At 68.3% G+C, this 45,247-nt stretch carries 46 protein-coding genes and 6 pseudogenes; 17 read left to right on the top strand and 35 right to left on the bottom strand.

Features of this window, described 5'->3' with window-relative positions; genetic code table 11:
- The coding region (locus HII36_RS22090; RefSeq protein WP_173525139.1) for a helix-turn-helix transcriptional regulator at window positions 1-289 on the bottom strand (289 nt) is incomplete at its 3' end.
- A gap of 231 nt (window positions 290-520) precedes the next feature.
- On the opposite strand from HII36_RS22090, the gene HII36_RS22095 reads away from it, so the two are divergent.
- From HII36_RS22095 to HII36_RS22120, 6 genes are all read left to right on the top strand, one after another.
- Entirely contained in the window at window positions 521-781 is a 261-nt protein-coding gene (locus tag HII36_RS22095; protein ID WP_173525140.1) for a hypothetical protein, read from the top strand.
- Window positions 778-1,143, top strand: coding sequence for an STAS domain-containing protein (locus tag HII36_RS22100; RefSeq protein ID WP_173525141.1), 366 nt, complete (start codon window positions 778-780; stop codon window positions 1,141-1,143). The genes HII36_RS22095 and HII36_RS22100 overlap by 4 nt, the downstream gene beginning before the upstream one ends.
- A gap of 66 nt (window positions 1,144-1,209) precedes the next feature.
- Window positions 1,210-1,725, top strand: coding sequence for an STAS domain-containing protein (locus tag HII36_RS22105; RefSeq protein WP_173525142.1), 516 nt, complete (start codon window positions 1,210-1,212; stop codon window positions 1,723-1,725).
- Between the two features lie 286 nt (window positions 1,726-2,011).
- Window positions 2,012-2,533: an STAS domain-containing protein gene (locus tag HII36_RS22110; RefSeq protein ID WP_173525143.1), complete on the top strand. Its 522-nt coding sequence runs from the start codon at window positions 2,012-2,014 to the stop codon at window positions 2,531-2,533.
- Window positions 2,534-2,542: 9 nt separating this feature from the next.
- A complete protein-coding gene (locus HII36_RS22115) occupies window positions 2,543-3,439 on the top strand; it encodes an MEDS domain-containing protein (RefSeq protein ID WP_173525144.1) in 897 nt (298 codons plus the stop codon).
- A gap of 447 nt (window positions 3,440-3,886) precedes the next feature.
- Entirely contained in the window at window positions 3,887-4,009 is a 123-nt protein-coding gene (locus HII36_RS22120; protein ID WP_456238020.1) for a Tn3 family transposase, read from the top strand.
- Here the strand turns inward: HII36_RS22120 and HII36_RS22125 are convergent.
- Window positions 4,002-4,727 (bottom strand): site-specific integrase, encoded by a 726-nt coding sequence (locus HII36_RS22125; RefSeq protein ID WP_217369810.1) that lies wholly within the window; start codon window positions 4,725-4,727, stop codon window positions 4,002-4,004. The two genes, HII36_RS22120 and HII36_RS22125, sit on opposite strands and share 8 nt — an antisense overlap.
- A 282-nt stretch (window positions 4,728-5,009) precedes the next feature.
- Window positions 5,010-5,741 (bottom strand): type 2 periplasmic-binding domain-containing protein, encoded by a 732-nt coding sequence (locus tag HII36_RS22130; RefSeq protein ID WP_217369811.1) that lies wholly within the window; start codon window positions 5,739-5,741, stop codon window positions 5,010-5,012.
- Here HII36_RS22130 and HII36_RS22135 point away from each other — a divergent pair.
- The gene (locus HII36_RS22135) at window positions 5,740-6,252 is read left to right on the top strand and encodes an alpha/beta fold hydrolase (protein WP_217369812.1); all 513 of its coding nucleotides are present in this window, start codon (window positions 5,740-5,742) and stop codon (window positions 6,250-6,252) included. The two genes, HII36_RS22130 and HII36_RS22135, sit on opposite strands and share 2 nt — an antisense overlap.
- A complete protein-coding gene (locus tag HII36_RS22140) occupies window positions 6,249-7,028 on the top strand; it encodes a glucose 1-dehydrogenase (RefSeq protein WP_173525145.1) in 780 nt (259 codons plus the stop codon). Before HII36_RS22135 ends, HII36_RS22140 begins: the two co-directional genes overlap by 4 nt.
- Before the next feature lie 138 nt (window positions 7,029-7,166).
- Here HII36_RS22140 and HII36_RS22145 read toward each other — a convergent pair whose 3' ends face one another.
- Window positions 7,167-8,117 (bottom strand): helix-turn-helix transcriptional regulator, encoded by a 951-nt coding sequence (locus HII36_RS22145; protein WP_173525146.1) that lies wholly within the window; start codon window positions 8,115-8,117, stop codon window positions 7,167-7,169.
- Between the two features lie 172 nt (window positions 8,118-8,289).
- Between HII36_RS22145 and HII36_RS22150 the strand changes: the two genes are divergently transcribed.
- Together HII36_RS22150 and HII36_RS22155 are read left to right on the top strand one after the other, a co-directional pair.
- Window positions 8,290-8,739, top strand: a complete 450-nt coding sequence (locus tag HII36_RS22150; RefSeq protein WP_106247733.1) for a carboxymuconolactone decarboxylase family protein — start codon at window positions 8,290-8,292, stop codon at window positions 8,737-8,739.
- Between the two features lie 153 nt (window positions 8,740-8,892).
- Entirely contained in the window at window positions 8,893-9,516 is a 624-nt protein-coding gene (locus HII36_RS22155; RefSeq protein ID WP_217369813.1) for a YdeI/OmpD-associated family protein, read from the top strand.
- Between the two features lie 131 nt (window positions 9,517-9,647).
- On the opposite strand, the gene HII36_RS22160 is transcribed toward HII36_RS22155, so the two are convergent.
- The 5 genes and pseudogenes from HII36_RS22160 to HII36_RS59240 all read right to left on the bottom strand — a co-directional run.
- Window positions 9,648-10,391 carry a hypothetical protein gene (locus HII36_RS22160; protein WP_173525147.1) on the bottom strand — a complete coding sequence of 248 codons (744 nt, stop codon included), beginning with the start codon at window positions 10,389-10,391 and terminating at the stop codon, window positions 9,648-9,650.
- 438 nt (window positions 10,392-10,829) lie between these two features.
- Window positions 10,830-11,429 carry a hypothetical protein gene (locus tag HII36_RS22165; protein WP_173525148.1) on the bottom strand — a complete coding sequence of 200 codons (600 nt, stop codon included), beginning with the start codon at window positions 11,427-11,429 and terminating at the stop codon, window positions 10,830-10,832.
- 120 nt (window positions 11,430-11,549) lie between these two features.
- Window positions 11,550-11,801, bottom strand: a pseudogene (locus HII36_RS22170) (NucA/NucB deoxyribonuclease domain-containing protein); the annotation flags it as partial.
- A pseudogene (locus HII36_RS22175) lies at window positions 11,788-12,449 on the bottom strand (transposase); the annotation flags it as partial. The pseudogenes HII36_RS22175 and HII36_RS22170, both read right to left, overlap by 14 nt.
- A 125-nt stretch (window positions 12,450-12,574) precedes the next feature.
- Window positions 12,575-12,853: pseudogene (locus tag HII36_RS59240) on the bottom strand (WD40 repeat domain-containing protein); the annotation flags it as partial.
- Here HII36_RS59240 and HII36_RS55795 point away from each other — a divergent pair.
- A complete protein-coding gene (locus tag HII36_RS55795) occupies window positions 12,810-12,959 on the top strand; it encodes a hypothetical protein (protein WP_217369814.1) in 150 nt (49 codons plus the stop codon). The pseudogene HII36_RS59240 and the gene HII36_RS55795 sit on opposite strands and share 44 nt — an antisense overlap.
- Window positions 12,960-13,204: 245 nt before the next feature.
- On the opposite strand, the pseudogene HII36_RS59245 reads toward HII36_RS55795, so the two are convergent.
- From HII36_RS59245 to HII36_RS22190, 3 genes and pseudogenes are all read right to left on the bottom strand, one after another.
- A pseudogene (locus HII36_RS59245) lies at window positions 13,205-13,453 on the bottom strand (nSTAND1 domain-containing NTPase); the annotation flags it as partial.
- A 133-nt stretch (window positions 13,454-13,586) separates the two neighbouring features.
- Window positions 13,587-13,925 (bottom strand): annotated as a pseudogene (locus HII36_RS59250) (nSTAND1 domain-containing NTPase); the annotation flags it as partial.
- 66 nt (window positions 13,926-13,991) lie between these two features.
- On the bottom strand, window positions 13,992-14,936 hold the full coding sequence (locus HII36_RS22190) for an amidohydrolase family protein (protein ID WP_173525150.1): 945 nt from the start codon (window positions 14,934-14,936) through the stop codon (window positions 13,992-13,994).
- A gap of 78 nt (window positions 14,937-15,014) precedes the next feature.
- Between HII36_RS22190 and HII36_RS59255 the strand changes: the two are divergent.
- From HII36_RS59255 to HII36_RS56780, 3 genes and pseudogenes are all read left to right on the top strand, one after another.
- Window positions 15,015-15,401, top strand: a pseudogene (locus HII36_RS59255) (helix-turn-helix domain-containing protein); the annotation flags it as partial.
- A gap of 212 nt (window positions 15,402-15,613) precedes the next feature.
- Window positions 15,614-15,787 carry a hypothetical protein gene (locus HII36_RS56775; RefSeq protein ID WP_236003748.1) on the top strand — a complete coding sequence of 58 codons (174 nt, stop codon included), beginning with the start codon at window positions 15,614-15,616 and terminating at the stop codon, window positions 15,785-15,787.
- A 268-nt stretch (window positions 15,788-16,055) separates the two neighbouring features.
- Window positions 16,056-16,526 carry a cytochrome P450 gene (locus HII36_RS56780; RefSeq protein ID WP_328807821.1) on the top strand — a complete coding sequence of 157 codons (471 nt, stop codon included), beginning with the start codon at window positions 16,056-16,058 and terminating at the stop codon, window positions 16,524-16,526.
- Here the strand turns inward: HII36_RS56780 and HII36_RS22205 are convergent.
- Both HII36_RS22205 and HII36_RS22210 read right to left on the bottom strand, forming a co-directional pair.
- Window positions 16,425-16,640, bottom strand: coding sequence for a hypothetical protein (locus HII36_RS22205; protein ID WP_173525152.1), 216 nt, complete (start codon window positions 16,638-16,640; stop codon window positions 16,425-16,427). The two genes, HII36_RS56780 and HII36_RS22205, sit on opposite strands and share 102 nt — an antisense overlap.
- Window positions 16,641-17,285: 645 nt before the next feature.
- Window positions 17,286-17,774 (bottom strand): hypothetical protein, encoded by a 489-nt coding sequence (locus HII36_RS22210; protein WP_173525153.1) that lies wholly within the window; start codon window positions 17,772-17,774, stop codon window positions 17,286-17,288.
- A gap of 509 nt (window positions 17,775-18,283) precedes the next feature.
- Between HII36_RS22210 and HII36_RS22215 the strand changes: the two genes are divergently transcribed.
- Window positions 18,284-18,667: a hypothetical protein gene (locus HII36_RS22215; RefSeq protein ID WP_217369820.1), complete on the top strand. Its 384-nt coding sequence runs from the start codon at window positions 18,284-18,286 to the stop codon at window positions 18,665-18,667.
- A complete protein-coding gene (locus tag HII36_RS59260) occupies window positions 18,594-18,809 on the top strand; it encodes a hypothetical protein (RefSeq protein ID WP_217369815.1) in 216 nt (71 codons plus the stop codon). The genes HII36_RS22215 and HII36_RS59260 overlap by 74 nt, the downstream gene beginning before the upstream one ends.
- Window positions 18,810-19,414: 605 nt before the next feature.
- On the opposite strand, the gene HII36_RS22220 is transcribed toward HII36_RS59260, so the two are convergent.
- From HII36_RS22220 to HII36_RS22290, 15 genes are all read right to left on the bottom strand, one after another.
- Window positions 19,415-20,431 (bottom strand): hypothetical protein, encoded by a 1,017-nt coding sequence (locus tag HII36_RS22220; RefSeq protein ID WP_173525154.1) that lies wholly within the window; start codon window positions 20,429-20,431, stop codon window positions 19,415-19,417.
- A gap of 4 nt (window positions 20,432-20,435) precedes the next feature.
- On the bottom strand, window positions 20,436-21,014 hold the full coding sequence (locus HII36_RS22225) for a hypothetical protein (protein WP_173525155.1): 579 nt from the start codon (window positions 21,012-21,014) through the stop codon (window positions 20,436-20,438).
- The gene (locus HII36_RS22230; RefSeq protein ID WP_328807823.1) at window positions 21,011-22,195 is read right to left on the bottom strand and encodes a CHAT domain-containing protein; all 1,185 of its coding nucleotides are present in this window, start codon (window positions 22,193-22,195) and stop codon (window positions 21,011-21,013) included. The genes HII36_RS22225 and HII36_RS22230 overlap by 4 nt, the downstream gene beginning before the upstream one ends.
- Window positions 22,196-22,200: 5 nt before the next feature.
- On the bottom strand, window positions 22,201-24,306 hold the full coding sequence (locus HII36_RS22235; RefSeq protein WP_173525157.1) for a hypothetical protein: 2,106 nt from the start codon (window positions 24,304-24,306) through the stop codon (window positions 22,201-22,203).
- Window positions 24,307-24,313: 7 nt separating this feature from the next.
- Entirely contained in the window at window positions 24,314-25,963 is a 1,650-nt protein-coding gene (locus tag HII36_RS22240; protein WP_173525158.1) for a hypothetical protein, read from the bottom strand.
- Between the two features lie 378 nt (window positions 25,964-26,341).
- A complete protein-coding gene (locus tag HII36_RS22245; RefSeq protein ID WP_173525159.1) occupies window positions 26,342-26,995 on the bottom strand; it encodes a 3'-5' exonuclease in 654 nt (217 codons plus the stop codon).
- On the bottom strand, window positions 26,992-27,660 hold the full coding sequence (locus HII36_RS22250) for a hypothetical protein (protein WP_173525160.1): 669 nt from the start codon (window positions 27,658-27,660) through the stop codon (window positions 26,992-26,994). The genes HII36_RS22245 and HII36_RS22250 overlap by 4 nt, the downstream gene beginning before the upstream one ends.
- Window positions 27,661-27,732: 72 nt before the next feature.
- Window positions 27,733-28,131: a hypothetical protein gene (locus tag HII36_RS22255; RefSeq protein ID WP_173525161.1), complete on the bottom strand. Its 399-nt coding sequence runs from the start codon at window positions 28,129-28,131 to the stop codon at window positions 27,733-27,735.
- Between the two features lie 20 nt (window positions 28,132-28,151).
- Complete coding sequence (gene fxlM, locus HII36_RS22260; RefSeq protein WP_173525162.1) at window positions 28,152-30,197, bottom strand: methyltransferase, FxLD system; 2,046 nt, start codon at window positions 30,195-30,197, stop codon at window positions 28,152-28,154.
- A 66-nt stretch (window positions 30,198-30,263) separates the two neighbouring features.
- The gene (locus HII36_RS22265; protein WP_173525163.1) at window positions 30,264-31,328 is read right to left on the bottom strand and encodes a lanthionine synthetase C family protein; all 1,065 of its coding nucleotides are present in this window, start codon (window positions 31,326-31,328) and stop codon (window positions 30,264-30,266) included.
- Window positions 31,325-33,358 (bottom strand): lantibiotic dehydratase family protein, encoded by a 2,034-nt coding sequence (locus tag HII36_RS22270; RefSeq protein WP_173525164.1) that lies wholly within the window; start codon window positions 33,356-33,358, stop codon window positions 31,325-31,327. Before HII36_RS22270 ends, HII36_RS22265 begins: the two co-directional genes overlap by 4 nt.
- A gap of 71 nt (window positions 33,359-33,429) precedes the next feature.
- On the bottom strand, window positions 33,430-33,618 hold the full coding sequence (locus HII36_RS22275) for an FxLD family lanthipeptide (protein WP_173525165.1): 189 nt from the start codon (window positions 33,616-33,618) through the stop codon (window positions 33,430-33,432).
- A gap of 144 nt (window positions 33,619-33,762) precedes the next feature.
- A complete protein-coding gene (locus HII36_RS22280) occupies window positions 33,763-34,167 on the bottom strand; it encodes a hypothetical protein (RefSeq protein WP_173525166.1) in 405 nt (134 codons plus the stop codon).
- Window positions 34,168-34,178: 11 nt separating this feature from the next.
- Window positions 34,179-34,391, bottom strand: coding sequence for a hypothetical protein (locus HII36_RS22285; protein ID WP_173525167.1), 213 nt, complete (start codon window positions 34,389-34,391; stop codon window positions 34,179-34,181).
- A gap of 800 nt (window positions 34,392-35,191) precedes the next feature.
- Entirely contained in the window at window positions 35,192-35,992 is an 801-nt protein-coding gene (locus tag HII36_RS22290; protein ID WP_173525168.1) for an SAM-dependent methyltransferase, read from the bottom strand.
- 182 nt (window positions 35,993-36,174) lie between these two features.
- Here HII36_RS22290 and HII36_RS22295 point away from each other — a divergent pair, with 182 nt between their 5' ends.
- Window positions 36,175-37,608, top strand: coding sequence for a hypothetical protein (locus HII36_RS22295; RefSeq protein ID WP_173525169.1), 1,434 nt, complete (start codon window positions 36,175-36,177; stop codon window positions 37,606-37,608).
- Here the strand turns inward: HII36_RS22295 and HII36_RS22300 are convergent.
- From HII36_RS22300 to HII36_RS22325, 6 genes are all read right to left on the bottom strand, one after another.
- Window positions 37,605-38,612 (bottom strand): NAD-dependent epimerase/dehydratase family protein, encoded by a 1,008-nt coding sequence (locus HII36_RS22300; RefSeq protein ID WP_173525170.1) that lies wholly within the window; start codon window positions 38,610-38,612, stop codon window positions 37,605-37,607. The two genes, HII36_RS22295 and HII36_RS22300, sit on opposite strands and share 4 nt — an antisense overlap.
- A 238-nt stretch (window positions 38,613-38,850) precedes the next feature.
- Window positions 38,851-39,423 carry an ATP-binding domain-containing protein gene (locus HII36_RS22305; RefSeq protein WP_173525171.1) on the bottom strand — a complete coding sequence of 191 codons (573 nt, stop codon included), beginning with the start codon at window positions 39,421-39,423 and terminating at the stop codon, window positions 38,851-38,853.
- A gap of 964 nt (window positions 39,424-40,387) precedes the next feature.
- A complete protein-coding gene (locus HII36_RS22310) occupies window positions 40,388-40,726 on the bottom strand; it encodes a hypothetical protein (RefSeq protein ID WP_173525172.1) in 339 nt (112 codons plus the stop codon).
- Window positions 40,727-41,294: 568 nt separating this feature from the next.
- Complete coding sequence (locus HII36_RS55810) at window positions 41,295-42,206, bottom strand: Mu transposase C-terminal domain-containing protein (protein ID WP_217369816.1); 912 nt, start codon at window positions 42,204-42,206, stop codon at window positions 41,295-41,297.
- Window positions 42,200-43,801, bottom strand: coding sequence for a DDE-type integrase/transposase/recombinase (locus HII36_RS55815; RefSeq protein ID WP_217369817.1), 1,602 nt, complete (start codon window positions 43,799-43,801; stop codon window positions 42,200-42,202). Before HII36_RS55815 ends, HII36_RS55810 begins: the two co-directional genes overlap by 7 nt.
- A 962-nt stretch (window positions 43,802-44,763) precedes the next feature.
- On the bottom strand, window positions 44,764-45,247 hold a 484-nt coding region (locus HII36_RS22325; RefSeq protein ID WP_217369818.1), incomplete at its 5' end, for a DUF2809 domain-containing protein.

Genomic DNA, 45,247 nt, shown 5'->3' on the forward strand with positions numbered 1-45,247 from the left:
GGGCCTGGACGGGGACGGTCTGCTCGGTGGGGCGGCGCAGGTGCCGCCCGGGGACGAGGGTGTAACGGTTGCGGCGGCCTTGGCGCTCACGTTGCACATACCCATCGTGCTCCAGGTCGGTCACGATGTTCTGGGCCGCGCGCTCGGTGATACCGATCGCCTCGGCGATGTCACGCATGCGTGCCTCGGGCTCCCGCGCCAGAATCAGTAGTACGCGGGCGTGGTTGGTGAGAAACGCCCAGGTGGAGCGCCGTTCCTTGGGGTCGGTGTGGTCGTCGGTGCCGTCCATGTCCGCGTCGCCCTCTCCGGCAGAGACGCACTTCCCGAATAACGAACATCATATCGGGAAATACTCTTCCATGAATTTCCGGTGCAAGTTACCGTCGGGTGCCCCGGGCACCGGGCCCGATCAGCAGGGGAGAACGCCGAGGTGCGGACACGACCTGAGAGCCGGTCAGGCCGCCATCGTTCCCGCCGCAGGCACCGCCGGCGCCAGGCACGAGACGGAATCGGTCGCCTGATGAGCGATCGGACGGTTCTCGAGCATTCTGGCGTTGCCGCCGGCTTATGGCGCGAGCAGGGGTGCGACCTGCGGCACCGGTTCGACCAGACCCGCCGCCGGACCTCCGTCCTGGCCTCCGTCCTGACCGAGAGCGCGCGTGAAGCGCGCGGCCGACCGCGCAAACCGCGAGTTCAAGTCCACCACGCCCATGACCACGCGGGCGCCATCCTGTTCGGCCTGGCCGAGCCGGTGCCGAGCAGGCCGGGAGGCGTGCTGTGACGCCGCTGGCCCTGACCCATCAGCATCTGCCCGGGGTGACGGTGGTCACGGTGGCGGGCGAGTTGGACACCACCAACCATGATCAGCTGCCCGCCTTCGTGGCCCAAGCCCGTCAACGGCCGGCCGACCAGGTGGTGCTCGACCTGGCGCGGCTGCGTTTCATGGACGGCAACGGCCTGCGCGCGGTGCTGGCCTGCCGGACGGAGACGGTCCGGGGCGGCGCTGAGCTGCGGGTGGCGGCGCCGCATCCCAGCCCGGCCCGCCTGCTGAAGATCACTGGGCTGGACGCCCGGCTGAGTCTGCACGCCACGCTGGAGCAGGCCCTGTTCGCCGCGACGGTGGCAGCCCGCCCTGCCACGTGAGGCCACGGGCCTGGCGCGCTCGTTGCCAGCGCTGGGGCGTGAACACCGTGCCGGGTGGAAGGGGCCATGCGAACCAAGGTGACCCATCCGGGAGACGACATGCCACACCAGGGTCGCGCCGGCCCGCCACCCGGCGATCACAGCTCGCGCGCGTCGCGTGTCGAGGTCAGGCATCTGGTCACGAAGGGAGGGCCTGCCTTGATCGTGACGCTAATGGGCTGCCTGGACGCTGAGGCGATCGCCGACCTGCGCCGGCTGCTCACGGCACGGCTGGCCGACCCCGAGCCGTCCACGCAGCCGACGCACCTGATCGTGGACGCCACTCGATTGACTTTCTGCGACGAGGCCGTGCTGCGCGCTCTGCTCGACGTCCATCAGGCGATCCGGCGCGAGGGTGGCCGGGTGGTGGTGGCCGATGCCGGCGGAATGCTGGCGCAGCGGCTGCGCCGTACTCGGCTGGACAGCATCCTCGAGCTGTATCCCAGCCTGTCGGCTGCCGAAGCGGCCGTTGCGGGCCTTGGTCCCGTCGATGACGGCGGCTACAAGCCTGCCGGCGATGGCGAAGCGGCTGGGCAGGGCTGACCCGGTGGTTCGTGCGTCGCCCGGCTGGAATGCGCCCCAGGCATGCTCCTTCCTCCAGCTCGGCGAGTCCAGAGTTGTCGCCGGGTCTATGCCGGAAGAAGTAGGGAGGAATGCTCCTTCCTGCGAGTGTGCTCTGGGGTTACCGTGAGAGCAGACGAAGCCGCCGGCTCCACCCATCAGCAGGGACTTGGATGTCGCTTCTCGCGCGCACCACCAGGACGGGGCCGAGCAGGTCGGCACAAGCACCCTGCGGCCACGTCCTCTTGCCGCCACATCGGGCCTCCTCGTGAGCGTCCTGTCGGTAACACACCGCGAACTGCCGGACGCTACTCTCCTCCAGGTGGCGGGCGAGCTCGACCGCACGAGCGCCGCCGAACTGGAGCGCCACCTGGGCCAGATCCACCTCCAGCAGGAAGAGTCGTTGATTCTCGACCTGAGCGCACTGTCCTTCCTGGACAGCAACGGCCTGCGCATCTTGATGCGCACCCACGAGCGGCTGGAGCAGGCAGGCAGGGGCGGCCTGCATCTGGCCGCCGTGCAACCGCTGGTGCTGCGCCTGCTGGAGATCACCGGCGTCGGCGCGGTGCTACACGTGCACCCTGACCTGGAGCAGGCCATCGCCGCCGTCGGCCAGCACGCTCAGGCGCGCCGTTCCCGGCGGCCCTTCCCCATCGGGCTCATCCTGCCATCCGACTTCTGGACCGGCGACTTCCACGACGGCAACGGCACCAGCTCAGCTGCAGGCCCTGTCCGGCAGCCCCCTTCGCTCGGCGGTGTCGATGTCGGCACGGCCGGCCAGGACGATTGAGGAAGCACCATGCAGATGTTCATCGAACCGACCGAGGTCAGCCGCATGCGCTGGGGCGATCACCTCTGCTTCACCTACTCCTGCGAACAGGAACGCGCCCAGGTCCTGCTGCCCTACCTGCGCCAGGGGCTGGCAGGCGGGGACAAGGTACTCTACATCGCCGACTCGGCCGACTCCGCGCATGTGCCCGACCTGATCAACGCCTGCACCCGGGGCCAGCCTCACCTGTTCCTGGACGCCAGCCAGCTCGTCCTCGCCCGCGCCGAAGACACCTACCTGGCAGGCGACGCGTTCGACCCGGACGCGATGATCGAACTGCTGATGTACGAATCGGCCAAGGCGGTGAGCGAAGGCTTCACCGCGCTGCGCGCCACCGGCGAGACGAGCTGGGCCCTGCGTCTGCCCGCGATCGAGCAGTTCATCCTCTACGAACGCGAGGTGGGCCGGGTCTTCGCCACCGCCCGGGCCATGGCGATCTGCCAGTACGACCGCCGGCTGTTCCCCGCCCCGACCCTGCGGGAACTGCACGCCGTCCACCAGGGCCACGTCGGACCCGACCCCGACTACCACGACGAGCAGGTACGCATCTTCCGCACCTACCAGCCGCCCGGCCTGCGCATCGCCGGCGCCCTGCACGCCGGCAGCCATCAGCCGCTGCAGCAGGCCTTGGCCGGGCTGGATGATGTCGCCGCCGACATCCACTTGGAACTGTCCCGGCTGGAACAACTCGACCTGGACACCGTGCGGCTCCTCCTGTCCGCAGCCCGGCGCCGTACCCCTCGGACCCGCCTGGTCCTGGACAATCTGGGCATCCACCACCGTCGGCTGCTGGAGCTCGTGAACGTCGGCCACGTCCCTGGGCTGGCGATGAACTATTCCGACAATGTGCAAGCCGGCTCGCTGTAGCCGGCGGGCGAGCGGGACGTGGACCTCCCGGTGATGCCGATCGAACGCCGTAGGGGGTCGGCCGGCTGGTGTCGCGTGCATGGCAAGGGTGCGGCGGACGGTCGATGCGGACGGTCATCGGGTCTCCCATCCGTACCGGGTCAGGACGGCGGCGCTCGGCCCGCTCAGCCGCACCGGTCGGGGTGCAGGATGCTTGCGCGGACGCGCTGCAGCTGAGCGGGCCGGGCGCCGCGGGTCGTCTCGGATCCGGTGAAGGAGCCCTGTAGTGTTCACAGCCTCTCCCGATTTCGCCGCGCTATTGGCGGTGCTTGCGGGCGCGGCTTCCAAAAGCGCTGGAGGATTGGTGGGGCCCTGGGGCCGGCGAAGGGCGCGGTCCTCCTGCTCGGGGATCCGGCACCCGACTGACCGCAACCGATCTACGCGGCTTGACAAAACAGATTCCACATAATCTGCGACTACCTCGCCGAGGAGGAACTGCGCCGCGAAATCCACGAGGGCCTCAACGTGTTGGAGAACTGGAACTCGGCCAACGAGGACTTCACCGGGTCCAGGCGGCGATCGTCTACCTGAACACCCGGATGGTGCAGATCGTCCTGGCCGAGCCGAAGTGGCGCAAGAAGCTCACCGACGCCGACCGGCCGGGGCGCAGGCCGCCGTCCAGAATGAGCAGCAGCATCGCCAGGTCGCGCAGTATCTTCAGGCCCGACAGCAGCGCTTCCACCTCCGGGTCGCCCATGGGCCTGGGCAGCCGCCGTGGCCGCTTGACCTGGATGACCCGGCGCACCGGCCGCTGGGTGCTGGCCTTTCCCATGAAGGGCTGGTGACGGTTCGGCACCCTGGCCAGAGCCGGGTCGGGTCGTACCTGAACCGGGGAGACGCCGTGATCGTACTCGTCGGCGACGATCGCCCAGTCATAGAAGCTGGAGACTGCGGCCAGGATCCGATCGACGGTCGCCGGCGATAGCAGCCGGCCAGGCCACTCCCCGGTATCGGTGACCACGGCCATGCCCAGTCGCTGCGCTGGACGGCGGCTGGGCAGCCGCCGTAGAAATGCCAGCAGCCGCAGCACGTTTGGCGGGCGGAATTCCTGCCAGTCCAGGCCCTCCTGCGTCAGGAACAGGAAGAGGTAGCGCAGGTCGTAGCCGTACGCGCTCAACGTGTTCGGTGAGAACTCCCGATCGGCCAGATGCGCCAGAAACCGGCAGACAGGGCTTACCGGCTCGCCCGCCTCATCGACCAGCCGTACCCGGCGGACGATGCCGCCCTCCCTCTCCTTGACGACCCGCATCTCGGCCTCCTCGCCTTGCGGCAGCAGGGATGTGGGTCAACGTATGCGACGAAGGGGCATCAATGAGGAGAAACTCCAAGGTCATCTCAAGCGATTGTCCAGATAAGAACCTCTACGGCCGGTTCCGGCTGGACATGGAAACCCGGCTCGATCTCACCGCGGCGTGAGCGGACCTCCGGGCGGGACGGTGCGGTGGTTCTGGCGCCACCTCATGCTTCTGCGCCGCCTACTAACTACGCGATCGCCTTCACTCGCGTGTGGCCCGTGGGCCGGCCAGGCTCCTCATGATGTCGTCAAAGCGCTGGCGTCCGTGCTGTGGCGTTCGGGTAGCCAATCGCGGGTGGGATCGTGTTCCAGCCATCGGTTGCGCTCGGCCTCCGTCACGAAGGCGCTTGTCAAGGTGTTCAGCAGTGGGTGGCCGCCGTTGTCGCGCCAGAGCAGTGACCAGGCGTACAGCGCTGCGGGGTCGATCAGCGGGATCGAGCGGATCGCCGGGTGCGGCGGGAGGAGTATGTCTGCGGGCAGCCGACTGAAGCGGTGCATGTCGGCTGCCAGATCGGCCAGGAAGCGGTCCAGTCCCAGGTTCGTGCCTTCGGCGTGCTGGTGGATGCCGAAGGCCATGGCGAAGCGGTGCAGGAAGTCCAGCCTGTGGAGCGCGCCGGGGGTCCACAGTACGCCGTCGCGCAACTGCGCCGGGCGGATCGCGGGCGCGTTCGCCAGCGGATGATCGGCGTGGAGGATGGCGTCCACGGGTTCCAGCCGTACCAGGGGATGGGGCAGCCCGGCGGGCAGCGGCGCGTGGACGCGGCCGAAGGCGGCGTCGATGTCGCCGTGCAGCAGCGCGGTGATCACCGACGGCAGGTCTCGGCCGTGGCCCAGTTCCAGCCGCGGCTTGCCGGTCGCCACCTGGGCCAGGGTGCGCATGGGCGCGTACAGGTGGCCCCACACGTCGATCCGCAGCGGGCGTACCTCGTCACCGCCCTGCTGCGCCGGGGCCCTCGCCGTGTTCGCCATGGACGGGCCGGGACAGGGCGCGCTCGCCGCCACCAGCACCGTCCGCGCCGACTACCACCACGTGATCGGAAAGGTCATCGACACACTCCGCCCGCGCAACGTGGGACTCGTCGGGCTCAGCCTCGGCGGCTACTACGTCGCGGAAAGCGCCGCCCGGGAGAGCCGCGTCGCGGCCGCCGTCACCATCAGTGGCCCCTTCCGGCTGTACTGGGACGTCCTGCCACCTCCCGTACGGGATCTCCTCATCCAGCGGGCCGGTAGCGAAGAGGCCGCCCGCCGCTTCGCCGGCCAGGTGGACGTGTCCGCCCTCGCCCCGCAGATCACCTGCCCGCTGCTGGTCATCGACGGCGGCCAGGACGTCATCCCCGGCGTGACCAACGGCGAGCCGCTGGCCCGCCTGGCACCGCACGGACGCTACGTGTCCCTACCTCATGGCGACCACCTGCTCGGCAACGCCCGCCCCGACTGCCTGGCCACGGCCGCCGACTGGATCTCTGGAGCACTCGCATGACACGCTTCACCGACAAGGCCGCCCTGATCACCGGCGGCACGAGCGGCATGGGACTGGCCGCCGCACACCGCCTCATCGCCGAGGGCGCCCACGTGATCGTCACCGGCCGCACCCGGCGACGCGTGGACCAGGCCACCGCCGTGCTCGCCCCGTGCGCTCTCGGCGTGGTGGCAGATACAGCCGACCTCAAGGCTCTGGACGCCCTGATGAACACGATCAGGACGCGATTCGGCAGGCTGGACGTCGTCTTCGCCAACGCCGGAGTGGGCGCCTTCGCACCCTTCGCCGACATCACCGAGACCGACTTCGATCACACCGTTGACGTGAACTTCAAAGGTGTGTTCTTCACGATCCAGAAGGCATTGCCGCTGATCGCCGAGAACGGCTCCATTGTCATCAACGCCTCCTGGACCCTGCACCGCGGCAACGGCATCCTCACGCTGTACTCGGCTACCAAGGCGGCCGTGCACAACCTGGCCCGCACCCTTGCGGCGGATCTCGCACCCCGGGGCATCCGCGTCAACTCGATCAGTCCCGGATACATCGACACACCGATGTATCCCGCCGCGGCGTTGAGCGAGACGGAGACCGCGGCCATCACCGGTCGTATCGCGGCGGGGAGGTTCGGCCAGCCGGAGGAGATCGCCACAGCAGTGGCGTTTCTCGCCTCCCGTGAGGCGTCCTACATCAATGGCCAGGACCTGGTCATCGACGGCGGCCTGGTGAATGCGATCCTTGCCTGGTCATCGCCGGCCCTCGTAGACATGGGCGGTTGATCTTTCCTCTCATGTACGCGACAACGCGGAATCTCAGCATCCGTCGATTGAGACAGCCAAGATCGAATTTGCACTTCATGGTGGCTGGCAACATCCGTCACTGCAGGTAGGCGTGTCAGCGATCGGCGGGTGTTCGTGTTACTGGTTGTCGTTGAGGAGCTGTTGTGTGCGGGTGAGGAATGCCTGGCGGACCTCTTCCGGGTGCAGTATCTGAAGTGGTCGGCCGAGGCTGAGCAGGTAGCGGGCCAGGCCGTCGGCGTCTGGCCCGCCGATGTCGATGATCGTTGCGTCATCGCCGTCCGGGTGGTGGACGCCGACCGTTGGTGGCACCAGCCTGCGGGCCTCATCGGCCGGTACGGCCAGGCGGATGGTCACCCGCACCGGGTAGGGCCTCAGCGCGATGCCCGTGCCGACCAGTTGGGCCGGATCTGGCGGGTCGGGCAGGGCGGTGGCCTGCCCGGTGGCTGTGGCATCGATGATGCGATCGGTCCGGAAGGTGCGCCAGTCCTGCCGCGTCAGGTCGTAGGCGAGGAGATACCAGCGGCGGCCGGTGTAGATGAGCCGGTGGGGGTCTACTCGGCGGGTGGACGTCGTTCCGGCCCCGTCGCGGTAGGTCAACTGGGTACGTTCGCCTCGTCGGCACGCGGTGGCCAGGTCCAGGAGCAGCGCGGGGGAGATCTGGCTGTCGTCGGGTCGTGCGGTGTGGGTGAACGCGGCGTCCAGCTCGCCGAGCCGGTCGGCGATCCTGGCCGGCAGCACCTGGCGTAGTTTCAGCAGCGCCGACAGGGCTGCTTGGTCGCTGCCGGAGACTCCGCTGAAGGCGGCGGTGCGCAGCCCGACAGCGACCGCGAGGGCCTCCTCCTCGTCAAGGATCAGTGGCGGAATGCTGGTTCCGGGCCCGAGGTGGTAGCCGCCCCATGGGCCCATCTCCGATTCGATGCCGTAGCCGAGTTCACGTAGCCGGGCGATGTCCCTGCGAACCGTCCGTTCGGTGATCTCCAGCTGGGCGGCCAGATCAGCGCACGTCCAGGACTTCCGCGTTGACAGCAAAGACAGCAACTGCAGCAGCCGCGCCGAGGTGTTGACCATGGCTGACAGTCTGCTCGATAACCAGGACCGTTTCTGACCGGGTCATACCGTAACGTCGCCGGCATGACCGAGAACTCCTCGGCCGAAAGTCCATCACGACGATGACCTCCGCCAAGGTGCGTTAGATGACGGAACCGGACGGGCCGAGGTAACCGATGAAGGAGCAACACTGATGGAAGCACGCATGAAGAGCGTGGCGAATTCCGACGTGATCACAGCGGTCCAGCATCTCCAGAAGGCGATTCACGCCGGTGGCGTCGACCCGCTCGTGCTCGAGCTGGTCCATCTGCGGGCCAGCCAGATCAACGGCTGCAGCCCGTGTGTGTTCGCCGGCGTCCAGTCGGCGAAGAAGCATGGAGAGACCGACGAGCGGCTGCACAGCGTGGTCACCTGGCGCGAGACCCCGTTCTTCACCGAGGAGGAGCGGGCAGCGCTCGCGCTGACCGAGGCCGCCACCCGAATCCAGGACGGCGCGCCGGGCGTGACCGACGAGATCTGGGACGCCGCTGCCACTCACTTCGACGAGAAGCAGATGTCGGCGATCATCTTGAACATCGCAATCACCAACTTCTTCAACCGGATCAACCACACGATCCGGGAGCAGGCCGGCAAGGCCTGGTGAAGGCGGGCGGCCGTCATCCGTCCAGAGGACGCGGTGGCGACGTGGCGAAGGACGAGATCGGCCGGCTCAACCGCTGGCCGATCCAGCGCCACTGCCGGCAGGCCCCCGTTCTGGGCTCTCACCTTCGGGTGACCGCCGACAACCATCCCTTTGATGATCAGCAGGGGCACCATGACGATGAGCAACGAACTACTGGAACTGACCGTTGCCGATGCCCGAGCCTGGCGGGAGTGGCTCAGCAGGCACCACGACAGCTCGGCAGGGGTGTGGCTGGTCCTCGCCAAGCAGAACACGACCCGGCCCACCAGCCTGACCTATGACCAGGCGCTCGACGAAGCCCTGTGCCACGGCTGGATCGATGGCCGGCTACGACGGCGGGATGAGATCACCTTCTCCCGGCGCTTCACCCCTCGCGGAAGGCAAAGTCCCTGGTCAGCGCGGAACGTTTCCATCATCACCCGTCTGATCGGCGAGGGCCGGATGCATCCGGCCGGAATGGCCGAGGTCCAACACGCCAAGGCCGACGGCCGCTGGGACACGGCCTACGCGGGACAAGCCGGCATCGAGGTACCAGCCGACCTGGCCGCCGCATTGGCCGCGAAACCCCAGGCACAAGCGATGTTCGACATCCTCACCTCCCAAAACCGCTACGCCGTTCTCTATCGGATCACGAACGCCAAACGCGCCGAGACCCGAGCCCGCCGTATCACCCAGTTCGTTGACATGCTCGCCCTCGGCGAGACGATCCACCCACAAAAGCGCGCCCTCGGCAGTTGAACGCCGGACCACTTCTCTCCCCGCCTCGCTCCTCCAAGCCCACGCACATGGCGGCGCGACGTTTGGCCAGAGCCGGAACCTTACCCAGCCCCAACAACCCATCATTGGCCTGCTCCACGTCATCGTCGCGCTCACCCAGACCGGCCCGTAAGCACCAAGGGGTGGCCCGCGCCCGGCGCGGGCCACCCCTTGTCCTCGAAGTCGGCGGGCAGGTCTTCGTCGGGTTGCGCCCAGGTGTTGGCGCCCTCCACCCAGATTTCGCGGCGCCGGATGGCCTTGCGCAGCGCGACCAGCACGCACAGCTCGTACGGGATGCGCTCCACCAGGCCGCTGTCGGGGTCGAGGACCGCGTCGCGCCAATCCTCGGGCACCACGTGCTCCAGCGGCACCGCCTCGGCGGCGGCGTAGAAGTCGGCGTCGGAGCCGTCGTAGCGCTGCAGCAGGTCCAGGGCGTCCATCACCGGCTTGAAGGTGTCGTTGCTGGAGCGGAACCGCACCGCTTTGAGTAGCTTGGGCAGGCCGCGCCGGTAGTGGTGGGTGTAGGAGCCGCGCAGCTTGGTCCGCACCCGGGTGCGCAGCTCCTTTTCGTTCGCCTTGGCCTCGGCGATGATGTCTTCCAGCGTCCGCTCACCGACCACGGGATACAACGCCTTGCGGACGATCTCCTCCGGCAGCTCCAGCGCCGCCGTCGCGAGCTTCACCAAGATCCCGTTCTTGCCCTGCACCCGCCGGAACTCGGCGTTGAGCTCGCCCTCGACCTTCTTCTCCGCCCGCACGCTGATCTTGTGCACGGGGTGGATCAGCAGTTCCACCAGCCCGTCGATCAGCTCCGACTGCCGCACCTGGCACAACGCGGCCAGCAGGGTGAGGCGCACCGACGGCGCCGCCGCCTCAAAATCGGACGGGTACAATCTTTGCGAGCTGTTAGGGTGGGCCGGCTGGACGGAGTGAGCCGGGACACCGGGGCACGCCGAACCCCGGCTACCCGCCGCAGTGCACGCGCCGGGCAGGATGCTGGAATGCACGTCGAAGAGGAGGCGTGAAGGAACGGGCCCGGCCGATGGCGTCCGAACCTTACTCTTCCGGCCGCCAGGTCGGCCCCAAGCAGCAGACCCTCGACTGGGACGCCGAAGGCCACTTCACCCAGGTCACCGAGGCCGTGGCCACCACCGCATTCGTCTACGACGCCGACGGCGAATGGCTGATCCGCCGCGAGAAGACCACCGATGGGCGGTGGAGGACTACTCGGAGGAGTTCAAAGCCGACACCCGTGGCCTTGTACGAATCCACCCCTGGCGCGACCCACAACCGATTCAGGTACTCCACGCGTCTCGAGGTATCTCATATAGAGTCCGTGTCGCGGTGAACCACTCCCGGTCAAGGAATCGCCCCGTGATCCGCCCAACCATACAGAGAATTAGGTGAAGTTCCTGCTGGCTGCGCATGCCATGCTCCAACTCAAGCCCTTCCGCATACATGGCATATTCCGGCACAGTCACCGGTGCGCCGTCGGCATAGGGAGGATTGATCTCATCGACAAGCGCTCCGTCCTGATACAGGTATAGATCGTCGAGTTCGAACAGCCCACCGTTGTAATACACGGTGAGGAGTCGTCGCCCGCCCGCGCTGAGCGCCTTCGCCTCCGCACCCGTATGAAAGCTGCTGAGCCAAAGGATGTGGGTCCAACCGGGCGTATGGGATCCGATCCAGATGACCTCGTCTTCCAGGGATGCCTCGTATCTGGCCATAGCCTCGGCGAAGCCACACTCCACACGCGTGCCCGGATCTACCCGCAACCGGCGCGCCAACTCCTCAGGGTCGTCGCCCTCGACCCATATCCCGGCGAGCCCACTACTCAGCCCGAACTCCCGCAAGAGGTCCCATTGATTCTCCGAAGGCATCAACCTGGCCATGCCGCCATCGCATTCTCCGTCGTCAGGACGGCTGGAGTGAAGAGGAACGTTTGGTTGCCGAGTTGTTCACCCGGCAACCACACGTCAATATACCGCGCGCCGCAGCGCGCTATGCGCCGGCTACGGCTCGATCAGCATCCAATATGGGCTGTCTTCCGCATTGTCGCCGACTTCGTCGACAGTCAGCCGATACTGAGAGTAGAAGGTCTTGAGATAGTTGCCGTGACGGCGATTCTGATGTAGATCAACGCCGCGCACGGAATAGTTCAACTTGTCCTTCGCTGCTCCCTGCTTGGTGGACGCGTACGGATACTCGTCACAGTCATAGACTCCTGAATAATTCTCCTTGAACTTCTCCTCATATTCGTAGTATTTGCAGTAATTCGTTGACTTCGACTCCCGCCAGAACTTCTAACCCGGCACGGCCGTGCATCTGGCGCATGATCCTCTTCGTGCGGGTGTTGACGCCTTCGGTCCGGCCGTTGTGATGCGAGAGGGTGAGGGCTGCGTTCACGGCGTCGCGGTCGAGTTCGAGGCCGTTGACGAAGCCGTGCAGATGAGGCAGATGCGCGGCGCGGAGGGTGGTGATCCAGGCGGTGAGCTTGTCGTCATTGCCGTCGGTCGGGGTGAGAGTGCGGCGAAGTCGCGGACCGGGCGGGCGAGCGCGGTCAGCTCGGGACAGGCGGCGGTGAGTTCCTGCAGCAGCTGGGCGTCGCTGTCCCGCAGCCGGTCGGGTCGGGTGAGCAGGAGGCGGGCCAGGCGGCGCGGAGTGATGACGGGCCGCTCTCCTTCGGCTCGGCCTTGGGTGATGTAGCGGTTGAGCAGGTTGGGGCTGCCGGTGTAGCCGAGCTGTTTGATCTCGCGGAACAACTGCCGGACCGGAACGGCGGGGTCGGTGGCGCGCCGTTCACGCAGGTGATCGCGGTAAGGATCGACGAGCGTGGGCCGGTAGCGCGGAGCGCGGCGTAAGGCCGCGGGTTCGCGGGTGCGGGCGTAGCGCTTGACGGTATTGAGGGACATGCGTCCGTCGGGGCTGAAGGCGACGGTGTGCACCAGCGCCTGGTGTCCGACCAGGGGTGTTGTGCGGGGCTTTGCCCGGGCTGGGTCGAGCAGGTCCCACAGCCGGATGGTCTGGTCTGGTCGTCGCCGGCGGTGGCCAGCAGGCGGCCGGCGGGGCTGAACACCGCGGAGGTCACCCAGCAGGTGTGCCCGGCAAGGGGAGACCCGAGCGGCTTGGGTTGCGCCGGGTCGCGCACGTCCCATAGGCGCGCGGTCTGGTCATGGCTGGCGGTGGCCAGCAACCGCCCATTTGGACTGTAGGAGGTCAGGTAGACCGCACCGGTGTGCCCGGTGAGCGGGGTGTGCAGGGGTGCATGCTGGGTGGAGATCAACCTGGTGGACACGCTGCTGTCAGAGGGTCTCATCCGGCGGGCCACCAGGTTCAGCTGCGCCCACAAAGACTGGTCACTCGCGCGCATCCGGTCGGCCTCGGCCAGCACCTGCCGGAAGATCGCCTCGTCGCGCTGGTGAACGGCCACCGCCGCGGCACCGGCGGCGACGATCGCCAGGACGATCACCATGGTGACCGCGGCGCCCCGCGCCCACCGAGTACGCCGCCGAAGCCGGGTTGCGACGGCGAGGAACTCCTGTGCCACCTGCGTCAGCCCGGTGAGCTGGCGGGCGGCCTCCAAACGGGTACCGCGATACAGCAGCCCGGGGTCACGGCCGTGCCGATCCCAGACTGCGGCATCCTCATCCAGCCGCTGCCGGGCCACATTCCCGGCGCGGTCTTGATCAATCCACCTGTTGAGTCGCGGCCAGGCCCACAGCAGTGCCTCGTGGGCGATCTCCACCCCGTCGACGTCCACCGTCACCAGGCGCTGGCTGGCCAGCACCTCCAGCGCCCGCGCGGTGGCGGTGCCGTCCGCCACCGATGCGATCAGCTTGGTGTGCCTCGCCCGTCTGCGGGTGTCGTGTCCATCCTCGCCGATGCGGACCAGACGCAGCAGCAACCGGTGTGCCACGTCCTGCTCGTCGGGCCGCAACTGCGCCCACGCCCGCTCCGCGCTCCTGGCCGACCTGCCCGTCGCTGTCGCATTCGCCCAGGTCCTGCAGCATGAGCTCTACCAATCCGGGTTCTGGACGCAGGCCGACCGCTTTGGCTGGTCCGAGGATCGCTTCGCGCAGCTCGGCGGCCGTCATCGGCTCCAGGACCTGTTGGCGATCGCGCAGGGCAGCGGCCAGCTCGCGATAGCGCAGGCAGTGACCGTAGAAGTCGGCGAGAAGGTCAGGGTGTGCGACGGCTTGCCGTAGCCATTGAACTGGCGGCCCGTCCTGCCGCTGCTTCTCAGGCTGAGCACCGGGCCCGCGCCAGGGCGAGGGGAGCCAGGTCGTGCACGCGCGGGTGTCTGGGAATGAGCTGCGGTATTCCCGGACACCCCGCTGTTCCTGACGGGTCTCTGGTCTGGGGAGACGGGCCGACGACTCGTCCGGCACCCAGCCGAACCCAGGGGTGTCCGATCTCGATTTACCGTACGCCTCCAAGTTGGAGCGGCCCTGTTGTCAGCTGTTCAGGTTGAACAGCCGCGCGGCGTTGTCATCGAGGATGAGGCGGGTCTGCTCGGAGGGAAGATCGGCCTCCGCGATGTAGCGGACCGCGCGCGTGTACAGGTCGTCGCGGAAGTAGGGGAAGTCGCTGCCAAGCATGATCTTGTCGGCGCCGAAACTGGCGACGGCGCAGCGCAGGGCGGGGGCGTGGAAGTTGGCGGTGTCGAACCACATGCGGCGCAGCAAGATGCTGGGCCGGTCCGGGAACGCCTCGTTCCACTGGTCGTAGTTGTCGTCGATGCGCTGCATCAGGAAGGGCAACGGCCCGCCGAGGTGCGCGACGATGAAGCGGATGTGGGGATGGCGGGCGGCGACTCCGGCGCGCAGGAGATGCAGAACACCGACGGCGTCCTCGAACGGGGCCCCGACGATCCAGGTGAGACCGTGCTCGGAGATCAGCGGTGAATCGAGGCCCGTGCCGGCTGCATGGACGAACACCGCCGCGTTCCGGCGGTCCAACGCGGCCCAGAAGGGTTCGAAGGTGGGGTCGCCGAGGGTGCGGTTCAGCACGACTGTGGAGATGCCGACGCCGAGGAAGCCGAGTTCGTCCATGGCGCGGGCGATCTCGGCCGCGGCCGCCTCTGCGTGCGGCAGCGGGGCGGCGGCCAGGGCGGCGAACCGCCCGGGATGGGCTCGGACGATCTCGCGGTACAGGTCGTTGACCATCCGGGCTGCGCTGATGGCGTGCTCGGGATCGTCGAAGTAGGGCAGCTGGGGAGTGGCGGACAGGAGCTGCATGTCCACCTCCGCCTGGTCCATCATGCGCAGCCGGGCGTCGATGTCGTCGCCGGTCGAACCGGCGCATGGCATCCGCGCGACGTCAGTGGCGTCGGATCCGTAGCGTCGCAGCGTGTCCAGGTAGTCGGCCGGGTAGCAGTGGGCGTGCACGTCAATGCGCATGGCGCTTCCTTCGAGATCCTTGCGGTCGGAACGTGCCAAGGGCCGACATCACGAACCCACGCAACCGGCCATGACAAGATGTGGCCCGCCTCGCGGGCCTCGCATCCCGGCACCGTTCCCGGGCGCCAAGCCCCGAAACCCCTGCCGCACATCACCCGGCACGCGGCGCTGTTTCAGCGACCGGCGCAAGCATCGCGTGTTACGATCCGGACCGCCAGATGGCCGGATGGTGAACCGTCCCGCAGGAGGTCTGATGGAGGCCGAGGACATCCGGGGCGGATCGACGAGGGCCTGGCATCGTGGCCGGACTTCGGCAGGCAACTGCGATTATGGCGTCGGCAGGCGGGATTCGCCCAGCTTCAGGTCGGCCAGCGCGTGGGATACGACCACGGCGCGATCAGCAAGGTAGAAGTCGGGGCCAGGCAGCCCTCCTTCCAACTGGTCCGTCAGCTCGACGGACTTCTGGCGGCCGACGGGGTGTCACCTGGCCGTCCCCGGCACAGCACCTCCCCGTTCATGGACGTTCCCCGCTGGCCGTCGTGGTTGCCGGACCAAGGCCGGCAGTGCACGCCGCACGGCGGGCAGCGGTGCGCTGTCCCGTCCGTGAGCGACTCCCAGGTGATCTACGGCGGTTCTGCCACCCGTCCGGTTCCGAAGCGGACCGTGACGCGATCCATGTGCTCGCCGCCCTGCTCAAAGTGCTGTTGCGGGCCAGCGAGAAGCACGGCGCCGCCCCGGTCGTCACGCTGGTGGAGAACACACTGCACGCGATGGCGCGGACGCCGATGCCACTGGCCGGACGCTCACTTAGAACAGGCCGGGAGCTCACGACAACCATCGCCACCTGCTGACCTGGCCACTCCGATCCCGGCCCACGTCCCACGTGGGCTGGGCGAACGAGACGTTGGCGTACGTTTCCGTTCGTCCACTCCGAGGGCCGGGTCGAGGCGGGCGAGCTGACGCGTCCGGAAGCGGCCCAGATGGGCGTGCTGCTGCTGATCGCCGGGCACGAGACCACCGCGAACATGATCGCGCTCGGCACCCTCGCGCTGCTCCGGAATCCCGGCCAGCTCGCCCTGCTGCGCGACAGCGACGACCCCGGGGTGATCGCGGGGGGCGGTGGAGGAGCTGCTGCGTTACCTCAACATCACCCACAGTGGACGCCGCCGCGTCGCGCTGGAGGATATCGAGATCGCCGGTCAGGTCATCCGCGCGGGCGAGGGCATGATCATGGCCAACGACATCGGCAACCACCACGACCCCGGGGTCTTCGCCCACCCGGACGAGCTGGACCTGTGGCGCGACGCCCGCCGCCACGTGGCCTTCGGCTTCCGCGTCCACCAGTGCCTGGGCCAGCCGCCCGGCCCGGCTGGAGCTGCAGGTCGTCTACGGCACGCTGACTCTGGCGGGCGAGCTGGAGCAGGCTCCGTTCAAGCACGACGGCCAGGTGTACGGGGTCTACGAGCTGCCCATCACCTGGTGAGGCGCTCAGTGGTGGTGGATGGTGGGGGCCAGGACGTACTGGTAGAGCTCGTACCCCGCGAAGGCGATCACCGGCACGCCCAGCGCGATGAGCACCCGGCGTTGTAGTGGCGGGCGCACGACCGGCAGGTCGAGGTCCTTGATGGGCCTGGCCGGCACCTTGGCCAGCGGCTTGGGCTCGGGCGCCGCCGTCAGCTCGGGATGGCGCTCCAGATAGCCCATGGGGAAAGAGGTCTGATGGAAGGCTCCGCGGGCCGGGCAGCTCATTCCCGACCAGGGAGGTTGCACGGGTACGCCGGAGCTGAGCCAGACCTCCATCTCGTTGCCGTGGTCGTCGACGAGGTGACGGACGAGGTAGTCCTCCTCCCATACCTACAGACAGCGCAGACACTCGAGGGGCCAGGACTCGCGGGATTCGAACCCGTCGCGCACAGGGATCACCTGCTCATGGACGGAGGAAAGCGCGTTCGCTTTGAGTATCCGCCTGGCCCCGCGCATTCGCACAAGAGCCCAAGTTGTGACACTTTCGGCTACAGAAAGGTCACGGGTGTCATGTGTAGACGGGAGGGTGCCCTTGGGTGTCGAATGTCAGCCAATTGAGCCAGCTCGTGCGCAGGGTAATTGAGCCACTCGAAGCGGGTGGCTCAGGAAGGACAGCAGCGCTGTTCGGGCGGTATGCGGCTAATTGGGCGCTTCGGCATTGCCTTGTGGTCGATGTGACCGTTGGATAACCCGTCCCGCCGGGCCCGACTGGGAGGTTGTCTTCGAACCTCTGATTACCAGTGTGATCTCGGCTGAGAGAGCCTCGAGCGTCGTGGATTCTCGGCCACCTGGTGCACGTAGGCCACGCCGGACCGCTGAGGCCCGCTACTCCTCCAGCGGTGCGGTCGTGGCTGCCCTGAACCGTTCATGGGCGGCCTGCTTGGAGATGCCGATTGCCTCTCCCACCTCGGCCCAAGTGGCGCCGGCTTCCTTGGCTCCGGCGACGGCCTGGTCGAGCAGGGTGCGTTGCCAGCTCTCCACCTGGCTGAGCAGGGTGAGGGCGGCGAGCGGACGCTCACCGGCCAGCTGTACGATCCGCTCGCACAGCAGGTTCGATTTGATCACGAGCTCCACGGGAGGGGCGGCGGCGGCGAGGGGCGGGACATGCCTGCTCCACCACCGATACTCCGCTTCCTTCGCTCCCTCCGGCGTGGCCGGAAAGCGGCGCCGGTCGGCCCATCCGCAAGAACATGTTGCCTGGTAACCGATGAAGGTCTTGGTGAAGGCGCTCGCGGAAGAGGCCAACTCGCCGTTAGGGAGTACTGGCGCGGCGAAGCCTTTGTGGTTGGGGATGTCAGGGGACTCGAACGTCATAATCGTCAAGGATTCCTGACGGCTAGGGGTCTATGCAAGTGCTGTGGCGCGTTGAATGCGATCACCGAAACCAGGCAGGTTCGAAGACAACGTCTTGTGAACGGGGCTGCGACCGTGCTCTATGCCGCGTTGCGGACGAAGGAGGCAGCGGAGCGCCGATCGCCCCCGGCCATAGATGGCGCTTGTTCGGCCGATAGCTGGGGGCGTCATGAAGACCCGGTAGCTGGTGTTGATCAGCCGGTCCAGGAGCGACTCGGCGATGACGGGGTTGGGGAACATCGCCGCCTGGGCCAACCAGCTCGACAACCCGACCAAGTCGGAGAAGATGTGAACGCGATACCAGCACTCGCCGGCCAGGTCATGCGGGTCGTCGACACTCTCACGGACGACATCCGGCCCACGCTCCTCACCGCGGGATGTCTGGCAACCTGTACCGCTTCACAACTCATCGCGTGGTGCTTGATCTGCGGTTTTGACCTCCAGGCGCCGCGCAGGCAAGATCGCGGTCTGTGTCGGTTCGTCTGCTGTATCTGACCTTGATCCGGATGTTCGGCCGGCTGGTGTTGCTGGGCCGTGGTCAAGCGTCCAAAGACGCCGAGATCATGGTGCTCCGCCATGAGATGGCGGTATTGAAGCGTCAGGTCGGCCGGCCGAAGCCGGACTGGGCCGAGCGGGCGGTCCTGGCGGCCTTGGCCCGCTTCCTACCGACGGTGCTGCGAGCTCATCGGCTGGTCACCCCCGGTACCTTGCTCGCCTGGCATCGCCGTTTGATCAAACAGGCGTGGACCTATCCCCCGCGCCGGCCGTCCCGGAACAACCATGGAAGTCCGGGAACTGGTCCTCCGTCTGGCACCCGAGAACCCGAGGTGGAGGTATCGGCGGGTACACGGTGAGCTGGTCCGACTCGGCCTTCATGTCAGTGAAGCGACCGTAAGACGGATCCTGCGTTCGCGCCGACGGTCCGGCTCCCCGAAGCTTGGACACCTCCTGGCGGACGTTCCTACGCGTGCAAGCGAAAGGACTGTTGGCCTGTGACTTCTTCCACGTCGACACGATCTTCCTGAAGCGTCTGTACGTGTTGTTCTTGATGGAGGTGGAAACACGGCGCGTGCACGTCCAACCCCAGCCGAAGGCGCCGACGCACAATCAGTGCAGCGCTCGCCAGCATGACGAGCAGCCCGAACGCCAGCGCAGCGCCGACCGGCCTGCGCGTATCCGACGAAGCCCCCGTCCGCTGCCCATCTCCCTCGCGGCGCCCACTCGCCGCGACCGCCGGTCTGGACGGCTTCTCCCTCGGGTTCGGGCCCTCGGGCGTCGAGCGCACCCGCGGCTTCGGAGACGGTGCCGTCTTCGCCGGCACACGCCGTGACTCCGCCAGCCGCGAACCCCAGACGCCATAGAGGAGGCTGGATACAAGCAGATGTACAGAGACTGACAAACGCATGCGCCGTCGGTTACGGCCTTCCCGCACGGGAATGGACGGGGATCAACCGGCGGCCGCAGACTGTGGACGTACTACTTCGCGGCGAAGGCTGGCGACCGGACATCTGGAGAGCGTCTGATCGAGCCGGGCCACCAGCACGGGCTCGCAACTCCCCCGAGTATTCGTTCCCTGGTGGGAACGCCTGATCGTATGTGGATCATTGCAGCAGTACGGCGCCGAGGGTGCTCGTGGCGAGGAAGGCTGTGAGGACGACGGCTGTCGGAGGGAGCGCCCGGCGGGGAGGCTCGGGCGGGTCGTTCGAGACCGGCTCTTCAGGCGGAAGGTTCGCGGCGGCGTGGAAAGTTGCGGCGAGGGGGATGCCGCGATACCAGTGGCGGGCCAGAGCTTGCCAGACAAGACGTTCATCGTCGTCTGCCGTGTCCTGCCGGCCGATCGCTGTGAGCAGGAGAGCACGGTGAACGTCGAAGGTGACCTTGACCTGCTGGCCGTAGAGCCGTGCGCTGGGCAGAGCGGCCCGGTAGGCGAGGAGTGCGACGGCGCCGCCGGTGGAGTGGCAAAGGAGGAACAGGCTGGGGGCGGCGCCGGCGAAGAGCAGGAAGATCCCGGAGGCGGCGCTGTAGACGGCGGCGAGGGCGGAGATGGTGAGGAAGAACTCCAGTTCGGTGCGGGCGGCGACGAGCGTCCTGCGTTGCTCTTCAGGGAGTAACGGATACAGGCGCGGCCATACGACGACGGCGTCGAGGCCGTAGCGGTCCTCGGGATGGAGTTCGGCGTTCTTGAGTATGTTGCCGAGACGAGTCGGCATGATCTCGCCGGGGTCGCTGGGATAGCCGGCGTGGAGCCGGGCGTAGTCCGCGTCGTCGCCGGGATCGAGGGCGGCTGAGCGGTGGCGGTGCCAGCGCAGGCCGAGTGCCCGCAGAGGACGACCGACGAGGCCGGGCCAATAGCCCTCGTAGAGCCGGACGAGCGTGGTCGCGGCGCTGGCCAGCCACGCGGCGGCGAGGAGCGCGACGATGAGGAACGTCAGGACGTGAACGGTCTTGATGGTGGCGTCCTGGCGCTGCCAGGTGGTCATCGCGGCGACGACTCCGCCGCGCGCGGCCGCCACGGTGAGGAGACAGCAGCCGAGGAATGCCAGCACGGGCAGCAGGCCGTTGAGGAAGAAGCGGCGGTCGAGCAGTCCACCGGCCTCTTTGACGACGGTACCGAGCACGTCCTCAGCCGCCCGTCCGCAGCCGGTGGCGGGGCGGTTCCTGGCGCTGGCACCAGGGTGGCGCGCCGTGCCGGTATTGGGCGAGCCGGTTGAGATGTCCGCATCCGGGTTCCTGGCAGATGATGGGTGCCAGGCCGGTCCGCGGTTGTCCGGGAAGGGTCGTATCACCGAGGCCGCCCCCTCCGGCCATGACGGGTGCCGGTGGCCTGAAGTCCGGTGAGGCGAGGTGGGCGGCGATCACCTCGGCCGGGACGACCCCGACGCTCCGTTCGTCGTCCCGCAGGACGAGGTACGCGGCGTCGAGGTCGAGCAGGGTGACGGAGGGGGAGGCGGCGAACTCGGCGAAGGTCATGTCGGCGTCCACCTCGATGACGGGTGCGAGGCCCGGCACAGCCGAGCGCAGGTCGGGAGCGGCGAGGTCGATCAGGTCGGCGTGGCGGACGGCCGCGACCGGATGTCCGGCGTCATCGTGGACGATCCCGAGGCTGCCGGACTTCAGAGCCTTGCGGGCAGCTTCGACTTCCATGTGCCACGGCAGGGCGGTGAAGAAGCCGTCGGCCTCGGACAGCAGCGTCGGGTTCATCGCCAGTCTCCAACCAGTACGAATGCGGCCCAATAATAGGGATCACTGTAGATCCGCCGCTGGTAGTCGGGGGGACGATCCGCGGCGGAGGCCGCCCACCTGCTGCGGGTCTCCGCCGCCTGGAGCCTGGCCGCGTGGTCGCCGTGCGGGTCGGCGGCCTCGAGGAGACGGCTGTAGGCGTCGCGGGCCGCGGCGAAGTCGCCGCAACGGAACCGCACGTCGGCGATGTCCTCGGCGTAGGAACCCGGCGCCTGCTCACACCGGCGGATCACCTCGTCGCCGCTGATCGACCGTAGCGTGTTCTGGGCGCGCTGGAGCGCGACGGCTTTCCCGGTGCCGGCCGCGATCTCGTGGTAGAAGTCGGTCATCAGCAGGCTTGTCGACAGTTCGTCGACGGCCCAGAGGGTGACGAGGACCGAGGCCGCCCCGGCGTAGATGAGCGCACGGGTGAGGCCGACGAGTTCGTCGCCGGGGTGGCGGGCGTTGACGCCGCTCTCGCAGGCGCTGAGGGTGACGAGGTCGGCGGGGAGTGAGCGGCTGAGGATGTGCTCGGCGGTGAGCTCGCCGTCGGCGAGGGTGATACCGGAGTGCAGGGGCGCGGTGGGCACGAACGTTCCGTGACAGCCGAAGTGGATGATGCGATGGGGCCCGAGGCGGAGGTCGGTTTCGAGGGCCGTGGAGGTGGCGTGGGGGCCGAGCCGGATGACGGTGTCGTCGGCGAAGATGCGGGCGAGCGCTTCGGCCTGGCGGCGGGCGTGGGGCAGTGGCCGGTCGGAGGCGGAGTCGGCGTAGGCGAGCACGCGGCGCCGCGACGGGTCGTGCTTGGCCTGGCAGTATCCCATGACGGTGGCGCTGGGTGTGGTGCACAGCGGGTTGCGGGCGGCCAGGGGCGCGCCGTCCACGGCGAGCATGCTGAACGGCAGATAGTGCAGCGTGTCGTGCGGGACGATCCAGATGAGGTCGCCGGGCGCGCTGATCTGGGCGAGTGGGGCGGTGAGCGCGGCCAGCGCTCCTTGGGCGGCTGAGGTCTTGCCGGCGTGCACGGCGCCGGCCAGGTCGGTGATGTGGGCGCGCAGGTCGTCGCGGGTGAGAGGGATGCGTTCTGTGCGTGGCTCGTCGGCGTCGGCGTCCGCGAGGAAGAGGAGGGTCTCCCGCTCGGTGACGAAGTACTCGGCCAGCACGGTTCTCAACCGGACTCCTCGGGGCGCAGTAACGTCTTCACTTCGGCGAAGGTGAGCGGGGTGCCCCGGGACAGGCTCACGTACTCATCGCCTGCCAGGTCGACGGCGGCGATGCGGGCCTGGGCCGCCGAGAGGGCCGACAACGCGTCGCGCAGGGCACGCAGCGCGCTCTCGCTGCCCGCGGGGCTGCCAGCGACGGCGAGGGCGGCCCGGCTGTCGGCGACGGCCCGCCGCGCTTCAGCCTCGGCGGCGAGCAGATGGGGTGGGGTGGTGCTGCCGGGCGGGACGGTGGTGCCGAGCAGTTCCAGCAGCTCACGGGAACGGGCTCGCTCGACCAGGACGAACGCTTCCGCGCGCGGTGCTCGCGGCCAGGAATCGCCGTCGCCTCCCGGCGCGTCCAGGAGCAGATCGAGGATGAGAAGTGTGAGACGTTCCACGGCGGCCCCCGTGCTGAGCCGCAACTCATCGTCCAGGATGCGCATCCGGAGCGTCTCATAGACCTCGGCGGCTTGATCGAGTGCATGGTAGGCGCGGGAGGGTGCGGTGCCGTGCTGGGCGCGGCCCAGTTCGAGCAGGACGAAGAACGCGGTGATGAGCTGGTCGCTGGTCCGGAGCAGCTGGGCGGTCTCCAGGAGCAACGCCTCGGCCTTGTCCCGGCGTCCCAGAGCCCACATCCGCAGGCCGCGTGCGGCGCGGTCGCGCGCTTGGCTCGGTGGCCAATCGCTCAAGGCGATGGTGGGGGCGCTTGCGGGGGCGAACATCGTGATGTTGGCGAACGGGCCGGTCGCCAGGTCCATGAGCCGGCCCGTGGTGGCGATCGCCGACCGCTTACGGGGCAGGCCGGCGGCTCGGTACTGCCCCAGGAGGCGGCGGCTGTCGCCCCGGCGCTGCCGTTGGGCGAAGGCTTCGGCCTTCAACTGCGTGGCGAGTTCGGGGTCGCCGAGCTCTTGGTGGACGAGGGAGGCGGCCAGCAGCGCGCGGCGCCGAGCGAGGGGGGTGAGGGCGGGGTCGTGCACGAGCGGGTCGAGGAGGGCGAGGCCGTCGGCGGGCGTCAGGAGGCGGAACAGGTTCTCGCCGCCCGAGCTGAGGTAGGTCGCCACGCTTTCCGCGGCGGCGAGGTCCTGGTGGCCTTCCTGTCGCCAGATGGTGCACGCTTCGGTGAAGGACACCCGGAACTCGTCACGGTGGCCGGTGGCGAAGTAGACGAGGGCTCGGGCGTATGCGCAGTGGGCTCGGGCGAGCCTGAGGCGGCGGCGGGCGCCGGGCGTGCCGGGGATGGCTGATTCCGCACGGTCGAGGAGGGGCAGGGCGGCATCGACCCAGTCGAGCGAACGGAGCCCGGCGCGGCCGGTGAACGCGCTCATCCCGGTGAGATCGAGGGTCATGGCACGGGTCTGCCCGACCGATCGAGCGGCCTCGTGGGCGAGCGTGTGGATGAAGCCGAGGTCGGGACGGCCGGGCCGGCGGAGCACGAAGTCCTTCATCCAGGGCTCCTCAAACAGAGTCCGCCGGTCCTCAGCATCACTGTCGAGGTAGAGGTGGGCGTCATTGGCTCGTGCCTCCCAGCCTGGGGAACGCGACTGGATCGCCATGCCGAGGGAAAGAGGCAGATCGAAGAGGGCCAGCCACAACGCCAGCCACAACAGTCCGGGAGAGGAGGTGAAGAGCGCGGCGTAGAACAACAGGACGCCCTTGTCGAACAGGACCCGGTAGGGGCCGGCCAGCAGCCAGACGACAGGGTGCAGGCGGTGCTTGTAGACCGGCACTGCGATGAACGACATCAGGGTGATGGCGAGGGCGGTCCAGAACTCGTTTCCGTGGAGGGCGGGCAGCGCATCCCACAGCTTGTCGATCAGGTAGCCGAGGAGAAGGCCGGCGAAGATCTGCAGGCTGGCGACGGACAGTTCGCCCCTGAGCCGCGTCCCGCGTGTGACCTCCGTCAGGGTCATGTAGGCGCGGTACTGCAGCAAGTAGTTCGCGGTGACACACAAGGCTGCGGCAATCGTGACGGTCATGCGAACCGGCTGGTCGACGGCCCAGGCGATGGTGCTGATGACCAGGGGCAGGATCGCGGCGTAAAGGTAGAACAGGCGGGCGGAGCGGGGGGTCATCGGCCGATCACCTGGACACCTCCGCGGCGGAGACGGCGTGCAGGTCGGCTGCCTGGCCGGCCAGGACCAAGGCGCTCTCCTCAGGGGTCCAGTTGGATCGCAAGCGGCCTCCGGGCTCGCCTCGCCAGGCGGAGCGCAGCGCGCGGGCCGACACCGGCGGTGGCGCGAGGGTGGGGCCACCGGCGAGGGCGGCTGCGGCCAGAGCGACGCAGGCGCGTAAGACGGGGGTGGTGGTCCCGGTCCGCTGGAGCCGTTCGACGGACCTCGCCGCGTCGGCGGTCCGTCCGAGGCGGACGAGCAGAATGGCGATCATCGTGTGGGCCAGCAGTTCGTGCGCGGGATGGCCGAGGATCATGCGGCGGGTCGCGCAGTCACGCCATTGGCCGCACGCCTGATCCAAGGACGCGGCACGGGTGAGGACGATCGCGCGGCTCCAGGACACGTCCGCGCGAGCGTTGCCGACGGCGAGGGCCAGCCGAGCCCGGTGCTTGACCGGGTAGCGAGGGCTAACCTCGCCATCGACCAGATCGAGGAGTCGATCGGCGAGGTCGGTCCAGCACAGGGCGTCCAGGCCGGTGCGATGGGCGGGATCCCCTGTGCTGTCGCCGCGTGAGGCGAGAGCCGCGCGTTTGGCGAGGGCGCGGATCAGGTTGAGGTCCGGGCGGGCGGGGCGGTTGAGTATCGAGTCTCGCAGCCATTTCCCGGCCAGGGTTCGAGCCCGGTCGGGATCGTCGGTCAGGAAGCTGACCGCGGCCCGGTAGGAGACGGCCATAGGAAAGGTTCGTCCGCGGCCGGCTGCCAGAGTCGCGGTCTCCGCCGCGGCCAGGAGCAGGGCCGCGGCGGCGAGCCCGGGACGCGAGTGGAGAGCCGCCACGGCGACAGCCGCGAATCCGCTGGTCAAGGGCAGGCGGATCAGCGTCGCAGTGACCACCACGGGTGCGGGCAAGGTGCGGCCCAGGCGTGCGGTCACGTTGAGGAGCAGCCACGGAACGCTCGCCCAGGCGGCGAGGATCAGCCCTCCGGCGACACCGGTAGGGCCACCGCTCCACAGCTTCGCGCAGGCCGCGCCGACAGGCCCGGTCGCCACCACGACGATGCCGCAGCGCAGCAGCGCGAGGCCTGCCAGGAGGACCAGCCGGGTGTACCTGTCGGGGATGAGCAGGAAGCGCACGTCGGTCCAGGCGGCCTGCACGGCCACGAGAACGGCGGCGGCGGTCAAGGCGGCGCGGTCGGTCAGGCCGAGTCCCTGACCCGCCGCGACCACGGCGGCGAGCGGCGCGAGCCCGCCCAGCAGTCCGGCGGCCCGCCAGAACCACTCGGCCGGCGCGGTGCCCCTGATGACCGGCCCGTACCGGTTCACCATGAGCATCATTCGCCAGATGCCGCTCCGATGCGGCTCGGAGACATGGAGGAACCTGACGATGCCACCCGCGGCCAGCGGCGCCGCCCACGCGTACACGATCAGCGGGTCCAGCGGCCACAGCAAAGCGTAGGCGGCGGCGCCGAGCCCGAGGAAGCTCAGCCCGGCGACGCCGAGGGCGAGCCCGAGGGCGGAGACGAGCACGATACCCGCCGTACCGGCGTTCCCGAGCCGGGCGAGCAGCGGAGCGAACACGGAGGTGACCCCAACGCCGATCGCCCCGAGAAGCACCACCACACCTGGGCTGTACGTGCGGTGAACAGGCCGTGCGATCTCCTTGGTCAGTTGCGAGGGCACCCACCGGCGTTTCAACTCCTGGACGTTCACCAAAGTCACCAGCGCCGCCACAACGGCCACCCCCGGCGTCACCACCAACGCGGTTGCCGCCACAGCCGACCCCCTCCCTGCTGGGCCGACGGTACCGGGATTCCGCCGGCGCATGAGGTCGTTGTCCGGATCCGGCCAGTCATGGTCGGTTGCCCAGGGCTCGTCGAGACGTCTTAGGGCACGGGCCAGTTCTCGTGCGCGAGCGCATGTGACGTCGTGCTGAGGCAGCGACTCGTCGCGGAACGCTGCCTTCATACGGGACGCCGCCGGTTCGAGGCGGACAGTCGGTCAAACATCGAGCGCGATCTGCTCAGCCTTGGCCAGGTGCGGCGGCTTGTCCTGTATACGTATGCCCGCCATTTCGACCAGCTCCTGCGCCGTGGGAGTGGTCGTGGCGGGCAGGTCCTCGACCAGGGCGGGTAGCAGCAGGGCTGCGCCGACCGCGTCCCACAGGGCACGATGCGGTCGGCCGGTGGGGACGAGCTGAGCGACCTGGGCGTTGAGAGCGTACTTTTCCAGTAGCCGCACCAGGTTCCAGCGCTGACACGCGGGGTTGAAGTGGCGGTAGAGCCGGGCCGTGTCGATCAAGGCGGCCGGCTGGACTTGGGGCGGGTGACGGTGCAGCAGGCGCCAGTCCACGCCGATGTTGTGCCCGACGATGATGCGCCGGTCGAGGCGGTCAAGGATCTCTGCCTGGATGTCGTCCAAGGTGGGCGCGGTGGCCAGGCGGTTCCCGGTGAGGTCTCGGGAGATCCACGGGCGGGGCGCGACCGCGCGGCCGGGGTTGACCGTGCTGTCCCAGGCTGCGGCCAGGTTGGGGAAGCCGTTATCCAGGGGGACGATCGCGATCTCCAGGATCTGTTCGCGGTCACGATCCTGACCGCCGGTCCCCTCTAGGTCGAGGGCCACCAGAGGCGCGGTCGTCCACGGCTGAGCTGTCATGTCTTCTCCGATGGGGCAAGGCGGGAGTGTGGGGCCGCGGCGAGCAAAGCGCGCAGGCGTGCTTCTGCGTGATCCATCCCCTTGGTGATGGCGGTCCAGTGGACGTCCGGGATGCTCCCGGTACCAAGCGATGCGGCGGCGATCACGGCGGTGAGGTTCTGGTGCTGCCGGCTGGTCATAAGCGAGCGCATCGCCGGGTGGCCGAGGACGTCGCGGGCGGCGTAGGCGTCGGTGGAGGCCACGTCGATGACTGCCTCGGCCAGCCGGGTGCTGCCCGACGGGGTGTGGCCGGCGGCCACGTCGAGTGTGGTCAGAGCGAGGCGGACCCGGAATGCGGCCGTTGTCGGGTCCTCAGCTGCGAGCAGGCTGAGCGCCTCCCCGACCACACGCTCCAGCTCGTCTTCCGGGCTGGGTTTGATGCCGGGCCGGGTGGCGATGCGCAGGAGCGACGCCACGGTGGCTTCCCACGGCTCGGCCGGCACCGTGGAGTCGATCACCTCGGCCGCTTCGTCAAGGAGCCCCTGTTCCACCAGCGCCATGATCTTGAGTTGGCGGCCGTCCAGCAGGCGGTCGCCGATGCCGCCGTGGGCGGCCATGGCGTCGGCGGCCTCGCTCCGGCGGCCCTGCTGGGCGAGGGCGCGGGCCCCGTCGATGAGCAGCGCCACCCACAGCTCCGTGCAGACCGCACGGTGCTCGTCGCTGCTGCGGGTCAGGGGCGAAAGGTCGACGGTGTGGCCCTAGATCACGGTGCTACCGCGCCGCTGGGCGGCGCGGTAGAGCTGATCGAGTATCTCGTAGGCGGCTTTGCCGTCCCCTTCGCGGATCAGCAGTCGGGCGATGTTGATCAGGGGCATCAGCGACATGACCGCTATGTCCTGAGGCAGATCCCCAGCCTCGGCGAAGACCTTGTGCTGCCTCCAGCACAGGTTCGCGGCCAGGTCGGGCAGGGCGGCGTCGGAGGCGATGAGCGCGGAGATGTTGAGGACTCCGCAGGCGCGGGCCACCAAGTCCCGGTGGTCAGCACCTGCGGGTTCGATGCTCAGCGCGGTGAGATCGGCGATGCGCTCCGGCAGGGGTTTGCCGGGCGGCTTGGTACGGCAGACCAGCGGGATGCGGGCGGCGATCGCAGGGTTCATCACGACGCACTGTGTCCCTTCTACGGCCAATCGACCACGAGGCGGCTGGCGGGTTTGTCGATGATGAAGCGCGGGTCGGCCGCTTTGAGCAGGTCACGGCTGTCGGCGGTGGCCATGCGGAAGCCGGGGGCCGGGGCGTGGTTGCCGTAGTCGCGATCCCATTCCTCGATCGCCGCGGCGACCTGCTCGGCCAGAGTGGCGGCCTGCGGGCCGTGCCCGATGACGCCGATCTCCCAGAAACGTCCCTTGGCGTCCTCGCCTTCGCGGACGGTCAGGTAAGCCAGGCTGTCGCCGTCGAGCGCGGCCATCGAACCCCATCCGAAGTGCGGCGTGAACCCCGGACGGTTGCCCGGCATCCGGGACAGCCCGTTCGGCAGGACGCACGCCAGCCACAAATACACCCACTGCCACGGGTCGCCTTGCCGGAACTCCACCCCGCTGTAGACCGGGTGCGCGGGGATGTCGAGGATCGTGCGCATCGCCTCTCGGTCGACGAGTTGCTCGCCGAAAGTCTCCAGGTGGACATCGCCTTCCCCGTCGAGCTGAACGCGGGTGTAAATGTCGTCGCAGATGCCCTTGCGCAGCGGCACGAAGGTCGCCATCTCGCAGGAGACCGTCTTCCAGGTGTCGCCGTCGCGCTCGAAGGCGAAGGATCGGGAGATGCTGCCGCGGATGCGCATCGGGATGATCAGCCGGCCGTCGCGGGCGAGCTGGTCGAGTACCTGGACCGGGATGTCGCCGGCCCCCACGGTGAACTGGATGCGGTCGTAGGGAGCGTGCTCGGGCAGCCCGGCCGCGCCGTCGCCGAGCACTGCGGTCACGTTGGTGGCCCCGGCGGCTTGCAGGTGCCGTTGCGCGATGTCGACGAGGTCCTGGTCGACGTCGATGGTCCACACCTGGCCGGTCGGGGCGACGAGGTGGCCGAGGAGCGCGGCGTTGTACCCAGTGGCGGCTCCGGCCTCCAGGATGTTCTGTCCTGGCCGCGCGCCCACCTGCTCCAGCTGGGTGGCGACAATGGACGGCGCGGAGATGCACGAGATCATCTCGCCGCCGGCGTCGTGCTTGATCGCCACGGCGTCATCGACGTAGGCGGCCTCGACAGCGGCGTCGGGGATGAACGTGTGGCGCTCGACCGTACGGAACGCCTCGATGATTTCTGGGGTGCGCAGGTGGCCGGAGTCGATGTACTTGGCCACCATGGCCTCGCGCAGCTCGGTGGGGTCGGCGATGGTAGTGATGGTGGTCTCCATCCTGGTGAAGGTAGGTGTTACCGGTGAGGAGGGGCTGGTGGACACGGCCGCCGATGCGGCATCTCCGAAGGCGGCCTGCCGGCCGAGCCAGGCCGCCGCGGCCTGCTCGGCCACGGGCGTGCCGGCCCGGTTGAACGCGAAGATGGCGTGGTGGGCGAGGACGGCGCGCAGCCCTCGCGTCAGATGCCCGGCTTTGGCGAGCCGGGCAAGACGCCGACCGGCGTCCTGGAACGCGGCCACGCGCTCGACCCAGCCCGGTTCGGGGCAGGGCCGCTGGGCGGCGTCGGCGTTCATGAGGCGCCGCATGGCGATGATCGCCGCCGCCCGGCGCGCTCCCATCGGCGGGTCGATCGCCGGGCGGAGGTTGCCGATCTTCGCCCACACGTCGCCGATCTCGAACGCGTCAAGCCCGGCCGCTCGAAATATCGCCGACAGCAGCAGGATGCACCGCTCCCTGCTGTCGGGACTGCCGGTCTCGGCCAGCGCTGCGGGGCTGTCGGCGCACCACACCTCGTGGGCGATGGCCATGCCCTGCGGGCCGCCGAACGCGTCCGTCTCAGGTTCATAGATGCCGCCGGCCCATCCGGCCACCACCTGCTCGGTGACGAGCCGGTCGAGGAGGGCGGCTACGGACTGATCGGTGCGCAGTCGCAGCCCGCCGTCCTTGCGCAGGAAGTGGAAGCGCCGGTTGGCCAGCGCAGCCGAAACCTTGGCCACCGCCTCAGGGCTCACCCCGGCATCGGCGGCAAAGCGGATCGTGGCCTGCCACCACTCCGGCTCGGCCGGCGGGGCCAGATTGTCCTCGTAGCTGTCCATGGTGTTCGAGTCGCTCCTGATCGCTCCGTGTTCGCCGCGTGTTCGTACCGGGTGGTCCAGCGAGAGTCAGTGCAGTAGCAGGGCGCACGTCCAGCCGGTGAGATCCGAGCCCTCCAGCGCTAGTTGCGCCCCGGCGCGCCCTTCCAGAAATCCGGGTTTGGTCAGGTCGCCGAGTCCGGCGGCCAGGCGTTGACGGGTGTGCTGGATGCTCGCGGTGAACCGGCCGGGGATGGCGCTGTCGGCAGCGATGGCGGTGGTGACGGTCAAGATCCCGGCCCAGCCGTGACACAGTGACGCATCGCACACCCGGCTGAGCCGATCTGCGTCGAGCAGCGCCGCCAGTGCCATGTCCTCGGCCTTCTGCCTGCGGGCCGGGTCGCACAGCGCGAGCGCGGTCAGTTGCAGGGCGCGGGCGATCCCCAGATCCCCATAGCACCACGACGGCCGCAAGGGAAGCACCTGCGGTGGTTCGTCGGCGGTGAGCTGGTCGAGGGTGATCCAGTAGGAGCCGCCGAACTTCTCCAGCCACGTCGCGAATGTCTTGATGGCCTCGCGCTGGCCGTCGACGTGGAAGCTGCGGCGAGCGGCCAGCGCCAGCAGAGCCAGCGGACCGGCGATGCCGTGGGCGATGCCGTTGTTGCCATGGCCGCCAGGCACCTTTACCTCGTGTGTGGGGGTGTCCGGCGACCACCACCCCGGCAAGATCCGGTCGTCGGTCTTGACCGGGCTTGCCAGCGACACCAGGTAGGTCAAGACCTCTTCGAGCAGAGGTGAGGAGCCGGTCCGGGTCAGCAGGAGCGTCCCCAGCCCGGTCAGCCCGCTGATGAGGTCGAACTCCGCCAGCGGCGGCAGTCGCCCCTCCTGCTGCCGTCGGCGGGCGGCGGCCAGACGAGCGGTTACCACCCGGTCGACACCTGCCTGCACGTCGCGATCGACGCGCCCGGCGCGGCCGAGGACGAACTCCAGCGCCGGGGCTCCGTGATACAGGCTCGCGTTGGAGCCGATACTGACCCCGCCGGCGACTGCCTCCTGCAGCAGAGGGTGCGCGCCGGCCAGGTCGGCACGCTCGATGTGCAGCAGAGCCTGGCCGAGTGTGCCCTCGGCCAGGGCTTGTGTGGTCAGAGCGCTCATCGCCGTGACTCCAGCGAGACGACGATGCTGTGCGCCCGTCCGCCGTTCCACCCATCGGCATCTGGCGGCGGTGCCTCGAGCAGCACCGCGACTGGTGTCCCGTTCAGGTGCGCGCGCAGCAGGTCCATGTCCATCTCTCGCGTCAGGTCCAGTGGAAGGTGCTGGTCATCGACCGCAAGCATGACCCGCTCGGGCACCCCGGCCCAGCCGCGCCAGGCGTGCAACTGCTCGGCCCACGCCTCCAGATGCGCCGGACGGCCGGGCAGCTTGCGGGCGTGGAGCTGCCAGCGGGCGGCGACCAGGACGGTACGCCGGTAGTGCACGGCCGGGGTGAACGGCAACGTCCACGCGGCGCCCCAGTCGAACCAGGTCACCTGCGCCGTGGCGGCACGGCTGATCTCGGCCAGGAACCGGACCAGCGGCGGCGTGAAGCTGTTCCACAGGAAGTTGATCGCCGTGGGCGCCAGCAACTCCAGGCGCTCCCCCGTCGCAGCCACCGCCAGGTACAGGTGACCGTCGCGAGAGCCGACGACCAAGTCACGGGGATGCAGGACGTTCTCGCCCGCGTCTCGATACTCGCCGACGCTGACCAGCTTCGGCAGGACACGCGGAGCACGGGTGAGCAGGTCGGCCTCCGCCCGGGTGGGGTGGAACGACAACTGCGCCGACGTCGCGTCGGGCGCGACGGTGGGCAGGGCGGCGTATCCGGCGGCCAGCTCCGGCAGCAGATGCCAGAACCTCCCGGTCATCGTGCTGGCCGCGCGGGAGACGGTGTGGACGCGCAGCCGGAAGTCGCCCGCGTCGAGCGCCTGCATCGTCCGTGCCTGGACCTGGGCGCACACCTCGAAGTGCGGCGCGGGTACGAGGTTGGTGAACGGCTCGGCCGCGGCGGCCTCCAACTCCTCGATCACGGCCTCGGACAGGATCACCGAACGTTTGCCCTCGACGGCGGCAGTCCCGGCCAGATCCAGCAGCAGCCGGTCACGGCGTGACATCGGCCTCGGCGGCTCCGACAACACGCCGAACCCGTCCGGCAGGCCGAGTCCAACGCTGGGGTCGGTGAGCTGTTCCACCGAGACCTCGGTCCCCTCGCCGAACCGGTCGACGAACCGCTCGATATAGCGCCGCCAGGCCGGGGTACCGGCGGGATGCGTGGCGAGGCGGGCCAGTACCGTCGCCGCGGTCTCGGTCGAGATGGAGACCGTGTCGGGCAGCCGCACCTCGGCGTCCAATCGCATGTCGACCGCTGTGCGCTCGCAGGCTGCGAGAACCGGGGCCGGCACGACGGCGGCCGGGTTGGTGATGGTGGCGGCGGCACGTAGCCGGGAGCGCAGCAGCCGCGTGCGCAGCAGGTCGGTGACCAGCTCCGCGCGGCGGCGGGATTCGATGTGCGGGAACTCGGCGGCGAGTTTGCCGAGCAGGGCCGCGTGCGGGATCGGGGAGCCGGCCGCCTGCAGCACCAGTTCCACTGCCGTCGTCGATGCCAGGGTGAACTCGTCCGCTCCCTCGGCTGGGACGTGAACGCGGCCGTCGAAGACGCGGGCGAGGTTGTTCACGCACACCTCGACGTCGGCCATCCCGTCTTCGCTGGTCTCCCACGCGGTGATCGCCGAGTCCAAGGCTGTCGGGTCGGGCCGGTGGACGGCCTCGTGTGCATCTCCGATACGCACGAGTGAGCTGTCGCCGAACTCGATCAGGGCGACCCCGGCGAACAGGCCGAACGGGGTGGAGCGGTGCGCGTAGCGCAGGGCGTACCGGGCCATGGCGAGCGCGGCGCGTCGGGCACGGCGCACGTTGTTCACCCGACCGTCGAGCACAGCCCGAACCTGACGGGCCAGATCCGGGCTGGCGTTGGCGACCGCCTGCCGGAAAGACTCATCTGTCCACACCGCAGACAGCCACGACCGCCATCGCTCCATCGAGCAGCCGGGCTCTGGCCAGTCCGGAAGGCGAGGTGGGGTCGGATGGATCGCGGCGCGCAGCATCGCGGTGCCGGTGCACCGATACCGTCTGATCCGCGTCCGTGTCATCGTGTTCACTCCGTTCCTACTCCCGGGGCGCAGGCCCGGGCCCGTTACGGGGACCCGGGCCGATGGCCGGGCTATGACGTGGTGCAGGCGCTCGGGCAGGAGCTGCCGCACGTATCACCAGTGCCGCACCTCAGCCACGTGTTGGCCGCCGGGGTGTTCTCCGTAAGCTTGATGTCGAGGTCGAACGGGTCGAACGCAGCTTCCTCAAGGGCTACGGCGCCCGCCCGGCCGGTGTTCGGCTCGATGGTCGAAGTGCTCATGACTTCTGCTCCTGTTCTTCGATGGGGTGTTTCCGAGGGGAGGGCACCTGTTGCCCGTCTCCGTCTTCCTCCTCGACCGGCCACGACCCACATGTGCGGCCCGGTGGCTGGGCAAGGTTTCGGTGTAGGGGGAGGCTGCACTCGTCATGGCGGCTCCAGAGCGGGCAGGCCGAGTTGCCGAAGCCGAAGCTGGTACTTCGTGGGAAGGGCAGCCACATCCACAGAGGGCTCTACCGCCTGGGTCAGCGGCCTGGTCATCACCCGGATGCAGGCAGCTCCGTAGGTGGCCTCATCAGGCAGACAGGCCATCCACTGGCCATCCGGCCTGCAGAAGTAGTGAATCTCCATCCGCTTGGGCCCCGCCATCTCCCGCCCCCGCGCCTCCAGTTGGCAGGCGACGCTCTCCCCGAGCTTGGTGAGCGCCACCTTGGCGGACTCCTGCGGACCGCGATCCGGAACGACCTCGAAAACGAGCTGCAGAAGCAGGTCGTTCGACGACACATGGATGATGGGCAGGCAGCCGGAGAGCTGGGAGAGTTCGGGGAGCATCGACTATTCCTTCACCGACTCGATAGGCGCCCAGATGCCGCCGAACCGAGGCATTGATCACCCTGTTCGTGGCCGCCGAGCAGGACCGGTTCACCCGAGGCAGAGCCGCTGGCTCCGGGCGCTCGGCGGCCATCAAGGTTCACCGGCTCGTGCCAGACGTCTTCGCTCAGCACCCACTCCACCAGGGCTTCGGCCGCATGCAGCGCGCCGAGGTCATCGGCCATCAACGGCTCAACGGCGTGTGGCCCCTGGTAGAAGGCACAGTGCATCCTGCGCCATACCAGCTCTACTTCCAGCCAGAGGCCCGGCGTGGGGACGGCTGGTACGAGTGCGGGCTGGGCCATGGTGGGGTCCTCCGGTGCGAGAAGGTCAACGACAGCGACTTGGGGCGGCGGGCTGCGCAGCGTGGGGCAGGCCGGGACGGGCTGACCGCGGAGGGGTCCCGGCCCGCGCCAAGACGTGGCCAGGCACCGCATGCGGACGAACGCCTGTCTCGCCGCGTCTGGTCTCATCGCCCGCGTCTCTCGCGGCTGGCGCGGACGGCGTGTCGTCGAGGCAGGTGGGCGGTACCGGCATCCCCTGACCGGGCATGGAGCGCCACAGCCGGTGCACCTCCTTGCCCATCCGGTGGATCAGCACCAGCTGATGATCCGCCTCCACCTGCAGGCCGCCCGGAGGGCAGTACCCCCGGTAGAAGGCGATCAGGGCGCGGTCCCGGCGCGAGTACATGAGGAGCCAGTCGCGAAAGCGCGGCTGGTGCTCCCTGACGAATTGGAGGCCGTAGGCGTCGGCTTCGGGGTCGGTCACCCAGGACATCATCGTGATCGGCTCCGGATGAAGGCGGTGGTTGTGGGGGGTGACGCGGGCCGGACCCCTGGCGGTAGTAATGGGGTCCGACCGGCGCCGCTGGTGCGGGACGGCGGGGAGACGACACCGGGCCGTCCGCACGGCGCGCGACCGTCCAGCCTGGGTGTGGCTGCGAGGCCGGCCGCGCCGGACTGTCACAGTCGTAAGGCGACCGCGATCAAGAAGTGCGGGCGTCCCGGATGGGTATGCGCTCAAGGCCGGACGGTATGAAGTCGATCGTCCGGGCCAAGCCAGGGTCCTCGACGCTGAACAGCTCCAGCAGCCTGCTGATCTCCTGACGGGTGCGGACGTGGATCCGCACTCCGTGCAGCCGGTAGTACTTCTCCTGCCCGGCGGTCACCTGTGCCTCGTTGAGTCCTTCGCCGGTCACGTGCGTGAGCACCACCTTGCTGCCGGGAGCCAGGCACGTGTACAGCACGTCCATCAGGTGGCGGGCGTCCTCGTCCCCAAGGAAATGCACGACGGCGCCGAGAACGACGGCGACGGGCCGAGCCATCGACAGGTGCATGTGCATGAGGCGGGCGACCGTCTCCGGTTGCCGGAGATCCTCCTGCTCGACGCGTACGCCGTGGTGGTGCAGCATGGCCCGGCAGTAGGTGACCACCAGCCTGTCGCTGTCCAGCGCCAACCACCGCAGGTCTGGCTGGAACCGGGCGGCGACATCCACCAGGTTCGGCAGCCGGAGCACGTCGGTGCCGGAGAGCGGCTTACCGCATCCCAAGTCCGCCCACTGATCGAAGCCCTGCTGGGCGAGGTAGCTCACGGCACGGGCCAGCGCGGCAGCGTTCTCCTGGACGACCTCGTCCACCCCCGGGATCGCCTCCTGGAGCTGTCGCGCCGCCGCCCGCTGATGGAAAGTCGTTTCCTTATCAGCGCCGCGCAACGCAGCGTAGGTGTGCGACGGCGTCGGCGCGGTCGGGTCGTAGATGTGACCGAGCGGCGGGGTGTCGGTTGTCATTGCAGTGGCCTCGGATATCGCCTCGACGGCAGGTCACATCATCGTGACCTCCCGTAAACCGGCGTCGTAATGACGGCGCATTGCCTTCTTCGCGGGCACACGGCTGCCTTCTCACTGCCTTCTGACTGACGTCTTCTGGTATCCGCCTTCCACCGGGGGTGTGACCGTCTTACGCTCCAGACGTGGCCAGGGCAGACGTCCCGAAGACAGAGACCGTGCTCAGACGGCTTGCCCGTGACCGGCATCTGCTGCGGCATGCCGAGTTCAGCGCCGCGTTCGCCGAGCAGGCCCGCGCGCTGGGACTGGGCGTGGTGACGGTATCCGAGCGCCAGTTCTGGCGCTGGATGACCGGCAGAGTCGTCAGCAGGCCCTACCCGCGAACCTGCCTGATACTGGAGAAGCTGTTCGGACACCCCGTGGACGTCCTGCTCTCCGCCGGGGAGAACCACCAGGGCCATCAGCCCAGGACCGACACCAGCAGCGACGACCGGGTGGCCGACCACAAAGCCCTCACATCTACCGAGACCCGGCCAGGCATCCGAGAGGTCCACCCGCACGAGCGACTGCTTGACCTCATGCGCGCGGCCGCAGACGAATCCCGCCAATCCATCCCAGGAACCGAGGCGACTGTGGGGGCAGCCACCATGGAATATCTCGAGCGGGACGTGATCACGCACGCACACATGTACCCCATGTGTTCCCCGCTGGACATCGTTCCCAAGATCATCCAAACTCGGCGTGAGATCGAACAGCACCTGCAACGCACCCGGTGCCCCGACCAACTGGGGCACCTGCAGTTCCTCGCCGGCGTCGCATCGGTGCTGCTGGCCGAGGCGTGCAACGAACTCGGTCAGCACGACCAGGCCGTGGACCATGCGCTAGCGGCCTGGGCATACGCGGACGCGATCGGGCACATCTCACTGGCTGCCCATGCAAGAGGAAAGCAGGCCACCAGTTACTACTGGTCCCAGCGGCCCCACGAAGCCGTCAACACCATCGCCCGAGCCGCGGAAATACGCCCGTCAGGGATGGCCGCCGCCCGGCTGCACAGCATCTCAGCGCGGACGTGGAGCTACGTCGGCAACATCGACCGCACCATCACCGCCGTCCGCGCGGCAACGGACGCTCGCGAGCACGCTCACGGCAGCGACGACCTGCACGACAACATCGGTGGCATCTTCCGCTGGACCGCCGCCCGGGAGCAGCGCTGCCACTCCACCGCCTACCTCCAACTGATCCAAGTCCGCCGAGATGAGATCACCCCCGAAGCGCTGGACCGGCTCACGAACGAAATTCTCGCGCACACACACCGCGCCATGGCCGCATTCCAAGCCGCCCCGCCAGACCAGCAGTCGCCTGCCCTGCGGGCGACAATCTGCCTCGACATGGCAACGGCGCACCTGATCCTCGGCGACGCGTCCAGCGCCGGGGAAGTACTGGCCCCACTCTTCGAGCTGCCGCCCGACAGGCGTACTCACCCGGTGCTCTACCGGCTACACGGGCTGCGCGCCGAACTAAGCACCATGACCTCCTCGAGGCCGGTGCGCGAACTCACCGAGAGCCTGCACGTCTTCGCCACCGGCTCCACGCTCCGTGCTCTGCCTTCTGGCTCCTAGACCGGCCGCGCGTCCCATGCGGCGAGGATCGCCGCCTCGCGCTCGGGAGTGATGCCCAGCCGAGCGGCACGCTCGTGCACCAGAAGCGAGCCACCTTCACAAAGCCACGCCCAGGTATCAGCCACCGTGTCCGCCAGCGGCCGACACACCAGTCCTACTGCGCGCGCTCGAGCAGCGTCCACCTGCCATGTCCCGAGGTAGGGGCGCCATAGCGGCAGTTCCGTCCACTCCCGTACACCCTGGGCTTGGAGAAAATCATGCGGCAGCCACTCAAGGACAGCATCGCTGCCGGTTTCCTTCCGGCAGGCGTCAAGCAGGTCCCCGAACGTCGCGTGCCCGATCGGCGCGGCGATGTTGTACGAGCCTGTCAGGTGACGTTCCGCCGCATCCAGCGCGAACGCCGCCACGTCGCGAACGTCAACGGGCTGGATCGGCCATTGCGGCATCCCCGGAGCCAGTACACGCCCGCCAGCGGCGATCCGGCGCAGCCACCACGGGACACGGCCGACGTACTCACGCGGCCCGAGAATCACGCTGGGCCGCAGCAGAGTCGCGCGGTCCCCGAACACGCTGGAGACGGCCAGCTCGCACCCGGCCTTCTCTCTGCCGTACTCGTCGGTGCGTGACTCGCCCGGCGGCCCGAACAGCTGGTACTGGCGGATAGGCGAGTCATCGTCGAGCGGCTGGGTGGGCCAGTGCTGGTACACGTTGACCGTGGACACGTAGACGTACCGGTCGGTGGCATTGGCCAGAGTACGAGCCGAGATCTCGACCATGGCCGGTTTCATGCCGCTGGTGTCCAGCACAGCGTCCCACGGCCCCTGTGCTGCCAGCTCCGTCATATCCATGGGGTTGGAGCGATCCCCTAGCAGCAGGGTCGCATGTGGAACGCTGGAGCTTGATTTACCACGGGTGAAGGCGGTGACCTGGTGACCGCGCTGGCCGGCTTGCTCGGCCAGCGCCCGGCCCAGAAACCAGCCGCCACCCAGGATCAGCAGTCGCATAACCCGATCCTGACGCATCCCCCCGGTGGCCGGTAGGAGGCGGGAGGGAAGACGGGTTCTTGCCACCTCGGTGTCGCCGGCGCTGACCTCGATTAGATCGGCCGCCTCCAGCCCGACCCCACTCCGCCAAGTCCGTTCTTGGGGAGCCAGCTCACCGTCCTCGGGAAACCTTGCCACCGGCCTAACCCGGTCAGCTCCCACCGACACCACGATCTGTAACCCCTATCTGCAAAGATCTCTACAGATACGGAACCTCGTCACGCGCCAGGATCCCGGCAACACGATCGCTGTGATTCTTGTGAACAACCAGCATCAGCAACTGCTCAGCCCTTGAAACTCCAACGTAGAGCACTCGCTTGGCTTCTGAACTGGTGCCCTCCTCCCAGTGATCGAGCGCAGTAAGACCTTCCGTGTCACGGAACAAGCTTTTGGGCATCACCAGCCCCACCGCTGGCGCTTGGCGCCCCTTGGCACCGTGAATGGTGGACCACTGCAGGCCGCTACTCGGATTGCCGAGGCCCCGGCCGGTCCACTGCTCCGCGGTGGGAGCTTGGAGACGGGCGAACTCGCCGGGCGGAGACATTGCGCCTCGGTCTTCGGCCTCGACACCAAGACCGCCATCCACTACGCCGACTCCGCCCGGCAACTCCTGATCACGGCTGCCGAGGAACAAGACCCCGCCAGTTCCAGCGAACCCAAGGGTCAAAACCATCCATAGAACGTGAAGACCCTTGAGTTCATCCTGAAGACCCTTCAGTTCGCGTGAACTCTGGGAAATCAAGGGGGTCAGACACATAAGCCCCAAACCCACATTGGGATGATCTTGGTGACGGTGGCTGAGCGGGTGGAGGGCGTTGAAGGTCCCGAAGCTTCGAGCCGTCTCCAGCAGCGAAGCAGTGCGGATGGGTCTGTGGCGGATCGACGCAGTGCTACGGCGAGCACCATGGCAGCGACGCCCGGCTCGGGCCAGCCCCACTCGATGCAGTAGCTCGTCTCCGCCCTGCAGCCGCTTGGAATGTACGAGGGTGACGGCCGGCCAGGCCAAGCATGGCGCCAAGGCCGAGCGCCTCGGCCAGCGGCGCTACCAGTGCGCCTGGATGACGTGCTGCTGGGCGCGGCCCGGATCGAGGCGACCCTCGCCTGCGGGAGGGTCGGCCCTGGCTGAGGCACACGACCAGTAGCTGGTCACCACAGGGGTCCGCGACGATCCAGGTCAAGCTGACCGGCTTCCTGTAGTGGCAGACGTTGTGGATCTCCGGGCCGTTGCGGCTGGTCGCGCAGGAAGGTTCTCGAAGTTCGCGCCGCCAGAGGGCCGCAGCGAGCAGGGCTCATTCAGCCTGGTCGTATCGGTGCCCGACGACGCCGACACCCGGCTGGCCGCCTACCTGGGGGCGCCGACCTGAGTAGCACGCGTTTCGCAATCTTGGGTCGGCAGGACCATCCCCATGAGGAACCGGGTCCCGGTAGCTACTGAACCGAGGTGATCTCGAGGCAGGAGCGTGGGTACATCTCGGGAAAGAAGGCGCGATCACGGGGAGCTGCCCTGCGGTCAACTCCGGTGAGGAAAGAGGCGGCCCCACTGCGGGATTGCCTCCGCTCGTCTAGAGATCTTTGATGTAGCTGGCGGACCGCCACTACTGCTTGAAGATCACATATCTCATGATCCGTCGCTCGGAAGGCTCGGCGTGGCCGCCAGCATTACAGCAGGAACGGCCCCCGGCGCAAGAGGCGCAAGCCGGGGGCCGTTATATCTGACTGACAGTAGACAGCATGAATTATGTCATATCAAGCCACCCTATTTGGCGTCTGATAGAGATCTCCTCGTCACCTTCCAGCCAGGCTAGTTCGAGTTGCTCGCCATACCACTCGTAGCTTCCCTGCTCCAACTCCGCGACTATCTCATCGACAGCCTCGTCGTCAAGGACATCCCATACTCGCCAACTTCCCGCATGGTCGGGGATCGCTTGAAAGATCTGAATATACGAGTTGCGGGATCCGTCGCCATACGTCAGGGTCCCTGCCTTGATCAGGATATAGCTCACCGAGCTCGTGGTTACGTTGACAGCTCTGGCTAGCCTGCCATCGAGACTCATCAGTCTATTTGAATCAGCCACGGCCGCTCCTCACTAGCGTCGTTTTCTCCTTGGCGGCTTGTGGTATACGTGGTAGTTGTTCGCACCCTTCTTATCCCATTTCTGTTTCTTGCTACCTCACCATCGACGGCCTGGACCGCGTAACCGACCAGCGCAAGCGCATCCGGCTCCGGGGCCGGATCCATGCTGCGGCTCGGGTCGCCGCCGAGGGATGCCACACCACCTACTACGCCACCGACTCAGCCCTCACCATCGGCATCCAGGCCCCCGACGCCCAAGAACGCATCAACCAGCTCCGCAATGCGCTGTCCAGGCTCATCACCAAACATGGCTGGACTACCAGGGACGAGCCTCGCTGACCAGTGCCTCATTGCTTAGCGGGAATTCCCGGCCGAATATGACCAGGACCCCATGCAGCGCCTGAGCCCTCGGACTGCGTGCCAGGTATTCGGCCAACGTCAAGCGCGGCGCGCCGATGAAGGACCCCCGGGATTGCCGCCACTGCTGCCAGCCCCCCCAGGTCGTGCGGTCAGGTGGCGGTCCGGCCCGCAGGAAAGGGATCAGCGGGCTGCCGCCCAGGCTGTTGTGGTCATCCGTGCTCGGCCGGGCCACGATCCTCCTCATCGTCGTCGGGCAGGATGAACACGTTGCGTTCCCGGAAACTCGACCCCAGCGGGGGCGGCGGTTTCGGGGTGACCGGGACGGCCGCCTCGCGCCTGCGGCGGCGTTCGGCGTCGATGCTGTCGATGGTCTGCTGGGCCCGCTGCGGCCAGCGCAGCGCGGTCAAGTTCGACCGGTCCCCGGCTGTCGAGGCAGCTGGCCCAGTGCCGTCGCCGGGCGGGTTCTGCGCGGGTCGGTCGGTTTGGGCGGCATCTGCCTGGGCGATTTCGCGCGCGTGGTCGGTGCGTTGGGTCTTGGTCATCTGAGTCGGCCATTGGCTGACGGGGATCTTTGAGCCGATCAGCTCCAGCAGCACCGGCAGCAGCTCGGCATCGGACTTGGGCTTCAGCCCGCAGGCTGCGGCCTTCTTCAGCAGGTCACGAACCCGTGCGTCGCCGAAGGCGGGCATCTGCCCGACCGGCGGCAGCCCGCTCCAGCCCAAGGTGTGCCAGGCGTGAGTGATCGGGTCCTGGAAGAACACCCGGCGTCGGTCGCGGGGATCACGGCGAATGACCCACTGGCCTTTGTGCCTGCCGCCCCAGATGGAGGTGGCGCCGCGGTACTCCTCCAGGGCGCCGCCGTCGTACCAAAGTCCGCGGATCTTCACCCCGCGGCGGGAGATCCGGGTGATGTGGTGGACCGGCAGGAGCTCATAGAACAGTTCGGGTGAGGGGATCTGCATCGCGAACCCGGTCTGGGCGAACGAGGCCGCGAACAGCGTGTTGGAGCTGTGGGTGCCGTCGGGATCCCAGGCCGGGGCGTACTCGCCCAAGGCCCGCCGCTGCCAGACGCTCACGATCCATGTGGCGACCACATGCTCGAGATCCTCCATCGTCAGCATTGCGTCCGAGGCCGGTCTGCGCCCCGGTCGGCGACGTCCACCCCGGTGTAGCCGACCAGCCGCTCGAACAGCAGCTGCCTGATCACTCCGAAAGCACGTTCGCAGGCGGCCTTGTCCTGGGGCCGCAGGACCCGAGCGGGGAGGATGTTGCAGCCCAGGACTCTCTGGGCTTCCACGAGGGCGTGGTTTCGATAAACGCTGCCGTGGCCGGTGGTGACCGTCTCCGGGGTGAGGAATGGCAGGCCTGCGACCTTGTGCCCGGCGAACTCGGCCACCACCGCCGCCGGGATACCCGGGTAGGGCCACTCCGGTTCCTCACCCCAGTCCTCGCGCATCGGCAGCGGCATCATCACATCGCGCAGCAGCATCGCCACGTCCACCGAGGTGTCGGAGACCAGCGTCAGCCGGAACGCGCAGAGCGCGTGGGAGTAGACGTCCAAGGCGAGGGCGAGATGGCATTTCACCGGGTCGCCGAACACCCCGTCCCGGACCATCACCGGCAGCACCGTGGTGTCCAGCGCCACCACCTGGCCTGGCCGGTGCACCAGCACGTGCCCGTTCTTGACCGGCAGCTCCGCCGACCGGGCGTAGCGCTGGCGTGCTCCGCTGGGGCCAAACCACTCTCGCCAGACCCGGCAGAGCGTCTGATAGCTGGGGACCGCGGTGTCTGGGCCGAAGGTCTCCCGGACATACTGGTGGATCATGCTCTCTTTGGTGCGCATGCTCACCTTCTCCCGGCGCAGCGTCTCTTCGCGGACCGCGAAGATCGCCTCCCGGACCTCCTCGGTGACCGTCGGGTGGCCGCCGCTCTGGCGCAGCCACCGATCGTCCGCGCAGCCGACCAGGCCGAACTGCCGCCGTGCGTTCTCCCAGCGGATCAACGTGTGAAGACTGACGGCGTCCAAGGCCAGCAGCTTGGCCTGGTGCCGGTCCATCGCAGCCAGTTCCGCCACCTTCGCCCGGCGCCGGCCGGTCAAGGTCGTGCTGTCCGGGTCGTACTCCGGCTTGGGCTCACCAGGTCCGGGCCGGAACCGATCTCCGCTGCGGAATCCTGTTGCGACTTCCAGCAGGTGTGCCATCCGCAGTTCGGCCAGTTCACGCCGACCGGGCTTCAGGTCCTCCAAGGTCTTGGGCTGGCGGCCCCGGTCCGCCCCCGAGGCCTCCGTCCGTGATGATGGCCAGCAGTTCGGGTGGTTGGCCAGGAACCGCAGGCTGACGTGCTGCCGGGCGCCATCGGCTGCCACCAGGTGAACACGGCCGAGATGCGGTTCCCGCCGCTCGACCTCCCACTCCACCCCGTCCAGCACCACGGCGGCGCCCGCCGACAGCTCCAGCACCGCGCCCCCCGGCCTCACGCGATCACCCCGGGGACCAGCGGCGACCGCCAGCGGCTGAGCCAGGTCCGTTCCCAACTGGCGGTGCCAGAGCAGGTGCAGCAGTTGAGCCCGGGCCACCGGCTCGCATCCACTCGCTACCGCGATCTGCCCGAACCGCGCACCCGGCCGGGCCGCCGCAGCAAGCAGGCCAGGCCGCAGGCCCAGCGGGTCCGACAACGGCCGGCGCTGCGAGGACAACGCGTCCAGCGTGGCCGGCACGTGCTCTTTCCACCCCCCGCCACCGCAAATCGCCAGCCACACGCGACCGCGACCTCGGCCGCCGCGGCGAACGATTCCAGATCCGTCTCGCCGATCAACCGAACGGGACGCACATCAATCAGCCAAGTCCCCGATCTCGTCACGGCCAGGAAATCGGGGGTGTGCTCCCGGTCTCCGGTGGAGGAGCCGAACCGCAACCGCAACGGCTGCGAGACGACATCGACCAGATCGCCCGCGAAGTCCAGGGCCAACAAGAGCCTGGCCTCCTCCAGACTCTCGAACCCATGATGGCGACCTGTACTGACCATGTACTGCAGCCCTGGGCGGTGACGCTGACTCCGCCGCCAGGAGAACCAGCGGATCGGGCCGCCATCGACCGCCGGCCGTCGTACGAGTTCCCGGACCGAGCACGAGATCAAATCGCGGCCTGACCTCCAGGTCACCGACCACCGGTCGGTCCACCCCTCGCTCAGGTCCAGGCCAGACGCACCTGCCTCCACCGCGACTGGGGCCAGCAGGCCATCCCACCCTGCCGAGTGCGACCACAGCGGATCAGCCCGACCCACTCCGCTATCACCCTCAACGTCCACGGACCACAGCAAACCGCACACGAACCGCTACTGTTCGTCGATCGCAAGAATCGGTGTTCCAAGAAAGCCTGAAAAACTACCGCCCGGTGCCAACTACCGCGAGAAATCGGTCGCAACAAGCGTGAGCCGACTTACCCCGGACCGCAAGGTCAGGGCACCCCATCGGTTCCAACTATCTCGATCAGGCTCACCGTGTCAGACTGAATTCCAAGAGCCCATGCCGGACTTGGAAGAACGACACTGCTGACTGCGGTCAAAGAGAATCGCGACGCGCCCGGCCTGTCCTGAGATGCGGCGGTCCTGCTATGCGACGGATGGCCGCCGCGCGGCACGAACCCGATGACCTCACTGCTGTGGGGGGCATCCGCACCGTCAGCGTGCCGGTGGAATGGCATTCGAGGGTCCGCCGGTCTGATCTCCGGATCGGACCGATCGGCGTTCCCAGGCCAGAGCCACGACCACGCCGATGGCATAGGCGACCAGGTCCCACGGGTCGGGGAACGCGCCGACCAGGACACCGCCGATGCCCGGCGGGGTCATGCCGACTATTTGGTAGAACTCGACGGCGGCGGCGATTGCGGCCGTGGCTAGGGCGCGGCGTACGGCGGCGGTGCGCCACAGCAGCCCCAAGAACGCGTAGACCAGCATGGTGGCGCCGACGTCACTCACGTAACCGCGGATGAACGGTTCTCCCGGGCCCCGGTAGAAGAGGGTGAACGCGCCGACGGCGAGGGCAACGCCACCCAGAAGGACCATGGCGCGGCGCATGAGATTGACATCTTCTCCGAACTCGGCGATCAGGACGAACCTGATCATAGAGCTCGTCCCTGATGGCGGCGTGCTGATTGCGTCAGGT

It is taken from the genome of Nonomuraea antri (genome assembly GCF_013283785.1).
Lineage (GTDB): Bacteria > Actinomycetota > Actinomycetes > Streptosporangiales > Streptosporangiaceae > Nonomuraea > Nonomuraea antri.

What these genes read in the sequence shown, in the direction of transcription:
- HII36_RS22150 (WP_106247733.1), top strand. Translation starts at nt 8,290, where the DNA reads ATGGAAGCACGCATGAAGAGCGTGGCGAATTCCGACGTGATCACAGCG.
- HII36_RS22270 (WP_173525164.1), bottom strand. Translation starts at nt 33,358, where the DNA reads ATGACACGGACGCGGATCAGACGGTATCGGTGCACCGGCACCGCGATG.
- HII36_RS22135 (WP_217369812.1), top strand. Translation starts at nt 5,740, where the DNA reads ATGGACGGGCCGGGACAGGGCGCGCTCGCCGCCACCAGCACCGTCCGC.
- HII36_RS22105 (WP_173525142.1), top strand. Translation starts at nt 1,210, where the DNA reads ATGCGAACCAAGGTGACCCATCCGGGAGACGACATGCCACACCAGGGT.
- HII36_RS22235 (WP_173525157.1), bottom strand. Translation starts at nt 24,306, where the DNA reads ATGACCCCCCGCTCCGCCCGCCTGTTCTACCTTTACGCCGCGATCCTG.
- HII36_RS22225 (WP_173525155.1), bottom strand. Translation starts at nt 21,014, where the DNA reads ATGAACCCGACGCTGCTGTCCGAGGCCGACGGCTTCTTCACCGCCCTG.
- HII36_RS22210 (WP_173525153.1), bottom strand. Translation starts at nt 17,774, where the DNA reads ATGACGTTCGAGTCCCCTGACATCCCCAACCACAAAGGCTTCGCCGCG.
- HII36_RS22290 (WP_173525168.1), bottom strand. Translation starts at nt 35,992, where the DNA reads ATGACAACCGACACCCCGCCGCTCGGTCACATCTACGACCCGACCGCG.
- HII36_RS55810 (WP_217369816.1), bottom strand. Translation starts at nt 42,206, where the DNA reads ATGCTGACGATGGAGGATCTCGAGCATGTGGTCGCCACATGGATCGTG.
- HII36_RS22115 (WP_173525144.1), top strand. Translation starts at nt 2,543, where the DNA reads ATGCAGATGTTCATCGAACCGACCGAGGTCAGCCGCATGCGCTGGGGC.
- HII36_RS22300 (WP_173525170.1), bottom strand. Translation starts at nt 38,612, where the DNA reads ATGCGACTGCTGATCCTGGGTGGCGGCTGGTTTCTGGGCCGGGCGCTG.
- HII36_RS22280 (WP_173525166.1), bottom strand. Translation starts at nt 34,167, where the DNA reads ATGCTCCCCGAACTCTCCCAGCTCTCCGGCTGCCTGCCCATCATCCAT.
- HII36_RS22275 (WP_173525165.1), bottom strand. Translation starts at nt 33,618, where the DNA reads ATGAGCACTTCGACCATCGAGCCGAACACCGGCCGGGCGGGCGCCGTA.
- HII36_RS22145 (WP_173525146.1), bottom strand. Translation starts at nt 8,117, where the DNA reads ATGGTCAACACCTCGGCGCGGCTGCTGCAGTTGCTGTCTTTGCTGTCA.
- HII36_RS22130 (WP_217369811.1), bottom strand. Translation starts at nt 5,741, where the DNA reads ATGGCGAACACGGCGAGGGCCCCGGCGCAGCAGGGCGGTGACGAGGTA.
- HII36_RS22285 (WP_173525167.1), bottom strand. Translation starts at nt 34,391, where the DNA reads ATGGCCGATGACCTCGGCGCGCTGCATGCGGCCGAAGCCCTGGTGGAG.
- HII36_RS22140 (WP_173525145.1), top strand. Translation starts at nt 6,249, where the DNA reads ATGACACGCTTCACCGACAAGGCCGCCCTGATCACCGGCGGCACGAGC.
- HII36_RS59260 (WP_217369815.1), top strand. Translation starts at nt 18,594, where the DNA reads ATGGAAGTCCGGGAACTGGTCCTCCGTCTGGCACCCGAGAACCCGAGG.
- HII36_RS22205 (WP_173525152.1), bottom strand. Translation starts at nt 16,640, where the DNA reads ATGGGCTATCTGGAGCGCCATCCCGAGCTGACGGCGGCGCCCGAGCCC.
- HII36_RS22245 (WP_173525159.1), bottom strand. Translation starts at nt 26,995, where the DNA reads ATGACAGCTCAGCCGTGGACGACCGCGCCTCTGGTGGCCCTCGACCTA.
- HII36_RS22190 (WP_173525150.1), bottom strand. Translation starts at nt 14,936, where the DNA reads ATGCGCATTGACGTGCACGCCCACTGCTACCCGGCCGACTACCTGGAC.
- HII36_RS22265 (WP_173525163.1), bottom strand. Translation starts at nt 31,328, where the DNA reads ATGAGCGCTCTGACCACACAAGCCCTGGCCGAGGGCACACTCGGCCAG.
- HII36_RS22155 (WP_217369813.1), top strand. Translation starts at nt 8,893, where the DNA reads ATGATCAGCAGGGGCACCATGACGATGAGCAACGAACTACTGGAACTG.
- HII36_RS22165 (WP_173525148.1), bottom strand. Translation starts at nt 11,429, where the DNA reads ATGGCCAGGTTGATGCCTTCGGAGAATCAATGGGACCTCTTGCGGGAG.
- HII36_RS22255 (WP_173525161.1), bottom strand. Translation starts at nt 28,131, where the DNA reads ATGAACCCTGCGATCGCCGCCCGCATCCCGCTGGTCTGCCGTACCAAG.
- HII36_RS22125 (WP_217369810.1), bottom strand. Translation starts at nt 4,727, where the DNA reads ATGCGGGTCGTCAAGGAGAGGGAGGGCGGCATCGTCCGCCGGGTACGG.
- fxlM (WP_173525162.1), bottom strand. Translation starts at nt 30,197, where the DNA reads ATGGACAGCTACGAGGACAATCTGGCCCCGCCGGCCGAGCCGGAGTGG.
- HII36_RS22095 (WP_173525140.1), top strand. Translation starts at nt 521, where the DNA reads ATGAGCGATCGGACGGTTCTCGAGCATTCTGGCGTTGCCGCCGGCTTA.